The following is a 57,671-nucleotide window of genomic DNA, read 5'->3' as shown; positions in this document are numbered from 1 at the left end:
CCAGTCGGCGTGGAGATGCGGGCCCGCCTGGGTGTCGACGGTGCCGGCGTTGAGTTCCACGGTGTGCATCAGCGGCATCGATGTCGCCGTCGCGGCGCCGGTGATCGAGGAGCCGTCCGGGCGAATTCGCCAGCCGTCCCCAGTCTCGCCGGCCGCCGCGCCCGAACGCCCGAAGTAGTTGAAGCCGATCAGCGGGTCGGAGCCGCCCAGATCGACATCGGCGTTCACATAGCGCAGCACACCGTAAGTCAGGCCGTTGGGCAGGGCGCGAAGCTGCTCTTTGGCGTCTTTGATCACCGCTCCCAGCGCCGCTTCGCCGGCGACCACCTGGGCCCAGGACAGCCCGCCAAGGGTCAGCGACACCGGGTATTTCGCGGTGAACCATCCCACCGTGTGAGACAAGTCGATATTGGAGCCCAATTCCTCACGGCGGCCGTGGCTCTCGACGTCAATGCCGATCGGGGCGTTGCCGCTACCGGAAAACTCGGCCACCGCCAACCCGAACGCAATCAGCAGAATGTCGTGTATCCCGGCGCGAAACGCCACGGGCACCTCGGCCAGCAGCATCCTGGTGGTCTCAACGTCATCCAGCGACACCGACAGGTGCCCCGCGGTGGCATACGTGTCGGTTTCGGGCCGCACAGCGGGCAAGACTGTCGGCGTCGCCGCCACCTGCCGCCACATCTGCTCTGCGGCCACTACTTCCGGTGTCCGAGCGTACTCACGCAGAATCGCCGCCCACCGGGCAAACGACGTGCCGGTCGCCCGCAATGCCACCGGCTGTCCGCTGTGCTGCTGAGCCCAGGCGATATTGAGGTCCTCCAACAGGATCCACCACGACACCGCATCGACGGCCAAGTGGTGAACAGTCAACACCAGCTGACGGCTGTCGGCTACCCACAGCGCGCTGAGCATCACCCCGACGGTCGGGTTCAACCGCGACCGCGCGTCAATCACTGCCGCATCCGACAACTCCGGCACCGACTGCAGGCACCTGCGAGCATCCACCGTCCCGGGCTCAGGCACGGTCAGTGACCAGCGACCGGCCTCGTCGCTGTCGACGCGCAGCCGCAACATGGCATGGCGATCCAGCAAGGCCTGCAACGCAATCAGTACGTCGGCCTCGTCGACGTCGGCGGGAGCCTGCAATACCATCGTCTGGTTAAACTGCTCGACCGGACCATCCACGCTTTCCAGCCACCGGATGATCGGAGTGGCCGCCACCTCGCCGACGCCGTCATCGCCGTCGTCAATGCCGCCGTCGGACACCGCGGCCACTACCGCCAGCCTTGCCACCGTTTGCTCGACGAAAACATCGCGCGGCCGACACGTCAGGCCCGCGGCGCGGGCCAGCGTCACGACCTGCATCGACAAGATGCTGTCCCCACCCAGCTCGAAGAACGAGTCGTCGACGCCGACTCGCTCCAGCCCCAACACCTGGGCGTAGATGCCGGCCAGAATCTCCTCAATTGCATTGCCCGGAGCGCGATACCGGTCAGTGTCGCGATACTCCGGGGCGGGCAGCGCGCGGGCGTCGAGTTTGCCGTTGGGCGTCAACGGCAGAGCCTCCAACACCACCACAGCGACCGGCACCATGTAGGCCGGTAACCGCTGCGCCAGCGCGCGGCGCGCCTGGGCCGGGTCGACAGTCCCGGTCACATAACCCACCAGGCGTTTGTCGCCGGGCCGGTCCTCGCGCGCGATCACCACCGCCTGCTGCACGCCGTCTACCGCGTACAAGGCTGCCTGGACTTCGCCGAGTTCGATGCGGTAGCCACGAACCTTGACCTGCTCGTCGGCGCGCCCCAAATACTGCAGCTGCCCATCGCTGCCCCACCGCGCCAAATCCCCGGTGCGATACATCCGTTCGCCGGACTCCCCGAACGGGCAGGCCACAAAGCGCGACGCCGTTAACGGACCCCGCCGCACGTACCCGCAGCCGACCCCGGCACCGGCCACATACAACTCGCCAACCACACCGGAGGCCACTGGGCGCAACCAGTTGTCCAACACAAACAAGGCGGCGCCCGGCACCGGTGAACCGATCGGCACCACCGCCGACCCCGCGGTCAACGGCGCACTGATCGCCACGCACATCGTCGTCTCGGTCGGGCCGTAGGCGTTGACCATCACCCGGCCCGGTGCCCACCGTTCCACCACCTCGGCCGGACAGGGCTCTCCGGCCACCATGAGCGTCGCCGCGTCCAGGCCGTCAGGCGCCAACATTCCTACGGCAGAAGGGGTTTGGGTGATCATGCTGACCTGCTCGGCAACCAACAACTCGGAGAGGTCTTTCGGTGAGCGTGCCACCTCCTCGGGCGCCACCACGAGGCGCCCGCCGTGCAAAAGTGCGCCGAAGATCTCCCATGCCGAAACGTCGAAGACCAGCGAATGACACTGCGACCACACACCGGTCACCGGCAGGCCGGCGTCCAGCGTCGCCAACAATTGGACGACGTTGTGGTGAGCGATCGCGACGCCTTTGGGCACCCCGGTAGTGCCCGAGGTGTAGATGACGTAAGCGATGTCCCGTGAGTCCGGCGCCGGTGGTGCTGCGCTGAGCTGGGCGTCGATAGCAGGCTCATCGACATCGATCACCGCAATGTCAACGAACCCATCGAATCGCCCAGCAAGTTCAGCGGTCGTAACCGCAACGATCGGCGCGGCATCATCGACCATAAACCTGATCCGCGCCGCCGGCAGCGCCGGGTCGATCGGCAGATATGCCGCGCCGCTCTTCAGCACGGCCATAATCGCCACGATTGCCTGTGCCGAACGCGAAAACAGCAGCGCCACGCACTGTCCCGGGCCGGCTCCGTGACCAACCAACAGCTGCGCTAACCGGTTGGCGGCCTCGTCCAGCTCCCGGTATGTCAGTGACCGGCCCTCGCACGTCACCGCCACCGCCTGCGGAGCCCGAGCCACCTGCTGTGCGAACAACATCGGAATCGACACCGGTGCCGGCGAATTCGCGGTCAACGCAGCCCGGTTCCCGAGGTCGTCAAGCCGGGCGTGCTCAGCCTGGTCGAGCAGATCGATCGACGACAACGACCGTGCCGGATCGGCCGTCATGGCCATCAGCACACGGCGCAACCGCTCGGCGAGCGTCTCGATACTGGCAGCGTCGAACACATCAGTGCGGAATTCGACCCTGCCGCCGATCCCGGCGGGCTCACCGTCCTCGCTCCACCGTTCGGCCAGCGAAAACACCAAATCCATGCGAGCCGACTGGGTATCGGTCGGCATCGACGTGACGTGCAGGTCGCCCAGGGCCGGTCCGGCGGCGGCATCGGCGCTGTGCCCGCCGAAGTTCTGCCAGGCCAACATCACCTGCACGAGCGGATGATGGGCCAGGGATCGAGTCGGGTTGAGCCGCTCCACCAGCACCTCGAAGGGCACGTCTTGATGCTCGTAGGCGGCCAGACTGCGCGAGCGCACCTGCGCCAGCAGCTCGGCGAAGCTGGGATCACCGGTCACATCGACCCGCAGCACCAGAGTGTTGACGAAAAAGCCCACCAACTCGTCGAGTGCCGGATCGCGACGGCCGGCGATCGGGAAGCCAACCGCCACATCAGAATTCATGCTGATGTTGGACAACAGCGCCGCCAAAGCGGCCTGCATCACCATGAAGCTGGTGGTGTTATGCTCACGGGCCACCCTGGCAACGTTCTGCTGCAACTCCGCCGGCCAATCCACCGCCACAGTCGCGCCGCGCTGGTCAGCCACCGATGGGTAGGGCCGGTCGGTGGGCAGCTGCAGCCGTTCCGGCATCCCGGCCAGCACCTCTTCCCAATAGCCCAGCTGCGCGGCGACGGGACTGCTGCTGTCATCGAGTTCGCCAAGCTGGGCGCGCTGCCAGAGCGTGTAATCGACATACTGCACCGCCAAATCGGCCCAGCCCGGGGCTTGCCCCGCACACCGGCTGGCGTACGCCACGCCCAGATCACGCACCAGCGGAGTGATCGACGAGCCGTCGGCGGCGATGTGGTGCACTACCGCGGCCAGCACGTGCTCGTCGTGGGCTATCTGGAAAAGCTTGGCCCGCAACGGGATCTCGGTGGCCAGGTCAAACGTGTGGCGTGCCGTCTCGCTGATGGCCTCAGCGAGCCGGTTGGCCGTCCACGTGCTGGCGTCGACGTGCTGCCAGCCGAAGTCGGCCCGCTCGACGGAAATGACCACCTGCTGAGGCGTACCCTGCGGCGCTGGGAACAGCGTTCGCAGGCTTTCGTGACGGCCGACCACGTCGGCCAATGCCGCACGCAACGCCTGGGCATCGAGCTGGCCGCGCAGCCGCAATGCCACCGGGATGTTGTACACCGGTGAGGGGCCCTGCAACTGGTCGAGGAGCCACAACCGGGTTTGGGCAAACGACAACGGGACCACCGCGGGACGCTCGACTGCCGCTAAGTGCGGCAGCCGCCCCGCGCCCTCACCGACGCTGCGGGCCAACTGCGCAACCGTGGGCGCCTCGAACACGGCACGTACCGAAAGATCACCATCCAAGGCAGCATTGGTCGCCGCGATCAGGCGCATTGCCGAAATGCTGTCTCCGCCCAGATCGAAGAACGAGTCGTCGACCCCAACGCGGTTGAGGCCGAGTACCTCGGCATAGATGCCGGCCAGCGTCTCCTCGGTGGGGTTGGCCGGGGCGCGGTAATGATCGGTGGCCTGGTATTCCGGCGCCGGTAGGGCCTTGGAGTCGAGTTTGCCATTGACCGTCAACGGCAGTGCGTCTAACGCCACTAGCGCCGCCGGCACCATATAGGCCGGGAGCCGCTGCGAAAGGTGGCCGCGCGCCTCGGCCGGGTCGGCGGTCCCGGTGACGTAGCCCACCAGCCGTTTGTCGCCGGGGCGGTCTTCGCGGGCGATCACCACCGCCTGGTCCACGCCGTCGAGGGCATTCAGGGCTGCCTGGACTTCGCCGAGCTCGATGCGGTAGCCGCGAATCTTGACCTGCTCATCGGCGCGGCCGCGATACTGCAGCTGCCCATCGCTACCCCAACACACCAGATCGCCGGTGCGATACATGCGCGTCGCAGGCGCCCCGAACGGACAGGCCACAAAGCGCGACGCGGTCAATCCCCCGCGGCGCACGTACCCACATGCCACCCCGGCACCGGCCACATACAACTCACCGGCCACCCCGGGCGGTACCGGGCGCAACCAGCCGTCCAACACAAACAACGCCGCTCCCGGCACCGGCGAACCGATCGGCACCACACCCGACCCGGCGGTCAACGAGCCGACCGACGCATACACCGTCGTCTCGGTCGGGCCATAGCCGTTGATCATCACCCGACCGGGCGCCCACCGGTCCACCAACTCGGCCGGGCACGCCTCGGCGGCGATCACCAGCGCCGCCGAATCCAATCCCTCAGGAGACAACATGCCTATCGCAGAAGGGGTTTGGCTCAACACGGTGACGTGTTCGGCAACCAGCAGATCGTGAAGGTTCTCCGGGGAGCGGGCCACCGTTTCGGGGACCACCAGCAGCCGGCCGCCGTGCAGCAGTGCACCCCAGATCTCCCACACCGAATAGTCGAAGGCGTACGAGTGACACTGCGTCCACACTTGTCCCGGTCCGAGTTGTAGCCCCGCCTGCAGTGAGTCGAACAGCCGAGTCACGTTGTGATGGGTGACCGCCACGCCTTTGGGGACCCCGGTGGTACCGGAGGTGTAGATGAAGTAGGCGATGTCGTCCGGGTTCGGCGCCGACGGCGCCGTGCTGGGTTGGATGGCGACGGCGGGGTCATGGACATCGATGATCTCGAGCGTGTGCCCGTCGAACCGATCAGCCAAATCAGCGGTGGTGATCGCTGCGATCGGCGCGGCGTCGGCGAGCATGAATTCGATCCGGGCCGCCGGCAGGGCCGGGTCGATCGGCAGATAGGCCGCCCCGCTCTTCAGCACCGCCAGAATCGCCACGATCGCCTCAGCGGAACGCGAAAACAGCAGCGCCACAGACTCACCCGGGCCCACCCCGCTCCCGGCCAGCAGCTGTGCCAACCTGTTGGCGGCCTCGTCCAGCTCCCGGTAGGTCAGTGACCGGCCCTCGCACGTCACCGCCACCGCCTCGGGGGTGCGGGCCGCCTGCTGTGCGAACAATGCCGGAATCGACACCGGCACCACCGGTCGGGTCAACACCGCCCGGTTGCCGAGCGCATCAAGCCGGGCATGCTCGCGCTCGTCGAGCAGATCCATCGACGACAACGGCTGTGCCGGATCGGCAATCATCGCCATCAATACTCGCTGCAGCCGCCCGGCCAATGCCTCGATACTGGCGGCGTCGAACACATCGGCGTCGTATTCGACGCGAAGGTGTAGTTCGTGGCCCGGCTGGGCTTGCATCGTCAACGGGTAGTGGGTGGATTCCCGGCTGGTGACATCGGTGATGGCGAAGTCGTGGTCACCCAATAACGCGCCACTGTCGATCGGATAGTTTTCGAACGCGAAAAGCGTGTCGAACAGCGTGTCCTGACCGGTGATCCGGTGGATCTCGCTGAGCGCCACGTGCTGGTGCTCAAGCGTGTCGTTGTAGGTGCCCTGCAGCTGGTCCAGCAGGTCGGCGGTGCTCGTCGATGCGGTGATGCGGGCACGCACTGCCACCGTGTTGATCAGCAGTCCCACCATCGATTCCGCGCCCGCGACGTCGGCCGGCCGTCCCGAGACCGTGGTGCCGAATGCGACATCCTGCTGGCCGGTCATCGAACTCAACAGCTGAGCCCATGCGCCCTGCAGCACGATGTTGACCGTGGTATGACGCGAGCGGGCCAGTTCACTGACGGCTTGTGTGATTTCAGCTGGCAGCCCAAAGGCTTTCACGCTTCGCGGTCCCGGTTCCAACCGGTCCTGAGGCCCGACCAATGTCGGAGCGTCAAAGCCGGCGAACACCTCACGCCACGCGGCGCGGGCAGCTTCGGCGTCGCGGGCGACTAGCCAGGCAACGAAGCTGCGGTACGGAGCAGCCACGGGCAGCCGCTGCCCGTAGTAGCCGGCGAACAGTTCGCCCAGCAGGATGGGCATCGACCAGCCGTCGAGCACGATGTGGTGGTTAGTCAGCACCAATCGGTGGCGCTCTGCCGCGGTGCGGACCAGGACGGCCCGAAACGCCGGTTGGTTGGCGAAGTCGCAGACCGCGGCGCGCTCGGCGGCGCAGAGCCGCTGGATCTGCTCATCGCGGTCGATGTCGTCCGCGTTCAGTTCGACGCAGCGCCACGCCACCACCGGATCAGCCGGGATGACCTGCACTGGCTCGTCGAACTGTGGGCAGAACCGGGCCACCAGGTTGGGGTGCCGGTTGACCACCGTGTGCATGGCATCGCGCAGCCGGTGGGGATCGAGGGCACCGGTGAGGCTGATATCCAATTGCCCGGCGTACAGGTCGTCGTTGCCGCGCACTGTATTTGCGTGGAAGAGCAGACCCTCCTGCACCGCTGTCAGCGGTAGCACGTCGGCGATTCGGCCTTGCTCCTGCAGCTCGTCGATCTGGAGCTGGCTGAGCCGGGCCGGAGTGATATCGGATGGCGTCAATCCCCCGCCACCGTCGTGCACATGCGCGCAGATCCCGGCCAATGCCTCGGACCACAACCGGCTGAGCCGGCTGATCTGCGCTTCATCGAGCGCTGAAGGCGCCCACGTCCAATTGGCATGCAGCTGCGGTCCGGCCTCGGTGTCGACGGCCGCAGCGTTGAGTTCCACGGTGTGCATCAGCGGCATGGGTATTGCCGTAGCCGCGCCGGTAACCGACAGGCCGTCCGGGCCGATCCGCCACAGCTCACCGGACGCTTCGGCTGCCGGAAGCCCTACGCGGCCCAGATAATTGAACCCGATCGGCGGCTCGTATTCGCCGAGATCGACGGCGGTGTTCAAGTACCGCAGCAGACCGTACGTCAGACTGTCGGGCAGGGCGCGAAGCTGCTCTTTAGCGTCTTTGATCAGCGCCCCCAGCGCCGCCTCACCGGTGACCACCTGCGTCCAGGACAGGCCGCCAAGGTTCAGCGCCACAGGATATTTGGTGGTGAACCAGCCCACCGTGTGGGACAGGTCCACGTTCGGGTTCAGCTCCTCGTGACGCCCATGGCCTTCGACGTCGATACCGATCGGCGCGCTGCCGTTGCCCACGAACTCGGCTACCGCCAGCCCGAGCGCGATCAGCAGAATGTCGTGCGTCGCGGCGTGAAACGCTGCCGGCACCTCCCCGAGCAGCATGCGGGTAATCTCGGCGTCCACCGGCACCGACAGATGGCCGGCCGCGGCAAACGTGTCGGTTTCGGGCCGCACGGCAGGCAACGCTGGGGGCGCCGCGGCCACCCGCTGCCACGCTTGCTGCTGTTCAACCACTTCCGGTGTTCGAGCGTATTCACTGAGAAGCGCCGCCCACCGGGCAAACGATGTGCCGGTCGCCGGCAACGCCACCTCACGGCCTTCGCGGTGCTGACCCCATGCGGTGTTGAGGTCTTCCAACAGAATCCACCACGAGACCGCGTCGACGGACAGGTGGTGAACGATCAATACCAGCTGACCGCTGTCGGCCACCCACAGTGCGCTGAGCATCACCCCGGTGCTCGGGTTCAACCGCGACCGCGCCTCGATCAGCGCCGCATCCGACAACTCCTGCACCGACTGCAGGCGCCCGCGAGCATCCACCGTCCCGGCCTCAGGCACCGTCAGCGTCCACCCACCGGCATCGTCGTGGTCGACACGCAGCCGCAACATGGCATGGCGATCGAGCAAGGCCTGCAACACAATCAGCACGTCGGCCTCGTCGGCCCCGGCAGGCGCCTGCACCACCATCGTCTGGTTGAACTGGTCCACCGGACCGTCCACGCTGTGTAGCCAACGCATGATCGGAGTGGCCACCACCTCGCCGACGCCGTCGTCGCCGTCGTCAGTGGGGCTGTCGGCCGCTTCGGCTACTCGGGCCAGCCGGGCCACCGTCTGCTCGACGAAAACGTCGCGCGGCCGACACATCAGGCCCGCGGCGCGGGCCCGCGCCACCACCTGCATCGCCAAGATGCTGTCCCCGCCCAAGTCGAAGAATGAGTCGTCGATTCCGACTTGCTCCAGCCCCAGCACCTGCGCGTAGATGCCGGCCAGGATCTCCTCGATCGCGTTGCTCGGGGCACGGTACTCACCGGCGGTGTATTCCGGTGCCGGCAGAGCGCGGGTGTCGAGTTTGCCATTGGATGTCAATGGCAGCTCCCGCAGCACCACCACCGCCGCCGGGACCATGTAGGCCGGCAATCGGTCGGCCAGCCGGGAGCGAACCTGGACCGGATCGGCGGTCCCGGTGACGTAGCCCACCAGCCGTTTGTCGCCGGGGCGGTCTTCGCGGGCGACCACCACCGCCTGCTGTACGCCCTCGAGCGCACTCAATGCCGTTTGAACTTCCCCGAGTTCGATGCGGTAGCCGCGGATCTTGACCTGCTCATCGGTGCGTCCCAGATACTGCAGCTGCCCATCGGTGCCCCACCGCGCCAAATCCCCGGTGCGATACATCCGTTCGCCGGCCCCGCCGAACGGGCAGGCCACAAACCGCGACGCGGTCAACCCCGCGCGTCGCACGTACCCGCACGCCAATCCCGCACCGGCCACGTACAACTCACCGACCACTCCGTGGGGCGCCGGCCGCAACCACTCGTCGAGGACGAACAGTGCCGCGCCGGACACCGGCGAACCGATTGGCACGACACCCGATCCCGCCGTCAGCGGCGCGCTGATCGCCGCGTACACGGTGGCCTCGGTCGGACCGTAGGCGTTGATCATCACCCGCCCCGGCGCCCAGCGGTCCACCAGCTCAGCCGGGCAGGCTTCACCGGCCACCACCAGCGCCGTCGACTCCAAGCCCTCAGCCGAGAGCATGCCCACCGCTGACGGGGTCTGACTCAACACACTGACCTGTTCGGCGACCAGCAAAGCGTGCAAGTCTTCCGGCGAGCCCGCCACCGATTCGGGCACCACGACGAGCCGTCCACCATGCAGCAGCGCGCCGAGAATCTCCCACACCGAGACGTCGAAGGCCAACGAATGCCACTGGCTCCACACCGCCACGCTCGGCAGACCGGCATCGAGGGTTGCCAACAACCGGGTGACGTTGTGATGGTTAACGGCAACACCTTTGGGGACACCGGTGGTCCCCGAGGTGTAGATGAGGTAGGCGATATCCGCCGGCGCCGGCGCCGGCAGCGCGGTGCCGGGCTGGGCATCGACGGCGGGGTCATGGATATCAATGACCCGCACGTCACTACCGCCCAGCCGCGCCGCGAGGTCAGTGGTGGTGATCACCGCGACCGGCGCGGCATCTTCGAGCATGAACTCGATCCGCGTCGCCGGCAGCGCCGGGTCGATCGGCAGATAGGCCGCTCCGCTCTTGAGTACCGCCATGATCGCGACGATCGCTTCAGTCGAGCGCGAAAACAGCAGCGCCACAAACTCCCCCGGGCGCGCTCCGTGGCCTGCCAGCAGCTGCGCCAACCGGTTGGCGGCCTCGTCCAGCTCTCGGTATGTCAGTGACCGGCCGTCGCAGGTCACCGCCACCGCCTCCGGAGTGCGATCCACCTGCTGTGCGAACAACATCGGAATCGACACCGGTGCCGGCGAATTCGCGGTTAGCGCCGTCCGGTTCCCGAGGTCGTCAAGCCGAGCACGCTCGTGCTCGTCGAGCAGATCCATCGACGACAACGGCCGTGTCGGGTCGGCCGTCATGACCATCAGGACCCGGCGCAACCGCTCGGTGAGCGTTGCGATGCTGGCGGCGTCGAACACATCGGTGCGAAATTCGACCGTTCCGCCGATCCCCGCGGGGTCACCGTTTTCGCTCCACCGTTCGGCCAGCGAGAACACCAAATCCATGCGCGCGGTGTGGGTTTCCACCGGGATCGGCGCGACCTGGACATCACCCAAGGCCAGCCCGGCGGCGGGATCGCTGGTGTGTCCCGGCAGGTTCTGCCAGGCCAACATCACCTGCACGAGCGGATGGTGAGTCAGCGACCGAGTCGGGTTGAGCCGCTCCACCAGCACCTCGAAGGGCACATCTTGATGCTCGTAGGCGGCCAGACTGCGGGCCCGCACCTGAGTCAGCAACTCGGCGAAGCTGGGATCACCGGTCACATCGACCCGCAGCACCAGGGTGTTGACGAAAAAGCCGACCAGCTCATCGAGCGCCGGGTCGCGACGTCCGGCGATCGGGAATCCCACCGCCGCTTCACTGCTGGCGCTGAGCTTGGCCAGCAGTACCGCCAAGGCGGCCTGCACCACCATGAAGCTGGACGCGTTGTGTCCCCGAGCCAGGTGGGCAACCTGCTGCTGCAACTCCGCCGGCCAATCCACCGCCACGGTCGCGCCGCGCTGGTCGGCCACCAATGGATAGGGCCGGTCGGTGGGCAGCTGCACCCGCTCGGGCAGTCCGGCCAGCGCCTCTTCCCAATAGCCCAGCTGGGCGGCGATAGGACTGCTGCTGTCGTCGATGTCACCCAATTGCGCGCGCTGCCACAGCGTGTAATCGACATACTGCACCGCCAAATCGGCCCACTCCGGCGCGCGCCCGGCACAGCGACTGGCGTACGCCACACCCAGATCACCTACCAGCGGAGTGATCGACGAGCCGTCGGCGGCGATGTGGTGCACTGCGGCCACCAACACATGCTCGTCCTCGGCCACCCGGAAAACGGTGGCCCGCAGCGGAATTTCGGTGGCAAGATCGAAGGCGTAACGCGCCGCCGTTTCGATCGCCTCGTCCAGCTGTGTCGTCGGCCAGGCCGTGGCATCGACGACCTGCCAATCCGGCTCGGCCCGGTCGGCGGGCACCACCACCTGCTGAGGTATCCCGTCGGATGCCACGAACAGTGTGCGCAGGCTCTCGTGACGTCTCGCCACATCGGTCAGTGCCGCGCCCAACGCCTCGACGTCCAGCAGTCCGTCCAACCGCAACGCTGTCGCCATGTTGTAAACCGGCGAGGGCCCCTGCAACTGATCCAAGAACCACAATCGGCTCTGCGCGAACGACAGCGGGACCACCGCCGGTCGCTCGCCCGCCGTCAACGGCTCGAACCGATCCGTGTCCTCCCCGATCCGGGGCGCTAACTGGGCAACTGTGGGCGCCTCGAACACAGTGCGAACCGCAAGCGCGGCATTCAAATTCGTATTGATCACCGCGATCAGGCGCATCGCCGAAATGCTGTCTCCGCCCAGATCGAAGAAGGAGTCGTCCACTCCAACACGCTGGACGTCGAGCACCTGGGCATAGATGCCGGTCAGGATTTCCTCGACTGCACTGCTCGGGGGCCGGTATTCGCCCGTGGCGTACTCGGGTGCGGGCAGTCCGCGGGTGTCGAGTTTGCCGTTGGGTGTCAGCGGCAGCGCATCGAGTACCACCACCGCGGCCGGAACCATGTAGGCCGGTAACCGGTCGGCCAGCGCCGCGCGCAGCCCGGCCGGATCGGCGCTGCCGGTCACGTAGCCGACCAAGCGTTTGTCGCCGGGACCGTCGTTGCGGGCGATTACCACCGCCTGATCCACCCCGTCGAGCGCGTTCAGGGCGGCCTGCACTTCGCCGAGTTCGATGCGGTAGCCCCGGATTTTGACCTGTTCGTCAGCGCGCCCCAGATACTGCAGCTGGCCATCGCGGCGCCAACACACCAGATCACCGGTGCGATACATGCGCGTCGCAGGCACCCCGAACGGGCAGGCCACAAAGCGCGACGCGGTCAACCCCGCGCGTCGCACATACCCGTATCCCAGACCGGCGCCGGCGACATACAACTCCCCGACCACGCCCGCAGGCACCGGGCGCAACGAGCCGTCCAACACGAACAGCGCAGCACCGGCCACCGGCGACCCGATCGGCACCACACCCGGCGCCGGGGTCAGCGGCCCGCTGATCGCCACACACATCGTGGTCTCGGTCGGGCCATAGGCGTTGACCATCACCCGCCCCGACGCCCAGCGATCCACCACCTCGGCCGGGCATGCCTCACCGGCCATCACCAACGCCGTTGATTCCAGACCTTCAGGTGACAACGCCATCACCGCCGACGGGGTCTGGGTCATGACGCTGATCTGTTCACCGATCAGCAAGTCGTGCAAGTCTTTCGGGGAACGCACCACCGAGTCGGGCACCACCACCAGCCGCCCACCACGTAACAGCGCACCGAAGATCTCCCACACCGAGACGTCGAAGGCCAGCGAATGACTCTGGCTCCAGACCCCCGACGCCGGCAGCCCGGCCGCCAGCGACGCCAGCAACTGGGTCACGTTGTGGTGGGTGATTGCCACACCCTTCGGAGTGCCGGTGGTGCCGGATGTGTAGATGAGGTAGGCGACATCGGCCGGGCTTGGTTCCCCCGGCGCGGTGCTGGATTGGGCACTGACAGCGCGGTCATTGACGTCGACGACCAGCACACCACTGCCGTCGAGCACATCGGCCAGATCGGCGGTGGTGATCGCGACGACCGGCGCGGCATCGGCAAGCATGAACTCGATCCGCGCCGACGGCACCGCCGGGTCGACCGGCAGGTACGCTGCCCCGGTTTTCAGCACCGCCACAATCGCGATGACCGCCTCAGCCGACCGCGGCAACAGCAGCGCCACGCACTCACCTGGGCCCGCACCGTGCCCGACCAGCACGTGCGCCAGCCGATTCGCCGCCTCATCGAGCTCCCGGTAGTTCAATGACCGACCGTCGCTGACCAGCGCCACCGCCTCCGGTACACGGGCCACCTGCTGTGCGAACAACGCCGGAATCGACACCGGTGCGGGCACCGGCCCGGTCAACACCGCTCGGTTCCCGACCTCGTCCAGCCGAATACGCTCGGTCTCATCGAGCAGATCCACCGACGACAGCGACCGGGTCGGATCGGCCGCCGCGGCCATCAGCACCCGCTGCAACCGCTCGATGACCGCCTGGATGCTGTCCGCGTCGAACACGTCGGTGCGAAATTCCACTTTGCCGCCGATTCCGGCGGGCTCACCGGCTGGGCTCCATCGTTCGGCCAGTGCAAAGACCAGATCCATGCGGGCGGTGTGGCTCTCCACCGGCAGCGGCGTGACTTCCAGGTCGCCCAACGTCAGCCCTGCGGCGGGGTCATCGTCTTGCCACGGGAGGTTCTGCCAGGCCAACATCACCTGGACCAGGGGGTGATGGGTCAGGCTTCGGGCGGGGTTGAGCCGCTCCACCAGTACTTCAAAGGGCACGTCTTGATGCTCGTAGGCTGCCAGGCTGCGCGTCCGCACCTGGTCCAGCAGCTCGGCAAAGCTGGGATCACCGGTCAGATCGATCCGCAGCACCAAGGTGTTGACGAAAAAGCCGATCAGCTCGTCGAGCGCGCGGTCACGGCGCCCGGCGATCGGAAAGCCCACCGCCACATCAGAACTGGCGCTGAGCTTGGAGAGCAGTACCGTCAGCGCCGCCTGCATCACCATGAAGGTGGTCGCGTTGTGCTCGCGCGCCACCCGCCGAACCTGCTGCTGCAGCTCCACCGGCCAATCCACGGCCACGGTGGCGCCCTGATGATCCGCGACCGGCGGGTAAGGCCGATCGGTGGGCAGGTCGAGGCGTTCGGGCATGCCGGCCAGCGCCTGTGTCCAGAACTCGAGCTCCGCGGCGACGCGGCTGTGATTGTCGTCGAGTTCGCCAAGCCAACTGCGCTGCCACAGCGTGTAATCGACATACTGCACCGCCAACGCCGCCCACCCGGGGGCGCGCCCGGCGCAGCGGCTGGCATAGGCCACCCCCAAATCGCCGGCCAGTGGCCTCAGTGACCAGCCGTCCGCGGCGATATGGTGCACCACCATCAGCAGCACGTGCTCGCCCTCGGCGATGCGGAAAAGCCGTGCCTGCAACGGGATTTCAGTGGCCAAGTCGAACGTGTGGCGTGCTGCCGCGTCAACGGCCTGATCCAGCCGGATTGCCGACCATCCGGTGGCGTCAACGACGTCACAGCCAGTGTGAACCCGTTCAATGGGGATGACCACTTGCTCAGGTGTTCCGTGCGGCGCCGGAAACAGGGTGCGCAGGCTTTCGTGGCGCTCGACGACGTCGGCCAACGCCGCCCGCAGCGCATCGACATCCAGCGGCCCGCGCAGGCGCAACGCGGCCGCGATGTTGTAAATCGGTGACGGGCCTTGCAACTGGTCGATGAACCACAACCGACTCTGGGCGAACGACAACGGAATTGCCGCCGGTCGCTCACCAGCCGCCATGGGCTCCAGCCGACCCGCGCCCTGACCGATATGCGGCGCCAATTGGGCGACTGTGGGCGCTTCGAAGACGGTGCGCACCGAAAGATCGGCGTCCAGCGCGGTATTGATCGCCGCGATCAGGCGCATCGTCGACAGCGAATCCCCACCCAGTTCGAAGAACGAGTCGTCGGCCCCGACCCGCTCGATTCCGAGTAGCTCGGCGTAGATGCCGGCCAGGATCTCCTCCGTGGGGCTCGCCGGCGCGCGGTACTGACCGGTGTCCTGGTACTCCGGTGCGGGTAGCGCGCGGGTATCCAGTTTGCCGTTGACCGTGATGGGCAGGGCATCCAGCACGACCACCGCCGACGGCACCATGTAGGCCGGTAGCCGCTTGGCCAGCGCGGCGCGTGCCTCCGCGGGATCGGCTGTCCCGGTCATGTAACCGACCAACTGGTTGTCGCCGGGCCTGTCTTCGCGGGCGATCACCACCGCCTGCTCGACCCCGGGTAGCCCGGACAGGGCCGATCGCACCTCGCCGAGCTCGATGCGGTACCCGCGGATTTTGACCTGCTCGTCGGCGCGGCCCAAGTAGCGCAGCTGCCCATCGGGACCCCAACACACCAGATCCCCGGTGCGATACATGCGCATCCCGGCACCGCCGAACGGGCAGGCCACAAACCGCGATGCCGCTAACCCGGGGCGCCGCCAATACCCAACCGCCACACCACGACCGGCCAGATACAACTCTCCGACCACACCCGCCGGCACTGGCCGCAACCAAGCATCCAGCACGAAAAAGGCTGCACCCGTCACCGGCGAACCGACCGGCGGGGCCCCCGTCCCCGGGGCCAACGGAGTGCTCTTCGACGCCCACATTGTCGTCTCGGTCGGACCGTAGACGTTGACCATCAGCCGTCCGGTCGCCCACCGGTCGACCAACTCGGGCGGGCACGGCTCAGCGCCGACCACCAACGCCACCGACTCCAGCCCTTCGGGTGAGAGTACCCCCAATGCCGAAGGGGTCTGGGTGAGCACGCTGACGTGTTCGCCAGTTAATAAGGCGTGGAAGTCGTGCGGTGAACGCGCCACCACGTCGGGCACTACCACCAGCCGCCCGCCGTGCAGCAGCGCTCCCCAGATCTCCCACACCGAGAAGTCGAACGCATAGGAATGGAACTGTGTCCAGACTTGTCCCGGCGCCAATTGCACGCCGGCGTCCAGAGAGTCGAACAGCTGAGTGACGTTGTGGTGAGTGACGGCCACGCCCTTGGGCACACCGGTGGTGCCCGAGGTGTAGATGAGGTGAGCCATGTCGTCCGGCGCGGGCATCGGCAATCCAGTGCCGGGCTGGGCGGCGACAGCGGGGTCGTTGATGTCGACCACGACGAGGTCGTGGCCGTCGAGCCGGTCGACCAGATCCGTTGTGGTGACCGCGGCGATCGGCTCGGCGTCGGTGAGCATGAAGCCGATGCGCGCCGACGGCAGCGCAGGGTCGATCGGCAGATAGGCCGCCCCGCTCTTGAGCACCGCCAAGATCGCCGTGATCGCCTCGGCGGAGCGGGAAAACAGCAGCGCCACAACGGTACCCGGGCCTGCGCCATGCGCAGCCAGCCGGTGCGCCAACCGGTTAGCCGCCTCGTCAAGCTCCCGGTAGGTCAGTGACCGGCCCTCGAAGGTCACCGCTGCCGCGTCGGGGGTGCGGGTCACCTGCGCGGCGAACAGTGCCGGTACCGTCACCATGTTTGCCGGCTGGTTCAAGACCGCCCGGTTACCCCAGTTGTCCAGCCGGGCATGCTCGCGCTCATCGAGCACGCTCACCGACGAAACCCGCTGCGCGGGGTCGGCGGTCATCGCCACCAACATCCGCTCCAGCCGCCCGACGAGCGCTCCGATGCCGGCGGCGTCGAACACGTCGGTCCGAAATTCCACTTCCCCGCCGATCCCGGCGGGCACCCCGGCCTCGCTCCAACGTTCTGACATCGAAAACGCCAGATCCATTCGGGCGGTTTGGGTATCGACGGACACCGGCATGACGTGCACATCTCCCAACGCCAGTCCGGCAGCGGGGTCATGGTCCTGGAAGTTCTGCCAGCCCAACACCACCTGGATCAGCGGGTGATGGGTGAGGCTCCGAGGCGGATTGAGTCGCTCCACCAGGACCTCGAAGGGCACATCTTGGTGCTCGTAGGCCGCCAGGCTGCGCCGCCGCACCTGCGCCAGCAGTTCGGCGAAGGTGGGGTCACCGGACACGTCGACGCGCAACACCAGGGTATTGACGAAAAAGCCCACCAGCTCGTCGAGCACCGGGAGGCGGCGCCCGGCGATCGGGAAGCCCACCGCCACATCGCTGCTACCGGTGATGGTCGACAGCAGCGCGGCAAAGGCGGCCTGGACCACCATGAAACTGGTGGAGTTGTGTTCGCGGGCCACTCGGCGAACCTGTTGCTGCAGCTCGGCCGGCCAGTCGATGGCTACTCGGGCGCCACGGTGGTCGGCCACTGGCGGGTAGGGCCGGTCGGTGGGCAGCTGCAAGCGCTCAGGCATGCCGGCCAAAGCTTTCTCCCAGTAGGCCACCTGCGCGGCGATCGGGCTGTCGCTGTCGTCGAGATCGCCGAACTGCGTGCGCTGCCACAAGGTGTAATCGACGTACTGCACGGCCAACGGCTCGCAGTCCGGGGCTTGACCTTCGCACCGGCTGGCATAAGCCACCGCAAGATCACGGGCCAGCGGCCTGATCGACCAGCCATCCGCGGCGATGTGGTGCACCACCGCCACCAACACGTGTTCGTCCTCTGAGACCCGAAACAGCGGTGCCCGCAAAGGGATCTCGGTTCCCAAGTCAAATGAGTAACGTGCCGCCGCACCGATGGCCTTACTCAGCCGGCTTTCCGGCCATCCGGCCGCATCGACGATCTCGCAACCGAATCCAGCCTGCTCGGCCGGCATGACCACCTGCTGAGGGATCCCTTCGGGTGCCGCAAACAATGTGCGGAGGCTTTCGTGACGAGCCACTACGTCGCCCAGGGCAGCACGCAAGGCCTCGGCATCAAGGTGTCCGCGCAGCCGCAATGCCACCGCGATGTTGTAGGTCGGTGAGGGCCCCTGCAACTGGTCGATGAACCACAACCGACTTTGGGCAAAGGACAACGGAATCACCGCGGGCCGCTCGCCGGCTACCAGCGGCTCCAACCGTCCTGCGTCTCCGCCGATCCGGGGTGCCAACTCGGCCACCGTTGGCGCCTCGAACAAAACGCGCACCGAAAGGTCGGTGTCCAGCGTGGAGTTGACCGCGGCAATCAACCGCATCGCCGAGAGTGAATCGCCGCCCAGATCGAAGAATGAGTCATTCGCGCCAACGCGTTCCAGTCCCAGTACCTGCGCGTAGATGCCGGCCAGAATCTCCTCGACCGCACCGACCGGGGCGCGGTAACGATCGGCGTCCTGATACTCGGGTGCCGGCAGGGCTTTTCGGTCGAGCTTGCCCGAGGAGGTCAACGGGAACTCCTCGAGCACCAGAATGTGCTGCGGCACCATGTATTCGGGCAACCACGCGCTCAACCGCCGGCGGACCGCGCTGACTTTGGTGTTGGTCTGTGGATCGTTGGCGTAGGTAACGCGTTGCGCAGCCCCGACGGGCGGCAGGTACACGTCGGTCAGGGGTGGGGTGATCGCGCGGTGCGGGCCGACCGCGGCAATGAAAACCGCGTCCAGGGTGCCCGGTTGGGCGTCCCAGGTCACCGCGACGTGGTATCCGCTGGCTTCACCGAGGCGATGCAGTTCCTCCGGGACAGCTGCGTCGGCGGGAGCTTGGGCCAGGGCGTCGCCCAACGATTGCCCGGCGGATAAGGTGGCGTCGAGATGGACATCGGCGATCACTCCGGTGCGCGGGATACCGGTGACGCGAACAGTGGCCGGGCGCTGAGCCGCCAACCTGGCTTGCAGACCGGACAGGTCGGTGCACTGGGCCCAGGCCCATGAGACCGCGGTGGCCAATGAGTGCACCGGGGCGGGGACCTTGTAGGCGACGACGTCGTAGCGATACCGGGTCAGCTCATTGTCGGCCCATCCGCGTTTGACTTGCACGTCAACGCCGGCCACCGACGAGTGGTCAGCGGCCCATGTGGTGAAAAACTCTGGCGCCAACAGTAATTCGGGTTCACCACGTAGTGCGTGCTGGACTCGTTGGCGGATCTCGGCGGCGTCGGCGCTGTCCGTGCGGGCCAGCGCGATCGCGGTTTGAAACGCGCCTTGCAAGCTATGGTTGCGCACATCGCCGATGAACACCGCCCCGCCCGACGCCAGCAATCGCATCGCGGCTGCCAGCACATCGAGCAGATAGCCCGCGCTCGGGAAGTACTGGACCACCGAGTTCAGCACCACGACATCGAAATGCCCCTCTGGCAACCCATCTGTTACATCCGCCGGCTGCACCCGCAACCGCACCCGGTCGCCCCATGACTGCCCGGCCACCTGTTCTTGCAGTGTCTTGATGGTTGGCGCGGAGAAGTCGGTGGCCCAATACTCGGCACACGTCGGGGCCACCTGCGTCAGTAACAGCCCCGAACCGACCCCGATCTCCAACACCCGCTCTGGACTCAACCCGCGGATCCGGTCCACGGTGGCCGAACGCCACTCCGCCATTTCCTCGAGCGGAATCGGATCGCCGGTGTAGCTGCTGTTCCAGCCCCGGAAATCCATGCCGAATTCCGGCTCCTCCAGTTCAGCGGCGTACAACTCGTCATACAGGTGTTGCCACTCGTCGACGACCTCGACGTCGTGGTCAGCGGTGGCGGCGGGATCGAGAATGAGGTAGGCCACCAGGTGTGCGCCGCTCTCGCCTTCGCGCACGGTGACAGCGGCCTGGGCCACCTGCGGGCAGGTCAGCAAGGTGTTCTCGATTTCACCCAGTTCGATGCGCTGCCCGCGTAGTTTGATCTGGGTGTCGGCGCGGCCCAGGCAGTCCAGAGCGCCAGCGGAGGTCCAGCGCACCAGGTCACCAGTGCGGTACATCCGAGACCCGGCCGCCCCGAAGGGATTTGCGACGAACCGCTCGGCGGTCAACTCGACCCGGCCCACATAGCCGTGCGCCAGCACAGGCCCGCCCAGATAGAGCTCACCGACCACCCCCACTGGGGCCGGCTTCAACCAGGCATCGAGCACCAGCGCGTGGACGCCGGGAAGTGGGGTACCGATGCTGATCGGTTGGTCCGGCGACAGCGGCGCGCTGGCGGTGACCCAGATGGTGGTTTCGGTGGGGCCGTAGACATTGAGCATGCGCCGGCCCGGCGCCCAGGCGCCCACCAACTCTGCCGGGCAGGCCTCCCCGCCGGCCATCAGCGTGCCCAGCCCGTCCAGCCGGGCGCGGTCCAGCGACGACAATACCGACGGAGTCAAAAACGCCGCGTCGACCTGCTGCTCCTGGAGCAGTGCGGTCAGTGCCTCGCCGGCATATACGCCTGGCGGTGCCACTACGACTGCGGCGCCGGATCCCGCCGCCCACAACATCTCGCCGATCGACGCGTCGAAGGTCGGCGCGGCCACCATCAACACCCGTGCATCGTCACCAAACTGGGACTTCTCGCATTGCGCCGCAGCCCAACCCAATAGACCGGCGTGGCCGACCACCACCCCCTTGGGCACACCGGTAGAACCCGACGTGAAGATCACATACGCGGTGTTGTCCACGTGTAACGGCGCCAGCCGATCAGCGTCGGTAATCGAATCCGCGCTGCGCCCGCGAAGGTCCAGGCTGTCGATGCGCAGCACCGGCCGCGGCCCGGCGGCAGTCAGATCGTCGGCGCCGCAGGTTAATACGCACACTGCACCTGCCGCATCCAACACCGCAGCGATCCGCTCGACCGGATGGGCCCGATCCAGCGGCACATACACCCCACCGGCCTTGACCACCGCCCACCACGCCACCACCAACTCCACACGCCGGTCCATCGCCACGCCCACCGCGCGCTCAGGGCCCACCCCCGCCTCGATCAGCACCCGCGCCAACCGCGTCGACCACACATCGAGTTCGCGATACGTCAGCCGCCGGTCACCGTCGATGACCGCCGCCGCGCCCGGGTCGGCGGCCACCGCCGCCGCCAACAACTGCGGCGCCACATTCACTGGCGCTGTCACGCCGGCACCAGACCACTTCGACAGCAACAGATCTCGTTCGCTGGCGTCGAGCAGATCCACCGAGGACAGGCGCCGGGTGGGATCGGTTGTCATCGCTGCCAGCACTCGCCGCAATCGCTCGACGAGCGCCTCGATGCCGGTCGGGTCGAACACGGTGGTGTCGTATTCGACGTGGAGGCCCAGTTCGCGGCCCGGCAGCGCTTCGACTGTCAGGGGGTAGTGGTTGTATTCGCGGTTGGTGAACCCGGTGATGACCAATCCGTCGGCGCCCAACGGGACGTCGGCGTCGATCGGATAGTTTTCGTACACGAAAAGGGTGTCGAACAGTGTTTCGTGACCCGTAGCGCGATGTATCTCGCTGAGCGCCAAGTGTTGGTGCTCGAGCGTGTCGTTGTGGGTGTTCTGCAGCTGGCGCAGGAGGTCTGCGGCGGTGGTTGCCGCTGTGATACTTGCCCGCACCGGCACCGTGTTGATCAACAGGCCCACCATCGACTCCGCGCCGGCCACTTCCAGCTGACCTACCCGAGAGCGTGGGGTACCGAAGACGACATCACGCTGCCCGGTCAGCGAGGTCAGGAGCAGCGCCCAGGCGCCCTGCAACACGGTGCTGACGGTGGTGTGGGACGAGCGCGCCAAACCACTGAGCGCCTGCGTGGTGTGCTCGGGCACCCGGAACGATGCAGAGCCTCGGTCAAAGCCTCGGCGCCCCAGGCTCAACCGATCCTTCGGGCCGACCAGAGTGGGGGTTTCAAAGCCGGCCAGCACCTCACGCCAAGCGGCGCGCGCGGTATCGAGGTCTCGATCGGCCAGCCAGGTCAGGAACGTCCGGTAGGACCCGGCGGCGGGCAGCGGCTGCCCGTAATAGCTGGCGAACAATTCCCGCAGCAGGATCGGCAGCGACCAGCCGTCGAGCACGATGTGGTGATTGGTCAGCACCAACCGGTGCCGGTCTGTTGCGGTGCGGATCAACGCAACCCGAAAAGCCGGCTGGTCGGCCAGGTCGCAGACCGCGGCACGTTCGGCGGCGCACAGTTGCTCGATCAGCTCGTCCGGGTCGGCGTCGTTGTCAACAGCGCCGACACCGAAATCTACATACCGCCACTCGACGACCGGATCGGCCGGGATGACTTGCACCGGCTCGTCGAACTGTTGGCAAAATCGGGCCGCCAGATGTGGATGGCGGTTGACCACCGTGTGCATCGCATCGCGGAGCCGGCGGGAGTCAAGGGGGCCGGTCACGGTGAAATCCAGCTGTACGGCATACATGTCGTCGCTCGCCTGCGCGGTGCTGGTGTGGAAGAGCAGCCCCTGCTGCAGGGGCGTCAACGGCAAAATGTCGGCGATCTCATGGTGCCGCTGCAGCTCGTCGATCTGCTGCTGGCTGAGCCGGGCCGGCGCGATATCAGAAGGTGTCAGCCCGCCACCACCAGATCGCACATGCGCGCAGATACCGGTCAGAGCCTCGAACCACAACCGGCTCAGCCGGCTGATCTGTGCTTCATCGAGCGCCGAGGCGGCCCAGGTCCAATTGGCATGCAGGTGCGGCCCGGCCTCGGTGTCGACAGTGACGGCGTTGAGCTCCACGGTGTGTGCCAACGGTATGGGTACTGCCGCGGCGGCGCCGGTGACCGACAAGCTGTCCTGCCCGAGCCGCCAAACGCCATCAGCCGCATCGGTTGCCGGGATACCCAGGCGCCCCAGATAGTTGAATCCGATTGGCGGGTCGGACTCGGCCAGGCTGACATCAGTGTTGAGATACCGCAGCGCCCCATAGGTCAGCGGGTGCGGGAGCGCCCGGAACTGCTCTTTGGCGTCCTTGAGCACCGGCCCCAGCGCCGCCTCACCGGCAACCACCTGTGCCCAGGACAGCCTCCCGAGATTCAACGACACCGGGTATTTAGTGGTGAACCACCCCACCGTGTGCGATAGGTCGATATCGGCGTCCAACTCCTCGTGACGACCGTGGCCCTCGACGTCGATACCGATTGGGGCGCTGCCGTTGCCCACGAACTCGACGACCGCCAAACCAAGTGCGGTCAACAGAACGTCGTGTATCCCGGCGTGAAACGCAGCAGGTACCTCTCCGAGCAACATACGGGTGGTCGCGGCGTCAAGCGATACCGACAGATGACCGGCATTGGCATACGTGTCGGTTCCGGGCCGCACGGCCGGCAGTGCAGTGGTGGTCGCCGCCACCTGCTTCCAGGCGTCCGCCTGGTTTACGACATTCGGGCGTTGCGCGTGCTCGGCCAACAGCGATGCCCACCGGGCAAACGAGGTGCCGGTGGCCGGCAACACCACTGGCTGCCCGCTGTGCTGCTGAGCCCAAGCGGTGTTGAGGTCCTCCAGCAGAATCCACCACGACACCGCATCGACGGCTAAGTGGTGAACGACCAACACCAGCTGGTTTGCCGGGGCCACCCACAGCGCGCCGACCATCACCCCGGCGGTCGGGTTCAACCGCGACCGCGCCTCGATCAGTGCCGCGTCCGACAACTCCTGCTTTGACTGCAGGCACCCGCGAGCATCCACCGACCCCGCTTCAGGCACCGTCAACGACCAGTCACCTGCCTCGTCGTGGTCGACACGCAGCCGCAACGTGGCATGGCGATCCAGCAAGGCCTGCAACACAATCAGCACGTCGGCCTCGTCGGCCCCGGCGGGGGCCTGCAGCACCATCGTCTGGTTGAACTGCTCGACCGGGCCATCGACGCTTTCCAGCCAACGGATGATCGGAGTGGCCTCCACGTCCCCGATGCCCTCATCGATCGGGCCAACCTCACCGTCGGACACCGCGGCCACCACGGCCAACCGGGCCACGGTCTGTTCGACGAAAACATCGCGCGGCCGACAGATCAGGCCCGCCGCGCGGGCGCGCGCCACCACCTGCATCGACGAGATGCTGTCCCCGCCCAGTTCGAAGAATGAGTCGTCGACGCCGACTCGTTCCAGGGCCAATACCTCGGCGTAGATGCCGGCCAAAATCTCCTCAACCGCGTTGCCCGGCGGTCGATACTCACCGGCGGTGTGTTCGGGTGCCGGCAGGGCGCGGGTGTCGAGTTTTCCGTTGGGCGTCAACGGTAGAGCATCCAGCACCACTACCGCCGCGGGAATCATGTAGGCAGGGAGCCGGTCGGCCAGTTGGGTGCGTATCCCGGCCGGATCGGCTGCGCCAGTGACATAACCGACCAGGCGCTTGTCGCCGGGGCGGTCCTCACGGGCGACCGCTACCGCCTGCTGGACGCCGTCCAGCGCACTCAAAGCCGTTTGAACTTCCCCGAGTTCGATGCGAGACCCGCGGATCTTGACCTGCTCATCAGCGCGCCCCATGTAACGCAGCTGCCCGTCAACGCCCCAGCACACCAGGTCCCCGGTGCGGTAGGCGCGCGCACCGGTGGCCCCCAAGTAACTCCCAAAGGGATTTGCCACGAACCGTTCCGCGGTCAACGCCACCCGGCCTACATAGCCGTGCGCCAGCGCCGGCCCGCACAGATACAACTCACCCACCACCCCGATCGGAGCCGGGTTCAGCTGCGCGTCGAGCACCAGTGCGCATACCCCGGGGATCGGTGCACCGATGCTCACCGGCTGCCCCGCCGCCAGCGGCGCACTACACGTGGACCAGATTGTGGCCTCGGTGGGGCCGTAGCCGTTGAACATGCACCGGCCCGGGGCCCAGGCCGTTACCAACTCCTCCGGGCAGGCCTCCCCCGCGGTGAGCAGCGTGTCCAATCCGCCGAGCCGTGCCGCATCCAGCGACGAGAGCACCGACGGCGTCAGCACGGCAGCGCTGACCTGCTGGTCCGCCAACAACCCGGTCAGCACTTCACCGGCATACGTTTCCGGCGGCGCTACCACGAGCGCCGCCCCCGGCCCCGCCGCCAACATCAACTCGAACACCGACGCATCAAAAGTCGGCGCGGCCACTGCCAAAACCCGTGCATCCGCGCCCAATCCGAACAACTCCCGTTGCGCCGCGGCCACCCCCAGTAGGCCGGCGTGGCTGACCGCCACCCCCTTGGGCACGCCGGTGGACCCTGACGTAAAGATCACATACGCGGTGTCATCCACCCCTAACGGCGCCAGCCGATCGTCGTCGGCAATCGGATCGGCGCAGCGCTCCGACAGGTCCAGACCGTCGATGCGCAACACCGGCCGCGCACCCACCCCGGCCACATCGTCAGCACCACAAGCTAATACGCACACCGCCCCCACCGCGTCCAGCACGGTGGCGATGCGCTCGACGGGGTGGACGGGATCCACCGGCACATATGCTCCGCCAGCCTTAATCACTGCCCACCACGCCACCACCAACTCCGCACACCGGCCCATCGCTACGCCCACCGCGCGCTCTGGGCCCACCCCCGCCTCGATCAGCACCCGCGCCAACCGCGTCGACCACTCATCAAGGTCGCGATACGACAAGCTGCGTGCACCGTCGATGACCGCCACCGCGTCCGGATCGGCGGCCACCGCCGCGACCAACAACTGCGACACCACCCCCACCGGCGCCTCCACACCAGCGCCAGACCACTCCGATAGCAACAGATCACGCTCACCGGCATCCAGCAACGGCATACTTGCGACCGCCGCCGACTTATCCGCCGTCAACAGGCGGTCGAAGAGCGATTCCAAACGTCTGATGTGCCTGTCGATGTGGTCTTGCGTGTATCGGTCAGGATTCCACGCGAACTGAATTCGCGGCGTGCCGTCACCCAGTCCCGGATAGATGTTGACCGCAATGTCTTGGACAGGGAACGTGGTCAACACGTCGTAGTTCGTTTCCGAAGACCCGAACCGAAGCTGTGAAGCGAAGTCCATCACATTAATCACCGGCCCGAACTCGACGTTCACGTCGGCACGGGTCGTATCGGCAATGAGATCGGGCCAACGCCGGAACTGTTGATGACGCAGTGCACCGACCAAGGACTTGGCGACCTGATCGGTTACGTCGCCAATGGTGTCGTCTTCCTCGACGCTGATGAGCAGCGGCACCAGGTTGGATACCATGCCGGCACAACGCTTCAGCGCCGCGGTGGTGCGCGCCGAAACCGGCAACGACATCGAGACATCCTGGCGTCCGGTGGTTTTCGCGATGAATACCGCCACTGCCGCGACAGCCCTTGCGACATCGAATTGATGATCCCGGTTCTCCGGACGCCGATGTGTGCACCGCAGTTCGCGTACCAGCGGGTGGCGTGGTGGCACAGATCTTCGCGTCCCGGTCAGGTCGGTGACGTCCAAGGGCCCCTGGACAACCGTCTTCCAGTACTCGGCATCGGCTTGACTGCGCGAAGACTGCTGATACTTCTGGTCGGCGTCACGAATCAGGGCAAACTCGGAGAAGTCGACGTCAGCGGTGTCGGCGACCGACCCCGAGTACACGGCTGCGATGTGCTGGATGAAATTGTTGCCGCCATACCCATCGCAAAGAACGTGGTGGGTACGCACGTAAAAGTACGAGAGATTGTCGGTGATCCGTAGCAGCGCGAAGTTCGTAAGTCGGTCACGAACCATGTCAATTGGTTCGCGGTAATCGCTGTTCATCCAGTCGCTGGCGGCGCCTTCGGGATCAGGCTCGCCGCGCAAGTCGACGCAGCGCAAGAGCTCGGTCTGCGCGAGGGTGCGATCAACCATGAACACCGGTTCACCGTCGACGAGCGACAGGCGGGCGCAGGGCGTGCCGAACCGCGTCGCCGCCGCTTCGCACGCACCCGCGAGCCTCTCGGCGTCGACATCGTGATCGATCGTCACAAACGCGGCAAAGTTGTAGGGGACTTCAGTGCGGAGCTGCTGGGCGGCCCATATCGCCCGCTGAGCAGCGGTCAGTGGGCCCAGTATGTCTGGTTGCGTGCCGTAGTTGAGCATGCTGACGAAGAACCCCCTACTCAGGCCGACAGGCCAGCGTCCGAAATGCGTGCATCGTGAATCGCCTTATCCCGCAACGGTGATCACACCCAATGGATGTGTCCCCCCTGCGGACATCGGCGAGAGGCGTTCCGCCTGGACTTCGGCCGCTGCCGGTCGCGGCCCGTCCAGGGGATACCCGGATTCGCCCACTTCGCTCACGCTGTAGCAGCGGCAGTTTGTCGATCGCGTCACACGCGGGCGGGTGCCATATGCGCACGGCAGACGGCCATGCCCCAGCCCCGTTCCACATAGGGATCAGTGCCGCCATCAGGTCCTCACGGCCTGGGGTGGCCATCACGTTGGCTTACCGCTCTACTCGCGCGTGGGTGACGCACCGCGCAGACGGACGACCGCGCACCTGCTTGAACTGGCGTCGGCCGAAAGACCGAATCCGCAACCCCCATGAAATGCCCCCCAAGCAAATGTGGCGATGCGTCAAACGCCGGGTCCCGATCCGGCTCTCCACGCATACCTTGTCGGCTGTTCCGATACGGCCGAGACACCCGGCACGCGCCGCCTCACCGGCACCCACCCAGCAGCGCGCCCGAACTACAGCAAAGCCGGGTCCGGGCCCCGCTGGTGCTCGTCATCGACAATGGTAGCTACGCCGCCACTGCCCTCCTTGAATCAGGACTGTGCATACCCTAAGTAAGTTCACTTAAACACCGAACAGAAGGTTCCGCAAGACCTGATGAGCCGCAGTCGAAACCTCATCGCAACCGTGGTGTGCCGAACCCGCCGGCATCGGCCCGTCGAATTCAACATCGGTGCAACAAAGGGGTTTTCGGCGAGCTAAGAGGTACCTGAGAGCTTGCTTGGTAAGCTCTATGTGACGGACGACACGCAAGCTGATTCCGGCTTCTGCTGCTGCGTTCACTCAGCCAAAGAACAATCGATATGTGGGCGCACTATCGTCTCGAACATGGATGCGCAATAAGTGGGCGGCTGCCTAATAGAACTCACCACCGGGTCCGAGGCTGTCAGCAAAGTTTTTTGCCGCTTCGCCTTTTGCGCTGGATGAGCGACAGGACGGCTGCGCCTACGCCGGGGTGACCGAGCAATGCGTTCTGGAACACGCCTCCGATGTGAGTGGTCCCGGCTGGGATCGAACCAGCGACCTTCCGCGTGTGAAGCGGACGCTCTCCCACTGAGCCACGGGACCGGAGCCGAAAGGCGAACGAGGAGGAAGATTAACACGCGGCGAGCCTCGCGGCAGAACCCACTGCACCTGACCGCGGTGAGGCGCGCCGAACCGCACCCAGGAATTTGTGCAGGCCCGCTTAGGTGGACTATCGTCGTGCTTCGCGACGGGCGACGATCTCGTCCGTGGCTCGCGGATGTAGCGCAGTTGGTAGCGCATCACCTTGCCAAGGTGAGGGTCGCGGGTTCGAATCCCGTCATCCGCTCGAAGATGCTAGTGGCATCAACCCCAGCGGTGGAGTGGCCGAGTGGTGAGGCAACGGCCTGCAAAGCCGTGCACACGGGTTCGATTCCCGTCTCCACCTCGATTTCTTCGATCCACGCGCGGTTAGCTCAGCGGGAGAGCGCTTCCCTGACACGGAAGAGGTCGCTGGTTCAATCCCAGTACCGCGCACCACAGTCTCGGCAGGTCACAGGGTGTCGTCCGGTCATGGCGTCACGTACTGCTGGCAGGCGTCCGTCCCAGGGTCGCAAATCAGCGGCAGCGTCGTCCAGCCGCCGTAGGTCCCCGGGACGTCCCAGGTGTTCAGCCCCGGGCCGTTGTACTGGGGTGGTCCCTGACAGTTCCAATCACCATCGAACAGGCATCGCGGAAGCGCGTGCGCCGGTGCCGCGGCCACCAGACCGCCGGCCAACGCCAGCGTCGCAGCCGCCATCACCAAGGCGATTCGAGTCATGTCCGTTGTCCCCTCTCGATATCTCGACGACGAAGTGTCGCGAACACCGAGTGGTCGTCACGGCACAGCGCTTTCGGGTCCGAAACATTGCGCCCGTCGCAGGCATCTTCGTCGTGTCAATGACCTTAAGCAGAGGGTGCGACATGTACCGCTGCCCGCACTGCGCCGTCCTTATGTCGAACGCGGCGATGTCGTCGGTGCCCGGAGTTAGCATCCCGCCGGGAAGGAAATGAGATGAAGACAGTCACAGCGGTTAAGCGTTTATTCGCTGTCGCGGCGGTTTCCGCAGCGGCGGCCGTCGGCGTGCTTGCCGGTGCCGGGCCGGTGCATGCCGACCCCGGCCAGGTATGCGGCACACCGGACGTGCCGTGTGCAGGCCCGGGGCCACTGAGCCCCGAGCAACGCTGCGCGTTGATCGCGTGGCGGACGTGGATGCCCTGCAACTGGGTCAGCAACGAACAAGTCCCAGCCGGAACACCGGGCAGCCTCGGGTAGCCCGGCGGCGGCGCGGCCCGACGACTCGGGCATTCACCGCCCAAGCCTGTTCTACGGCAAATTATTTGGCGTCTTGGCTGGGACTGCCGACGACATATTCGGGGCAGTATGCACTCGCCGCGATCGCCGCGAACTTGGCGGCACCGGAGATGGTGAAGCCGGGATTCTGCTCGGCCACCTTTCTGACGATGTCGATGTCCTGCTGACCGCTGTCCATCAGCGTGCACACCTGTCTGCCCGCCGCGATGGCCTGGTCGGGGCTGCCGTAGGTGATGCCGGCCTTGTTCAGTGCAGTCACGAACTCCGCATCGACGCCGCCCGGATCGGCGTTGGCCGGTACGGCCAAGCAGACCATGGCCGCCACGCCGGCCAGCATCGAGAGCAGTTTCACCTCTTCATCATCGCGCAGCCGGGCAGTGCTGTCCTGTCGACGGCAAGGGCTAGTCTCGACCCGGGCTCGAAAACGCGGACATTGAGGAGGAATTACGTCATGGCCAAGGTCGTGCTGGTGCTCTATCCCGACCCGGTAACCGGTTATCCCCCGGAGTATGCGCGCGACAGCATCCCGGTGCTGCAGGGCTACCCCGGCGGCCAGAGCCTGCCCAGCCCGTCCTCGATCGACTTCACTCCCGGTGAGCTGGTGGGCTGCGTGTCCGGCGCGTTGGGGTTGCGCAAATTCCTCGAAGACGGTGGGCACCAGTTGGTGGTCACCTCGGACAAAGACGGCCCGGATTCGCAGTTCGAGCGCGAGCTACCTGACGCCGACATCGTGATTTCCCAGCCGTTTTGGCCGGCGTACTTGACCGCAGAGCGAATCGCCAAAGCACCGAAGCTCAAGCTGGCCATCACGGCGGGAATCGGTTCGGATCATGTCGACCTCGACGCCGCGATCACCCGCGGCATCACCGTGGCCGAGGAAACCTACAGCAACAGCATCAGCGTGGCCGAGCACGCCGTCATGCAGATCCTGGCCCTGGTGCGCAACTTCGTCCCGTCGCACCGATGGGCGGCCGAGGGCGGATGGAACATCGCCGACTGTGTGGCCCACGCCTACGACGTGGAGGGCCTCGACGTCGGCGTGATGGCCGCCGGCCGCATCGGACAGGCCGTGCTGCGCCGCATGGCGCCCTTCGACGTCAACCTGCATTACACCGACACCCGTCGGCTGCCCGCTGAGCTCGAGCAGGAATTGAACGTGACGTTTCATCCCGACGTGACCTCGCTGGTGGCCGCGGTCGACGTGGTGTCCATCCACGCACCGCTGCATCCGCAGACCTACCACCTGTTCGACGAAAAGCTGCTGGGGTCGATGCGGCGCGGCTCCTACATCGTCAACACCGCCCGCGCCGAAATCTGCGTGCGCGACGCGATCGTGGCAGCACTGCAAAGCGGCCAACTCGCCGGTTATGCCGGCGACGTGTGGTACCCCCAACCGCCGCCGGCCGACCACCCCTGGCGCACCATGCCGCACAACGCGATGACCCCGCACATCTCCGGGAGCACCCTTTCGGCCCAGGCGCGCTACGCCGCGGGCACCCGCGAGATCCTCGAAGACTGGTTCGCCGGGCGCCCCATCCGCGAGGAGTACCTCATCGTCGACGGCGGACAGCTTGCCGGCACCGGTGCCGCCTCCTACACGGCCGGTGGTGGCGGGAGTCCCGGCAGCGGCTCATGAGCGAACGAATCGAGGTGCAGCGCCGCATCGCGGCCCCGGCGGCCGACATCTTTGCGGTGCTGTGCGACCCGCATGGCCACGTCGCGATCGACTCATCGGGGATGTTGCAGGACGCGGACGGCGGACCCGTGGGTGCAGTCGGTGACAGCTTCGTCGTGCATATGGACCGCGAGGCGCTCAACGACTTCCCGCAGATGGGCCGCTACGACGTCACCGTCAGCATCCGCGAATTCGAGCCCGACCGGCTGGTCTCCTGGACGATTCTGGGTCAGATCCGGCCGCAGATCGGCCATGTCTACGGCTACCGTCTCGAGCCTGATGAGGACGGTGAAAGTACCGTCGTCACATCGTTTTACGACTGGTCGAAAATTGACGAGAAGTGGCGTGCGGCCGGAATCTTCCCGGTCATCTCCGAACTCGCATTGCGCGCCACGCTGGGCATCTTGGATCGCACCGTTCGACGCGGTTACCCGAAGGGCTGAGGCGCGGCGGTCAGCGCCGACGACTCAGATGCATCCGCTCACGCTGACCCGACGCCGCCCGCCGAGGTTGACACACGCATTGACATTGGGGCGCGGTACCGGCACCGGGACGAAGGCCGGCGGTGGCGCCTGGCAACCGTCTGAGCCGTCGCATGAGCTGTCCGAGCAGTCCGGCTGACCGTCTTCGCACACATCGGCGCGGCTCGGTGCCGGAACGCTGAGCGTGACAACGGAGAACGGCACCCCGGCAAACGCGAACACACAGGCGACAGCCGCCGCCAATCGGCGAATCGGCCGAACCATAAGCCGCCAATCGATAGTCACCGTTGGACGCATGGTTCGGCAGTCTAATTCAACACAAGCCCAAAGAATGGCTTAATCACCGTACTCAACTCAGAGTTGGCGCCGAACACATAGTGCTGGAATCGCTGGTAGCGCGACAAAGTGACTGAGCTTGATTGCCGACCAACTCGGCGACGCGGACGCCGCGATGTGCCATCATGCGAAGGTCGCCGAGGAGGAAACAATGCACCGCTGGTTGATTGTCGTGATCACCGTCATGGTCGCGGGGTTCGTCGCCGCTCCACCTGCCGCGGCCGGCGAGGCACCGATCGGACGACTCGGTGACACGTTGCGGGTGGACACCGGCAAGATGATCGCCGACGTCACCGTCAGCAGCGTCCAGCGCGTCGATGCGCCTCCTGGATTCGGCTACCAGCGCGGCGGTAACTACGTGAAAGGTTTTCCCGGCAGCGGGGTGGACCGTGCCGACGTGGCGATCCACGCGATCAGGGTGCCTAATCCGTTCCAGATGGGGACTGATTTCAGTTTCATCGGCGTCACGCCGTTCGCCGACGGGTACCGGCCTCGGCCATCCGATGCGCCCGACGCCCTGGAGGTCGCGTTAGGGAATGCGCCGGCCGGGTCAGTGGTCCGCGGCGGCGTGTACTGGGACGTCCAGCGTGATCCGGTCTCCAATGTGGTGCTGCTGGACAAGAAGACCGGCACCCACCTGGCGCAGTGGAACCTTTGACGACAGACGCTCTCCCAGTTCGCATTCCCGGCGCCGATTCCGTCGATCTCGACGAACTGGCCGCCGTCGCCGCTGACACTTTTCCGCTGGCCTGCCCCGCGTCGGTGACACCGGCGAACATCGCGGCGTTCGTCGAGGCCAATTTGTCCGCGACACGCTTCGCCGAGTATCTCGCCGATCCCGAACGCGTGTTGCTGGTCGCCGAGCAAGCCGGCCGGATTGCCGGCTACGCGATGCTGGTCCGCGGCGTCACCGACGACCCCGACGTAGGGCGGGCAGTCACCGTCCGTCCCGCCGTAGAGCTTTCGAAAATCTACGTGCTGGAGCACCATCACGGTACGGACGTGTCAACGGCGTTGATGGCCGCCGCGTTGGCCGCCGCCGAGGAGCTGGGCGCCACCTGCGCGTGGCTTGGCGTCAACCGGCAAAACCAACGCGCTCAACACTTTTACACCAAACACGGCTTTATCGTCGGCGGCACCAGAACGTTTCAGGTGGGCGAGGGTCGCGAGGACGACTACGTGATGGTCCGGCGGCTCTAGCTCGATGCCGTCAGCGCCAGCAGGCGCGACGTGGCACGTAGGTACTTCTTCCGAAAACCGCCGGCGAGCATCTCGTCACTGAAGATGCGGTCCAGCTTCTCACCCGAGGCCGCCACGGGTATTCCGGCGTCATAGAGCCGGTCGGTCAGCGCCACCAACCGCAGTGCGACGTTTTGGTCGTCGATGCCGTGTACGCCGGTCAGATACACCGCTGTCACCCGTTCGATCAACGCTAGATAGCGCGACGGGTGCATCGTGGCCAGATGCGCGCACAGCTCGTCGAAGTCGTCGAGAGTGGCTCCGTCGACTTGCGCGGCACGCACGGCGACCTGTTCATCAGACGGCGGCTCGGGTGCCGCCGGCAGGTCGCGATGCCGGTAATCGGGCCCGTCAATCCGCACCACGGTGAAAATGCTTGCCAGCGTGTTGATTTCACGCAGGAAATCCTGTGCGGCGAAGCGGCCTTCGCCGAGTTGTTCGGGCAGCGTATTCGAGGTGGCGGCCAGCGACACGCCCCGCTCGACGAGCTGCTCGAGCATCCGGGCGATCAGCGTGGTGTTTCCCGGATCGTCCAGTTCGAATTCGTCGATGCAGACGAGCGTGTAATCGGCAAGCATGTCGATGCATTCGGCGAAGCCGAATACCCCGGCCAGCTGCGTCAACTCCATGAACGTCGCAAACGCCTTGCGGTGCACGCCGTCCGGTATCTGGCGGTACGCCGACGCCAGCAGGTGGGTTTTACCGACGCCGAAACCGCCGTCGAGGTAGAGGCCGACACCGGGTGCTACCGCCCGCTTGCCGAACAGCTTGCGGCGACCGGCCCGGCGTTCGACAGCCTGTCGGCAGAAGTGTTGGCACGCCTCGACGGCAGCGGTTTGGTTTGGTTGGGCAGGGTCGGGACGGTAGGTCGCGAAGCTGACCCCGGCGAACATCGGCGGGGGCGTCAGCTGGCCGATTAACCGCTCCGGGGAGACAGTCGGATGCCGGTCCACCAGATGCCCGATTGGGCCGGTGGCGTCCGCAGAGGTGGGGCCGTGCATGCAGGCACTGTAACGACGTGCTGCAATCAAGCTCATGGCCGAGCATGGACCCGACCTCACCGCGGGGCTCACCCTGTTGGGCTCCACCCGCCGGCTCGACGACGGCGACCTGCCCAACCTGTACGCGTATCCATCGGACGGGCTGTGGGTGCGGGCCAACTTCATCGCCAGCATCGACGGCGGTGCCACCGTCGGCGGCACCACCGGGCAATTGGGCGGGCCCGTCGACCGGGCGTTGTTCAGCCTGCTGCGCGAACTCGCCGACGTCATCCTGGTCGGTGCGGGCACCGTGCGCATCGAAAGCTATTCCGGGGCGCGCCCAGGCGTGTCGGCGCGGCAGCGGCGACAGGCCCGCGGCCAAAGCGAAGTCCCGCCGCTGGCAATCGTGACCAAGTCCGGCCGGCTGGAGCGCGATATGCCGGTGTTCACCCGCACCGAGGTGCCGCCGCTGGTGCTCACTTGCGCTGCGGCCGCCGAGGCGACCCGTCGTCGTTTGGGTGGCCTGGCCGAGGTCGTCGACTGTTCGGGCCGTGATCCGGCACTGGTCGACGAGGCCGCCCTACTGAAAGCCCTGACCAGCCGCGGCCTCAACCGGGTGCTGACCGAGGGCGGCCCGATGCTGTTCGGCTCGCTCGTTGAACGCGGCATGCTCGATGAGCTGTGCTTGACGATCGCACCGTGTGTGGTCGGCGGCCAGGCCCGCCGCATCGCGACCGGGCCGAGCCAGGTGCAAAGCCCGATGCGCTGCGCCCACATCCTGTCCGACGAGGACGGCTACCTCTACACCCGCTATGTCCGCGGCGTCTAGTTACTGTGGTCGCATGAACCGGCACGCCATCTACGCCGCAGCCCTGGTCGCGGTGACCGCGGTGGTGGCCGGCTGTGCGCCGGGGCTGGCCGCTAACCCGCGCTTTGCCACCAACTCCGGCGCCCACCCGCAAGGGAAGGCCGCAAAGACGCAATCGCCCGGTGGTCCGCCGCCGATCGCGGCTCCCAAGAACGACTTGTCGTGGCGGGATTGCACGTCGCGGGTGTTCGGCGACGCCGCCGTCCCCGCCGCTCCCGGAGTCAAACTGGATTGCGCCAACTACGACGCCGACCTCGACCCGGTTAACGGCTCCTCGGGGACGCTGAGCATCGGCGTGGTCCGCGCCCGCTCCGTGCAGACCCCGGCCGATGCCGGCCCGCTGGTGTTCACCACGGGTTCGGATCTGCCGTCGTCGCTGCAATTGCCGGTGTGGCTGTCCCGCGCGGGCGCCGACGTGTTGCGCACCCACCCCGTCGTCGCCGTCGACCGCCGTGGCATGGGCCTGTCGAGTCCCGTCGACTGCCGCGACCAGTTCGACCGGCAGGAAATGCGCAACCAATCGCAGTTCGAGACGGGCGACGATCCGGTGGCCAACCTCGCCGACATCACCCAAAACGCCACCACCAGCTGCACCGACACCATCGCCCCCGGCGACTCCGCCTACGACAACACGCACTCGGCCGGCGACCTCGAACGGCTGCGCAGCATCTGGGACGTGCCCGCGCTGGCGCTGGTCGGGATCGGCAACGGCGCCCAGGTGGCGCTGAGCTACGCCGGGTCTCGTCCCGACAAGGTTTCCAGGTTGATCCTGGACTCGCCGATCGCCTTGGGCGTGGGCGCCGAAGCCGCCGCCGAGCAGCGGGTCAAGGGCGAACAGGCGGCGCTGGACGCGTTCACCGCCCAGTGCGCGGCGGTGAACTGCGCGCTGGGACCCGATCCCAAGGGCGCCGTCGACTCGCTGCTGGCGGACGCCCGCGCCGGCCACGGGCCCGCCGGCGCGTCGGTGGCGTCGGTAGCCAACGCCATCTCCACCGCGCTGGGTTTCCCCACCGGCGACCGCATCGGGACCACCACCGACCTGGCCACCGCGCTGGCCAACGCGCGCTCCGGCGACACCAACCTGTTGACATCGCTGATCAACCGCGCTGAATCCACCCGCGGCACCGACGGCCAGTTCATCAACACCTGCAGCGACGCGCTCAACCGCCCGACTCCCGACCGGGTGCGTCAACTGGTGGTTTCCTGGGGCAAGCTCTACCCGCAGTTCGGCACCGTCGGCGCGCTGGATCTCGTCAAATGCGTGCACTGGCCAAGCGGCTCCCCGCCGCAAGCGCCGAAGAACATCAAGATCAACGTCCTGTTGCTGGGCGTGCAGAACGACCCGATCGTCGGCTCCGAGGGCGTCGCCGCAACGGCCGCCACCATCATCAACGCCACCGCGGCCAGCAAGCGGGTGATGTGGCAAGGAATCGGCCACGGCGCGGCCATCTACTCCCCGTGTGCGGTACCGCCGCTGATCGGTTACCTGGACAGCGGCCACCTGCCCGACACCGACACCTACTGTCCCGCCTGATCCTTGGACCGGCGAGGCACCGGTGTACGGTGCGCTGGTGACGACGGTTGACTCCTTGTTTCGTCCCCGCACCAGCGCCCCCGGCATCGCGACGGTGCTGCGGTCGGTGCTGTGGCCGGCGGCCATTCTGGCCATCATCCACCGCAGCGTGGTGGTGACGACCAACGGCAACATCACCGACGACTTCAAACCGGTCTACCGGGCGGTGTCTAACTTCCGGCACGGATTAAACATCTACAACGAGCATTTCGACTACGTCGACCCGCACTACCTCTACCCGCCCGGCGGCACGCTGCTCATGGCGCCGTTCGGCTATCTGTCGTTCACCGAGTCGCGCTACCTGTTCATTGCGTGCAACACCATTGCGATCGTGATCGCGGCCTACCTGCTGCTGCGCATGTTCAACTTCGCCGTCACCTCGGTAGCCGCCCCGGCGCTGCTGCTGGCGATGTTCTGCACCGAATCGGTGACCAACACGCTGGTTTTCACCAACATCAACGGCTGCATCCTGCTGCTGGAGGTGCTGTTCTTCCGGTGGCTGCTCGACGGCCGTCAGTGGTTGGCCGGTGTGGCGATCGGCCTGGCGCTGGTGGTCAAACCGGTCCTGGGACCGCTGTTGTTGCTGCCGTTGCTCAACCGCCAGTGGCGCGCGGTGATTGTCGCCATCGTGGTGCCGGCGGTGTTCAACCTGGCCGCGCTGCCACTACTCAGCGACCCGATGGACTTCTTCACCCGCACGCTGCCCTACATCATGGGCACCCGCGACTACTTCAACAGCTCAATCCTGGGCAACGGCGTGTACTTCGGTCTGCCCACCTGGCTGATCCTGTTTCTGCGAATCCTGTTCACGCTCATCGCGATTGGCAGTTTGTGGCTGCTGTACCGCTATTACCGGACCCGCGACCCGCGGTTTTGGCTGCTGACTTCCTCTGGTGTGGTGTTGCTGTGGTCCTGGCTGGTGCTGTCGCTGGCGCAGGGCTACTACTCGATGATGCTGTTCCCGTTCTTGATGACGGTGGTGCTGCCCAACTCGGTGATCCGCAACTGGCCGGCATGGCTGGGTATCTACGGCTTCTTGACGATGGACCGCTGGCTGTTGTTCAACTGGATGGATATCGGGCGTCCGATGGAGTACCTGAAGATCACCTATGGCTGGTCGCTGCTGATGATTGTGGTGTTCACGGTGCTGTACTTCCGTTATCTGGACGCCAAGGCGGAAAACCGGCTGGACGACGGGATCGATCCGGCGTGGCTGACGGGCGAGCCGTCGCGCAGCGCGGTGATCGCAAGCGCGGCGGAGCCGGGCGCAGCGGGTCACCGCCATTAGCGCTAGCGTGGAAGCATGACCTCTGAGCCGAAACTGCAGTTGAGCGACGATGAATGGCGGCAGAAGCTCACGCCGCAGGAGTTCGCGGTGCTGCGACGCGCCGGCACCGAGCGGCCCTTCAGCGGTGAATACACCGACACCAAAACCGAGGGCGTCTACCAGTGCCGGGCCTGTGGGGCCGAATTGTTCCGCAGCAGCGAGAAGTTCGAATCCCATTGCGGCTGGCCGTCGTTCTTCGACCCGTCGGCCTCGGACGCGGTGATCTTGCGGTCCGACGACTCGTTGGGCATGCGTCGCATCGAAGTGCTGTGCGCCAACTGCCACAGCCACTTGGGCCACGTCTTCGAAGGCGAGGGCTATCAGACGCCGACCGATCAGCGCTATTGCATCAATTCGATCTGCCTGAAGCTGGTGCCTGCCTGATCTCTCGCGAAAGTGCAACTACCGACGTGTTTCGCGAGAGACGACGTCGCTAGTTGCACTCTCGCGGCAGTCAATCCACCCGGGTGGCGTGCACTTCCCAGAACGGGGCGTGTGCCCGGCCGCCCTCCAGCCACGGTTCGATGACCTGGAACCGCTCGGCTACCGGCTTGATCTGGTCAGCCATATCGGGATTGCGCGCCAGCATCATCTCGAAGGATTGCGCGCTGAGATTGACCTGGTAGGTGGTCGGACCCAGGTACGTGATGTCCCAGCCACCAGCCGGAAGCACCTGCCGAAAGTCGTCCTCGGACAGTGACCGCGGCATGCGAAAGCCGTTGACGCTGTGCGGACCGAACTCGAACATGTACAGCCGCGCACCGGGTTTGGTGGCACGGTGCAACGCCTTGGCATAGGACTGCTGCAGCTCGGGGTCGGTGCTGAAGGTGTGATAGAAGGCGCAGTCGACGACGGTGTCGAAGCGGTTGTCCAGCCCGTCGAGTCTGGTTGCATCGGCCAGTTCGAAGTTCACCGACACTCCGGCTTTGCGGGCGTTCTCCCGGGCGCGCTCCAGACCGCTCGGTGACGCGTCGATTCCGGTGGCCGAGTAGCCCTTCGACGCGTAGTAGATCGCGTGGTGGCCCGGGCCGGTGCCCGGATCGAGCACCTCGCCCTTGATCGCGCCCAGCGCTACCAGTTGCTGAACTACCGGCTGCGGGCCGCCGATGTCCCAGGGCGTGGCCGTCGGTAATCCATGCGAAATCTGCTGATCGCGGTACATCTCTTCGAAACGGCTGGGATCGACCGGAGAAGTCATGGCAGCGAAGCCATCAACTGCTCGACCGGCACCCGCGGCCCCGTGAAGAAGGGGGTCTCGGCGCGGGTGTGCCGGCGTGCGTCGGTGGCCCGCAGATCGCGCATCAGGTCGACGATCCGGTCCAGTTCGGGCGCCTCGAACGCAAGGATCCACTCGTAGTCGCCCAGCGCGAAGGCCGGGACCGTGTTGGCTCGGACGTCCTTGTACCCGCGCGCGGCCATCCCGTGCTCGGACAACATGCGCCGGCGCTCTTCGTCGGGCAGCAGGTACCACTCGTAGGACCGCACGAAGGGGTAGACGCAGATGTAGGCGCCCGGTTCTTCGCCGGCGATAAACGCCGGGACGTGGCTCTTGTTGAACTCCGCGGGCCGATGCAGCGCCACACTGCTCCACACCGGCGTGCAGGCCCGGCCCAGCGTGGTGGTGCGCCGGAAGTCGGCGTAGGTCGCCTGCAGCGCTTCGACGCGGTCGGCGTGCGTCCAGATCATGAAATCGGCGTCGGCCCGCAGGCCCGAGACGTCGTAGAGTCCGCGCACCACCACGCCGCGTTCTTCCTGCTGCTTGAGGAAGGTAGCGGTCTCGTCGACGATGGTGTCTCGCTCGTCCCCGAGTACGCCGGGCCGTACCGAGAACACCGAAAACATCAGGTAGCGCAAGGTCGAGTTGAGGGTGTCGTAGTCCAGGCGGGCCATGGCTCTATCGTGCCACGCCCACCTTCAGCAGTTCCGACGCCGCTCGACCGGCCGCGCCGACACACGCCGGCACCCCGATCCCGTCCAGGTAGCTGCCCGCCACCGCCACTCCCGGCGGCAGTCCGGCACGCAATTCGGCGACCACATCGGCATGACCGGGGCCGTATTGCGGCATCGCATCGGGCCAGCGCTGCACACACACATCCAACGGCTCGACCGCCACCCCGAACACGGTGGCCAGGTCGTCCACCGCCCACGCCCGCAGTTCGTCGTCGGAGGCCCGCAAGGCCAGATCCTCGCCGAACCGGCCGAACGACAACCGCAGCAATTCCACCTCGCCGCCGCTGCCCCATTTGCGCGACGACAAGGTGATCGCCTTGGCACGCAAAGCTTCGCCGGTGGCCACCAGCACCCCAGACTGCTCCGGAAACGCCATGCCAGACGGCACCGCCATTGCCACCACCGCAGAGGACGCGCTACGAATCCGGTTCGCGGCCGCGGCGCTACGCGGGGCAATCCCTTCGACCAGCGGCGCCAGCCGCGGCGCGGGAACGGCCAGGATGACCCCGTCGGCCTGCCATGGCGTCCCGGCGTCGTCGTGCAGCGCCCAGCCCCGATCGGCATGCTCGAGGCGCTGCACCGTCGTCTGCACCCAGCGCACCCGGCTGCTCCGCGCCAACGCGTCCACCAGCACGCAGTAGCCGCCGTCGACCGCGCCGAAAACCGGCCCCCGGCTGGTCGTGCTCAGCACCTGGCCGACCGCAGCGGTCAGGCTGGTCGCGCCGGCGTCGAGGGCCGCGGCCACCGACGGCGCCGCCGCGCGCAGCCCGATACTGGCTGCCGAACCCGCATAAACACCGGCCAGCAGCGGGTCCACCACCCGGCCCACCACCTGCTCGCCGAACCGGTCGACCACCAACTCGGCGACGCTCGGGTCGCTGCCGTGTCGCCACTGCAGCGGACGGTTGGGCTCCTGGGCAATGCGTGCGACGGTCCCGTCGTCGACCAGGCCCGCGACCGATTCCGCAGACGACGGGATTCCGTTGACCGTGTCGGTCGGTAATGGCTGCAGCCGGGCCTGGCTGTAGATCAGCGGCCGGGCACCGGTGGTGTCGCGTTGCCGGTCCGCGAGACCCAACTCGGCAAGCAGCGCCGGCACTTCGGGCCGGCGCAGCACGAACGCTTCGGCGCCAACGTCCATCGGCTGCCCGCCGAGGCGCTCGGTGCGCAGGACCCCGCCGAGCCGGTCGGCGGGATCGAACAGGGTGATCGTCGCGTCGTCACCGACGGCCAGCCATAGTCGATAGGCCGCCGTCAACCCTGAGATACCGCCCCCGACAACGCAATACGATCTCACAGCGAGTGCACCAATGACACCAACTCAGTCAGCACGTCGGGATCGGTGTCGGGCAGCACCCCGTGTCCGAGGTTGAAGATGTGGCCTGCGGCGCCTGCCTCCACGGCACGCCGCCCGTCGTCGGCCACTGCCCGGGCCGCCCGCTCCACCGCCGGCCAGCCGGCCAGCAGCACCGCGGGATCGAGGTTGCCCTGCAGCGCCGTGCCGGCCTCGACCCGCCAGGCGGCGTCGAGCAGCGACGTCCGCCAGTCGACTCCCACCACCGTGGCACCGGCCCCCGACATCGCCCCCAGCAATTCGGCGGTGCCCACCCCGAAGTGCGTCATCGGGACGCCGTATTCGGCCAGTGTGGCGAAGATCCGCGCACTGTGGGACTGCACATAACGGCGGTAGTCCGACAACGACAACGCACCGGCCCACGAGTCGAACACCTGAATGGCGTCCACGCCGGCGTCGAGTTGTACCCGCAGGAAGGCGATGGTCAAGTCGGTCAGCTTTTCCATCAGCGCACGCCAGCTGTCCGGCTCGGCCAGCATCATCGCCTTCGTGCGAGCGTGGTGACGACTCGGACCGCCCTCCACCAGATAGGACGCCAGCGTGAACGGCGCACCGGCGAAACCGATCAGCGGGACATCGCGCAGAGCGTCCACCAGCAGCGCAACGGCCTCTGATACCGGTTGAACATTCTGTGGCTCTAGAGGTTTCAGTGCGCTGATGTCGTCCGCGCTGCGCACCGGTGCGGCGATGACCGGGCCGACGTCGGGGACGATATCGAGCTCGACGCCCGCACCGCGGAGCGGCACCACGATGTCGGAGAACAGAATCGCCGCGTCGACGTCGTGGCGGCGCACCGGCTGCATGGTGATCTCGGTGATCAGCTCGGCGTCGAAGCAGGCCGCCAGCATGCTGTGTTGTGTCCGCAGCGCCCGGTATTCGGGCAGCGAGCGGCCGGCCTGGCGCATGAACCACACCGGCACCCGGGCGGGCTTGCGGCCGCTGGCGGCAGCCAGATACGGCGAGTCGGGAAGGTCGCGACGAGTAGTCATCGCGCTCAATGCTGCCACGACAGCCCATGGGGATGACCCGAAGTGTGCGCACGGCCGTTTTGGGGAATGCGGTCGATGCGGCGACGGCCCGCCCATTTCGGTGTGCTCATCCTCAGCCGCCCCGACGGCGTGAAAGGAGACGGTTGATGTTCCTGATGGACAAGCCGGCCAAGGACACGAACCTGGTCGGCGAGGCGGAATACCTGATCGACCGGGTGTTGCGCAATATCGCACATGGCCGTTTCGAGCGGACGTTGTCGGGGCTGACGGCGTTCGCGGCGGTCGTGACGACCGCCGAGGTGTACTTCGAGCACTACCGGGCCAGCTTCGGCAACAAATGGATGTGGAGCCCGATCGTCGTGACGCCGCCGGTGGTGGTCGCCGGGGTGGCCGGGGTGTTCTCGAAGCACTGGGCCAAGCGGTGGCTGCCCGTCACCGCGGGCATCTACGCGGCGAACGGGCTGATGGGCCAGTATTTCCACGCCCGCGGCGTCGCGCGCCGGCCCGGCGGCTGGCGGCTCTACAACTACAACGTGCCGATGGGTCCGCCGATCGCCGCACCCGGGCTGATGAGCGTCGTCGGCGCGATGGGCCTGCTGGCGGCGATCATGCGGCGCGAGAAGTGAGCATGCGTGACATCGCCAGCGGTCAGCATCTGCCCAACCTGCGGCCCGACGGCAAGCCGCTGCACCCGTCGTGGCTGCCGCGCCAGCGCCGTGGTGTCACACCGCAGATGATCGGCCGCTACCCCGACTACGACGTGCTGTCCACCGCCGATACCTGGGACGACGCCACCCGCAAAGTGGTGCTGGCCCGGCTGGATGAACCCGGACCGCTGCGGTTTTTCGAGCCGGCCGAGGAGCCGACGCTGCGGATGTTCTGCGACACCGTGCTGGCCCAGGACGGTGAGCCGCGGGTTCCGGTGGCCGAGTTCGTCGACGCCAAGCTCGCCGACGGCCAGCTGGACGGCTACCAATACGACGACATGCCCGACGACCGCGACACCTGGCGCCTGGTACTGGCAGGGTTGGACGAGGCGGCCCGTGACGCCGGGGCGGACTCGTTCGGAGCCGCCGAAGCTACGACGCGCGAATCTGTAGTCCAGCGGTTCGCCGACGCCCAGTTGTACGGCGGCAGTTGGGAGAAGTTGAACGTCTCCCGCGCGTGGTCAGTGGTGATGCGGATGGCGCTTTCGGCGTTCTACAGTCATCCGTGGGCGTGGAACGAGATCGGGTTCGGCGGCCCGGCCTATCCCCGCGGTTTCATGCGGCTCGGCGGGGTCGGCAGCCGGGAGCCGTACGAGAAGCCCGGCGCCACCGATGAGGACCCGGTCACGACCGTCGACGAGGACGACATCGATGGGTGATTTTTGGCGCGGATTGCTCAAGGGCGCACTGGGACCGGCCGACAACGACTCCCGATTCCTGCTCGACGTGCACTCGCGTGACCTGCCCGGCAAGGCCACCATGCGCCGCTACCACGACGACGAAGAGGTCGACCTGGTGGTGGTGGGGGCCGGCGCCGGCGGTTCGGTGCTCGCCCAGCGGCTGGCGCGCGCCGGCTGGCGGGTCGTGATCCTGGAGGCGGGCCCGTTCTGGCATCCCGACGAGGACTGGGTATCCGACGAGGCCGGGTCGCATCAGCTGTATTGGACGCAAAAGCGGATCATCGGCGGCTCGGATCCGATCGAGTTGGGCAAGAACAACTCCGGCCGCGGTGTGGGCGGCTCGATGGTGCACTACGCCGGCTACACACCGCGCTTCCATCCCAGCGACTTTGAGACGTTCACCCGCGACCGGGTGGGCGCCGACTGGCCGATCAGCTACGCCGATCTGCGACCACACTACGAGCGCCTGGAGCAGGAGTTGCCGGTCGCCGGCCAGGACTGGCCGTGGGGCGAGCCGCACCGCTATCCTTTTGCCCCGCATCCCGTTTCGGGTGCGGCGATGAAACTCTGGGAAGGAGCGCTCAACCTCGGCATCGAGATGCGGGTCGGCCCGGTCGGCATCGTCAACGGCACATTCGGCAACCGGCCGCACTGCATCTATCGTGGCTACTGCCTGCAGGGCTGCAAGGTCAACGCCAAGGCCAGCCCGTATGTCACACATCTGCCCGACGCGCTGGCCCACGGTGTGGAGGTCCGGGCCAACTGCATGGCCTCCCGCGTCGAACTCGATGAGACTGGGAATGCCAGCGGCGTAACCTATTTCGACGAAGACAGTAGGAAGGAACGATTCCAGCGCGCCAAAGTGGTTGCGGTGGCCTGCTACTCGATTGAGACTCCTCGGCTGCTGCTCAACTCCACCAGTCAGAAGTTCCCGAACGGATTGTGCAACAACAGCGACCAGGTCGGCCGTTACGTGATGGTGCAGGGCGCCTCGCAGACCGCGGGCCGCTGGCCCGACGAGCTGCGGATGTACAAGGCACCGCCGCCGGAGGTGTCGTCCGAGCAGTTCTACGAGACGGATCCGGATCGCGGCTTCGCGCGCGGATTTTCCATCCAAACGGTGTCGCCACTGCCGATCGGATGGGCCGAACACGTGCTGGCCGACGGGCATTGGGGCGCTGCACTGCGCGAATACATGCGCGACTACAACCACTGGGCCACCATCGGCGTGCTCAACGAGTTGCTTGCGCACCCGGACAACCGGGTCACGCTCGCCGAGGAGACCGACCAGTACGGCATTCCGGTCGCCCGCTTCGACTACGCGCTGTCGGAGAACGACAAGGACAACATGGAGTACTCCACCAACGTCATCACCAACATCCTGCACGCGGCCCGGGCCCAGGACGTGCTGACCATCCAGCGCTTCGCTCATCTGATCGGCGGCGCACGGATGGGCAGCGACCCCGACACCAGCGTCGTCAACTCCGACCAGCGGAGTTGGGCGGTGCCCAACCTGTTCGTGGCAGACGGTTCGGTGTGCCCCACTCAGGGCAGTGCGAACCCGGCGCTGACCATCATGGCGCTGGCCTCGCGGTTGGCCGAACGGATCGTCCGGGGCGACATCAAGGCCGACGTGGGGACCCGAGCCGTGCGTGCGTAACCTCGTCGGTATGCCAGTACAGCAACCCCCAGTCAACTACGACGAATTCCCAAGTCTGCGAATCGAACCCGGCGATGACGGCGTGCTGCAGGTGATTCTCGACGCCCCCGGGCTGAACTCGGTGGGTCCGCAGATGCATCGCGATCTCGCCGAGATTTGGCCGGCGATCAATCGCGATCCCGACGTGCGGGCGGTCCTGGTCCGCGGCGAAGGTAAAGCGTTCTCGTCCGGCGGCAGCTTCGACCTGATCCAGGAGACCATGGGCGAGTTTCCCGACCGGATGCGCATCATGCGCGAAGCCCGCGACCTGGTACTCAACATGGTCAACCTCGACAAGCCGGTGGTCTCGGCGATTCACGGTGCGGCGGTCGGCGCCGGACTGGTGGTGGCGCTGCTGGCCGACGTGTCGGTGGCGGGCCGCAACGCCAAGATCATCGACGGCCATACCAAGCTGGGCGTGGCCGCCGGCGATCACGCCGCGATCTGCTGGCCGTTGTTGGTCGGCATGGCCAAGGCCAAGTACTACCTGCTCACCTGCGGGCCGCTGACCGGCGAGGAAGCCGAACGGATCGGCCTGGTCTCGACCTGCGTGGATGACGACCAGGTGCTGGCCACCGCGACCCGCATCGCCGGCGACCTGGCACAGGGCGCGCAATCAGCGATCAGGTTTACCAAACACAGCCTCAACCACTGGTACCGGATGTTCGCGCCGGCCTTCGAAACCTCGCTTGGCCTGGAGTTTCTCAGTTTCAGCGGGCCGGACGTGGCCGAAGGCCTGGCCGCGCACCGCGAAAAGCGACCGGCTCGCTTCCCCAGCGAGTCTTAGCCGCCCGAGCAGACTGCGGCGCGCCTGTTTCCACGCATCTGCGGATAGGTCTAGCGTCAGAGGTTGTGACTGCAGCCGAACCGGTCCCATTCCGCGAGGCGGTGACGGCGATGAACGCCGCAACCGTGCGGCCGGAGATCGAGCTCGGCCCCATCCGGCCGCCGCAGCGTCTCGCGCCGTACAGCTACGCGCTGGGCGCCGAGGTCAAGCACCCCGACGTCGCGATCGTCCCGGAGCGCTCCGAGGGTGACGCCTTCGGCCGGCTGATTCTGCTGTATGACCCTGACGGCGCCGACGCCTGGGACGGCACGATGCGGCTCGTCGCCTACATCCAGGCCGACCTGGACTCCAGCGAGGCCATCGACCCGTTGCTACCCGAAGTGGCGTGGAGTTGGCTGGTCGACGCCCTGGAGGCACGCGCCGAGGACGTCACGGCTCTCGGCGGCACCGTCACCGCCACCACGTCGGTGCGCTACGGCGACATCTCCGGACCGCCCCGCGCCCACCAACTCGAACTCCGGGCCTCCTGGACCGCGATCACCCCCGACATCGGCACCCACGTCGAGGCGTTTTGCGAAGTGCTCGAGCACGCTGCAGGGCTTCCGCCAGTGGGGGTGACCGACCTCGGGTCGCGGTCCCGCGCCTGAGATGTCCGACGCGCCCGTTCAACCGGAAGTCGATGCCGACGTCACGCCGTTGCTGCATCCCGCCGAGGGCGTGCCGGACCTCTCGGCGACCACGGACCAAATCACCGCCGCAGCGGAGTTGCTGGCCGGCGGGCACGGACCGTTCGCGGTAGACGCCGAGCGGGCGTCGGGATTCCGCTACTCCAATCGCGCCTATCTGATCCAGATCCGGCGCGCCGGCGCCGGCACCGTGCTCATCGACCCGGTAAGCCATGGCGGCGACCCGCTGACGGTGCTGCGACCGGTCGCCGAGGTGCTCGCCGACGATGAGTGGATCCTGCACGCCGCCGACCAGGATCTGCCCTGCCTGGCCGAGGTTGGCATGCGGCCACCGAGCTTGTACGACACCGAGCTGGCCGGCCGGCTGGCCGGATTCGACCGGGTCAATCTGGCGGCGGAGGTGCAGCGACTACTGGGCCTGGGTTTGGTCAAAGGCCACGGCGCAGCCGACTGGTCCAAACGCCCGCTACCGGCGGCCTGGCTGAATTATGCGGCCCTCGACGTCGAGTTGCTCATTGAGTTGCGCCAGGCGATCGTCGGAGTGCTCGCAGAACAAGATAAAAGTTCTTGGGCGGCAGAGGAATTCGAATACCTGCGGACCTCCGGCGCAGAGCCGGCCCAGCCCACCCGGCGCGACCGGTGGCGACGCACGTCGGGGATCCACAAAGTGCGCAACCAGCGCGGGCTGGCCGCGGTGCGCGAATTGTGGACAGCGCGCGACCGCATCGCCCAACGCCGCGACATCGCGCCGGGCCGGATCCTGCCCGATTCGGCGATCATCGCGGCCGCCGTCGCCGACCCGAAAACCATCGACGACCTCGTCGATCTGCCCATCTTCGGCGGACGCAAGCAACGCCGCAGCGCGGCAATGTGGTTTGCGGCGCTGGAGGCCGCCCGGCACAACCGCGAGCCGGTCGAGGAAACCGAACCCCCCAACGGCCCGCCGGCGCCGGCGCGGTGGTCTAAGCGCAGACCCGAAGCCGCCGCGCGGCTGGATGCGGCCCGCGCCGCGCTGACGAAAGTCGCGGAGCGGGTGGCGGTGCCGACGGAGAACTTGATCTCCCCCGACCTGGTGCGACGGCTGTGCTGGGACTGGGATAGCCCCGCCGACGCGACGACGGCCATCGACGATTTTCTCCGTGTCGGCGGCGCCCGCAATTGGCAGCGTCAACTGGTGGTGCCGGAGCTGGCCGCGGCATTGCAGCCGTCGTCCAGTTAGCTTGTGCGCTGGCAGAACCGCAACTGGTTGCCGAACGGATCAATGACAGTCATCGTCGGCCCGCCGGGGGCACCGGCCTCGATCCCCGGACTGGAGTAGCCGTGACGCCGGCCGATCAGCTCGGCGTGCAGCGCGTCGATGTCACCGACCGGAATCCACAGCACGGTGTTGGGACTGCCGTCGCCGTAATGCTCGGTGAGGTGCAGCACCACATCCGACCTGCTCACCTGGATATAGGCGGGCAGGTCTGGCTCGAAGCGATGCTCCCAGTCGCGGCGAAAACCGAGGTAATCACAGTAGAACTCCAGCGCGCCGGCGACGTCGAAGATCCGTAGCAGCGGCACCGGTGGTCCGAGATCGAGCCGCGAGCCACCCATTTCGCTGCGGCCCTCAGTCCAGGTGCTCGCGGATCTCAGCTTCGGTGACCGAGCTTCCCAACGCCGCAACCCAGCCGGTGATCTGCCGCGCCACGTCCTGATCGGTCAGGCCTGCCTCGGCGAGTACCTCACCGCGGGAGGCGTGGTCGAAGAATTGTTGCGGCAGCCCAACATCGCGGCACGGCACGTCGATCTCGGCGCGCCGCAACGCCGCCGAGATCGCCGAACCGACCCCGCCGGCCACGCCGTTGTCCTCCAGCGTGACGACGAGCTTGTGCGTCACCGCCAAGTCGCGCACGACATCAGAGACCGGCAGCACCCACCGCGGGTCGATCACGGTCACGCCGATGCCCTGGTTATGCAGCCGCTCGGCCACCGCCAACGACATCGACGCAAACGCGCCGACCGCGACCAGCAGCACGTCATGGTTCAGCCCTTCGGCCGGCAGCGCGAGCACATCAACGCCGGAGTGCCGCTCGACGGCCGGAATGTCTTCGCCCACATCCCCTTTGGGGAACCTGATCGCGGTAGGACCGTCGTCGACGTCGAGGGCTTCGCCGAGCTCTTCGCGCAGCCGGGCACCGTCTCTGGGCGCGGCCACCCGCATCCCCGGCACGATGCCCAGTATCGACAGATCCCACATGCCGTTGTGGCTGGCGCCGTCGGGCCCGGTGATCCCGGCCCGATCGAGCACCATGGTGACCGGCAACTTGTGCAGCGCCACGTCCATCATCATCTGGTCGAATGCCCGGTTGAGAAACGTCGAATAGATCGCCACCACCGGGTGCAGCCCGCCCATGGCCAGGCCGGCCGCCGACGTTATCGCGTGTTGCTCGGCGATGCCGACGTCGAACAGCCGGTCGGGGAAGCGCTGCCCGAAGGCCGTCAGCCCGGTGGGGCCGGGCATCGCCGCGGTGATCGCGACCACGTCACGGCGTTTGGCACCCAGTTCGATCAACGCCTCGGAGAACGCTGCCGTCCAGCCCGGCCCCGGCACCTTCGTGGCCAACCCGGTCGCCGGGTCGATCACCCCGCAGGAATGCATCTGTTCGGCCTCGTCGGCCTCAGCCGGACCGTAGCCGTGTCCCTTGCCGGTTGCGACGTGCACGAGCACTGGGCCGCCGAACCCGCGGGCACTGCGCAGCGCCGTCTCCACGGCGTGTTCGTCGTGGCCGTCGACCGGCCCGACATACTTCAGTCCGAGGTCGGTGAACAGCAGCTGCGGCGACAGCGCGTCCTTCACGCCGGCTTTGACGCTGTGCATGAAGTGGTAGACCAACTCACCGATGACCGGCATCCCGCGCACCGTGGCGCGCCCCCGGATCAGCAACTGCTCATACTTGGGCTGCAGTCGCAGCGCGGCCAGGTGATTGGCGAGGCCGCCGAAGGTCGGAGCGTAGCTGCGGCCGTTGTCGTTGACGACCACGATCACCGGCCGGCGCGCGGCGGCGATATTGTTCAGCGCCTCCCAGCACATCCCGCCGGTGAGCGCGCCGTCGCCCACCACGGCGACGACGTGCCGGTTGCGGTGCCCCGCCAACTCGAAGGCCTTGGCCAGCCCGTCGGCGTACGACAACGCGGCACTGGCATGGCTGGACTCCACCCAGTCGTGCTCGCTTTCGGCGCGGGACGGATAACCCGACAGCCCACCCTTTTTGCGCAGCGTTTCGAAGTCGGCGGCGCGGCCGGTCAGCATCTTGTGCACGTAAGCCTGGTGACCGGTGTCGAACACGATCGGATCGTGCGGCGAGTCGAATACCCGGTGCAGCGCCAGCGTCAGCTCGACGACGCCCAGGTTAGGCCCCAGATGCCCCCCGGTGGCCGCGACCTTGTGGATCAAAAACTCACGAATCTCGTGAGCCAGATCGCGCAATTCCAACTGGGAAAGGTGCTGCAGATCGGCGGGCCCGCGGATCTGTTCAAGCATCCCGCCAGTGTACGCAGGCACGGGTCACGCGTCGCGTTGATGACATGGGGTGCGGCCGACGCTGATAGGGTCGGTTTTCGGTGAGCCGGGAAGCCTGGTCGGCGTTCGTGTCCTGCAACGTCTAGCGACCCGGGAGCGCGCCATCGCCATCATGGTCGGAGACCAAACAAGCCCGCCCGCAGCGGACGTATTGTCACCGTATGCACGCAGAGGACATCGCCGAGGACTTTCCGGTTGTGAGCATCGATGCCGACGCACTCGATGCCGCCCGCATGCTCGCCGAACACCGCTTGCCCGGGATTGTGGTCACGTCTGGAAAGTCGTACGCCGTCCTACCGGCATCCCAGGTCGTCCGCTTCATCGTGCCCCGCTACGTGCAAGACGATCCGTCGCTTGCCGGTGTACTCGACGAATCCATGGCCGACCGTGCCGCGGAAAAGTTGGGTGGCAAGACGGTGCGCGATGTGTTGCCGGATCACCTGCGCAACGTACCGTCGGCCGACGCCGACGACACCATCATCGAGGTGGCCGCAGTGATGGCGCGGCTGAGAAGCCCGCTGATCGCGGTGGTCAAGGACGGCACCTTACACGGAGTGATCACCGCATCGCGCTTGCTGGCAGCGGCGCTGAAAACTTGATCCCGACGACAGCGGCGCAACGTCGCCGGCTGGGTCGTCGATGAGCGTCGTCGCAATTGCGGTGTTCGTGGCCGCCTATGCGCTGATCGCCAGCGACCGCATCAACAAGACGCTGGTAGCGCTGGCGGGCGCAGCGGTCGTGGTCTGCTTGCCGTTGATCAGGTCCGATGACGTCTTCTACTCCCATGAGACCGGAATCGATTGGGACGTCATCTTTCTGTTGCTCGGGATGATGATCATCGTCAGCGTGCTGCGCCAAACCGGTGTTTTCGAGTATCTCGCCATCTGGGCCGCCAAACGTGCCAAGGGCTCCCCGCTGCGCATCATGATTCTGCTGGTACTGATCACCGCGTTCGCCTCGGCTTTGCTGGACAACGTCACAACAGTCTTGCTGATCGCGCCGGTCACGTTATTGGTGTGCGATCGATTGGCAATCAACGCAGCGCCGTTTCTGATGGCTGAGGTATTCGCCTCCAATATCGGCGGCGCCGCGACGTTGGTCGGCGATCCGCCCAACATCATCATTGCCAGCCGGGCCGGATTGACATTCAACGACTTCCTCGTGCACATGCTGCCGATCGTCCTCATCGTCATCGTCGTCTTTGTCGGTTTGTTGCCGTTCCTGTTCCGTGGGTCGTTCACGGTCGATCCGGAACGGGCCGCCGATGTCATGTCGCTGGAAGAGCGCGAGGCCATTCGCGATCACGGGCTGCTCATCAAGTGCGGGGTTGTCCTGGGACTGGTCTTCACGGCTTTCATCACGCACTCGGCGCTGCACATGGAGCCTTCCGTCGTGGCGCTGCTGGGCGCCGGTGTCCTGGTCGTGATCTCCAGGCTGGAGCGCTCCGACTATCTGTCCAGCGTGGAATGGGAAACGCTGTTGTTCTTCGCCGGCCTGTTCGTCATGGTCGGCGCCCTGGTGAAAACCGGTGTCGTGGAACAGCTCGCACGCTCCGCGACCACTGCAACCGGCGGCAACATGCTCGTCACCGCAATGCTGATCCTCGGCGTATCCGCACCGGTATCCGGCGTCATCGACAACATCCCCTACGTCGCGACCATGACCCCGATCGTCAGCGAGCTGGCGGCCACCATCCGCGACCACGTCCACCCCGACGTGCTGTGGTGGGCGTTGGCGCTGGGCGCCGACTTCGGCGGCAACCTGACCGCCGTGGGGGCCAGCGCCAACGTCGTCATGCTCGGAATCGCCCGTCGCGCCGAGAATCCCATCTCGTTTTGGGAATTCACCCGCAAAGGCGCGGTGGTGACCGCGGTTTCCGTCGCGTTGTCCGCCGTCTATCTGTGGGTCCGCTACTTCGTGTGGGGTTAGCAGATCCCGCGCAGGCACGCGGCGAACTGTTGACCAGCGCGTCGCACCGGAAATGTTCGGTGGTACCGATAGCCGTCGCCAGCAATGAAATGAATTGACGGTTTGCCCACCGTCATCTACGGGTAAGCGATCGGCTTTAGCGCTATCTACGCGATGTCGGCGGACCTACGCGGCGGCGCTTCGACCGACCGGGAGTGATCTGGGGGCCAGACAATGCGAGCGACGTCAAACGACATACCGCGCACAGGTGCTGCGGGATGCTGCTGTGCTTGCTCAGCCCCCACACCGTGGCATTGCGCGCTACAGCATAACCGCGACGTAGAGACGTATCTGCAGCGCAGACAGCATCGGCAATGGCGGAGCCGAGGATCATAGCTTCCGGACAGTGCCGCCTATATCGGCAAAGTCGCGCGGCATTCCGCTGATTCGTGCCACCAGGTGGCTGTACCGCAATCGGTCTGCCGGTCTCGAACTACTGGTTTGCCGCAATGTCGGAGATGCTGCATGCGCTGAGCACGGGCACCATACGTCGTCGCGTCCAGCGGACGAAGCGCGAAATTCTCCGAACTCTTTGAGAGCGAACCGAAATCGCAGTCTAGGCCAGGCGTTTCGAGCAGCGCTGTCCATCGATCGCGCTTAGCCCCGGAATGCCCGGCGGCCGCCTTGAATAGTGGCCAACGCATGTAACGGTCACGTGCAGGTCGTGATGTTGACCATGCATCGTCATTAAGCCAGCCGGAGGCACCGAAAGTGGATTATGGGGCATTACCTCCCGAGATCAATTCCAGCAGAATTTATGCCGGCCCTGGGCCTGGGCCGATGATGGCCGCCGCGGCGGCTTGGGACCAGTTGGCCGCGGACTTGCGCTTGGCAGCCAACAGCTATCAGTCAGTGATCTCCGGGCTGACAGGTGGGGGGTGGCAGGGACCGGCGTCGGCGTCGATGGGCACCGCCGCCGCCCCGTATGTGGCGTGGCTGACAGGCACCTCGGCGCAGGCTGAGCAAACCGCTACCGCCGCTAAGGCTGCGGCGGCCGCGTTCGAGGGCGCGTTCGTGATGACGGTGCCGCCGCCGGTGATTGCCGCCAATCGCGCCCAACTGGCCGCGCTGATCGCAACCAACATCTTCGGCCAGAACACCCCCGCGATCGCGGCCAACGAAGCTCAATACGGCGAGATGTGGGCGCAGGATGCCGCAGCGATGTACGACTATGCGGGCAATTCGGCGGCCACCGCACAGCTGACGCCCTTCAGTCCGCCGCCACCAACCACCAATCCGGCCGGCCTGGCTGGCCAGGCCGGCGCGGTCGCGCAAGCCGCCGGCACGTCGGCCGGCGGCCATGCACAGCTGATGTCCACCATGCCCCAAGCGTTGCAAGCGCTCGCAGCGCCCGCAGCGTCAGCCGCGGACCCACCGTCACCGCTGATGACGCTGCAGATGCTTGAGACAGCGGGGTCGATCATCGCGTCGGGGGTATCCACAGCAGTGGTTTCGACGGCGATTCCGATCGTGCTCATTAACATCGGGCTGGTGTCAACCAATATCGGGCTCACGTCGAGAAGCCTCGAGCAAAAGGAGCAAGAGCAGCGGCAGCAGCCGTCGCAACCGCCTGCCGCGGCGCCGATTGCGGCACACTTGGGCCGGGCTACGACGATCGGCGCATTGGCGGTCCCCCCGAGCTGGAGCGTGGGCACAGTACCCACCAAGATTGTCGCCGCTGCGCTGCAACATGCGGGTCTCGGCGCTGCCCCGGGGATGGCAGCAGCGCAAGCTGGTGATGGCGGCCTGGTAACCGGCATGCCGATCGCGGGTATGGCCGGAGCGGGCCTGGGTGGCGCCGCCGGGGGCAGTTTGGCTGCCCGTGGACGTATCGAGAAGCCCGCGGGTCCAAGTGACTACCGCACCGCAATCGCCGCGACCCTGGGGCGCCCTGCCGCGCAACCGGGCGACGGCGTCGGTCGCGCGGATGTCGCCGATATCGGCCACGGCGATAAACAGCTCTCCGAGGCCGTCACCCTGACCAAACTGGAACGCGAAATCCTCACCGTCGTGCGTCGTTACACCGCAGGACAATGATGATCGGTTCTCCGTCCAAAAGTTGTTTGACCGAGTAAAGGAGCGATGAACATGTCATTTGTGACCACACAGCCAGAGCTGTTGGCGGCAACGGCCGGCAACCTGCAGGGCATCGGCTCGGCGGTGAACGCCGGAAACGCCGCGGCCGCGCCACCCACGACGGCAGTGGTGCCCGCCGCCGCGGATGAGGTATCAGCGCTGACCGCAGCACAATTCGTCGTCCACGCCCAGATGTATCAGGCCGTCAGCGCACAAGCCGCGGCGGTTCACGAGCAGTTTGTGACCACTTTGCGAGTCAGCGCCCAGTCGTATGCGGCCACCGAAGCCGCCAACGCAATCGCAGCAACCTAAAGGAGTTATGACACAATGGACTTCGCGATACTTCCGCCAGAGGTCAACTCCGGCAGACTGTATGCCGGTCCCGGACCGGGGCCGATGCTGGCCGCAGCCGCGGCTTGGGACGGAGTCGCTAGCGACTTGGGCTCGGCAGCTTCTTCGTACGAATCGGTGATCTCCGAACTCGCCGGTGGGTGGCGGGGGCCAGCATCGACGTCAATGGTGGCCGCAGCCTTGCCCTACGCGGCATGGATGCACACCACCGCCGCCCAGGCCGGACAGGCCGCCACCCAAGCCAAAGCTGCCGCCGCGGCCTACGAGACCGCGTTCGCGATGACCGTGCCCCCACCGGTGATCGCGGCCAACCGCGCCCAATTGACCGCGCTGATCGCAACCAACATCTTCGGCCAGAACACGCCGGCAATTGCGGCCACCGAAGCGCACTACAGCGAAATGTGGGCACAAGATGCGGCCGCTATGTACGGCTATGCCGGTAGCTCCGCAGCCGCCTCGATGTTGACGCCATTCATCCCGCCGCAACCGAGCAGCAATCCCGGGGGCCTGTCCGGTCAGGCCGCCGCGGTCGCCCAAGCCGCCGGCACCTCGGCCGGTACCCGCGCGCAGACAGCGATCTCGTCGATCTCCGGGGTGCCGCACGCGCTGCAGAGCCTGACAGCGCCCGGAGCAGGACTATCGCAGCTGGGCTCGGCATCGGCGCCAGTTAATGCGCTCGCGCCGGCGCTGAGCGCAGATCCGGCTGTGAGTCTGGCCGCTGCGGGTTTGGGTGCTGACCTTTTCGGTGCGTTGGTTATCGATTCGGCGGGCTCCTTCGGTATCGACTCGGCCGGCTCGTTCGGTGTGGACTCGGCCGGCGTAGCTGTTGCGCTCCAGGCCGCGCAGATAGATACAAAAGGTGTGTTTCCCGGCTTTAGCCCGTTCCCAGGCTGGGGCACACCCGTGGCGGCAAGCATGGGTCAGGCCAACTCGGTCGCCGGACTATCGGTGCCACAGTCCTGGACCACGACAGCTCCGCCGGCGATCCGCCACGTCGCTCTGGTGTCGCCGGGCGCCAGTGCCGCTGCGACGTCGGTCGTCGCGGCCGGCGAATCACAAATCCCCTACGCCGAAATGGCTGCGGCGGGGATGGCCGGCCGCGCCCTAGGCAGTACTACCGGGTTACGCAGGCGGGAGACCGCAGCGTCGACCAGTCGGAATCGCACGGAGCCGTTATCGAGGTCGCTCAACGGGCCAGTGACCGGAATCGCCGCCGAGCTACGCGAACTCGCCGAGCTCCGCGACTCTGGGATCCTGACCGAGGAGGAATTCACTCAACAAAAGCAACGCCTTCTCGGGCAGTAGAACCCCGGTGCTGCGTAATTGGCAGTATGCCTCGCCGATGCGAGCCCGCACGGCGCGATGACTCGAACGGTGGAACAAATCAGCTAAACCATTGACTACACACAATATCCTGACATCGGTCCGATCCACCGCACGGACAAATAAACCGTCATCGTTGAGGCAATCCGGGGCGCAAGGGGGAACGACATGCTGACCGGGCTGAGGAATCGCGTGGTCTCGATGGTGGCATGGCCGCTGAATCGCTTACCGATCGAGGATCGCGATTCGGTGATGGAAGCCTTGATGGTGACCCCGTCGGGTGCAACAGTCACGCGTTTCGCGGTGCTGATGTTTCTCTCCAGCCTGGTAGCTGCGATCGGCCTGCTACAGAATTCTGCGGCGGTCGTAATCGGTGCGATGATGATCGCTCCGTTGATGGCACCGATCATGGGAATCGCAGCCTGCTTGATCATGGGATGGGGACCGCAGCTGCTGCGTGGCCTGACGCTGGTGTCGTTGTCGGTGGTGGGAGTCATCGCGGTGGGATGGATGTTCGCTGTTTTGCTGCCCCCGACTGGAACCGGGCTGCCTGCCCAGGTTGTTGCGCGTTCCAGCCCGGATATTCGGGATCTACTGGTTGCGCTCGGGGCAGGCGCCGCCGGGGCGATCGCCACCGTACACAAACAGATTTCCGCAGCGCTGCCCGGTGTCGCAGTCGCTGTCGCGGTCGTCCCGCCTCTGGCGGCAGCCGGTGTGCTCCTGGGTCAGGGGCAGCCAGAGTTGGCTCGGGGCGCCGCGTTGTTGTTTCTGACGAACCTGATCGGCATCGTGTTGATGGCGGCTGTGGTATTCCTGCTGACTGGCTTGGTTCCCGGAGACATGTTGCGGACCCGTCGCGGCCAGATTCTTACTTCTCTGGCTGTGGCAGGCGTTTGCGTATTAGCGCTCGCATTGATCCTCACGCCGCGCTATATCGCTATCACCCGCCAAGCCCACGAACTCAAGGTAGCCACCCAGACAATTACAGATCTTCTTGACTCGGGTAGCAGGCTTACCCGTATCACAGCCTCTGACAACGCGATTCGCGCCGATATCGCGGGTCCCACGTCACCGCCACCGGTGCAGAGTGTGGCGGCCACTCTCGGTCGCGCACTGGGCCATCCGGTTACTGTGCAGTTGGGCTGGATACCCATGCGGGATCCTGAAGACGACCAGCCCAATATGCCGCAACTGCCGCTGAACGAGCTAAGCCCCGTGGTCGAGAAGTGGCTGGCCGGGCAATCATCGAGCCTCAAAGGACTCAGCTATCAATCCGGGACGCTGGTTGTCTCCGCCACCGGACCACATCCGCCAAAAAATTCCGGAAACCTGACCGCGCTGCTCAACGCACGGTTCAACTACCGCATTCCGGTCAGCCTCGCCTGGACCCGCACCCGTGGAGCCGCCGAACCCAATGGCAGCGAAACCG

At 66.4% G+C, this 57,671-nt stretch carries 32 protein-coding genes and 4 tRNA genes (2 of these 36 cut by a window edge); 24 read left to right on the top strand and 12 right to left on the bottom strand.

The features are described from left to right. A protein-coding gene (locus tag AC5Y42_RS08465; RefSeq protein WP_499897270.1) for a non-ribosomal peptide synthase/polyketide synthase crosses the window boundary here: on the bottom strand, nucleotides 1-27,177 show its 5' portion. It extends 3,999 nt beyond the left edge of the window; only the first 27,177 of its 31,176 coding nucleotides appear in the window; its start codon is at nucleotides 27,175-27,177; the stop codon falls past the left edge of the window. 1,132 nt (nucleotides 27,178-28,309) lie between these two features. Further along, nucleotides 28,310-28,381 (bottom strand) — tRNA-Val (locus AC5Y42_RS08460). A 171-nt stretch (nucleotides 28,382-28,552) separates the two neighbouring features. Between AC5Y42_RS08460 and AC5Y42_RS08455 the strand changes: the two genes are divergently transcribed. The 3 genes from AC5Y42_RS08455 (at nucleotide 28,553) to AC5Y42_RS08445 (ending at nucleotide 28,816) form a co-directional block, all read left to right on the top strand. Beyond that, nucleotides 28,553-28,625: transfer RNA gene (locus AC5Y42_RS08455), tRNA-Gly, on the top strand. A gap of 28 nt (nucleotides 28,626-28,653) precedes the next feature. Beyond that, nucleotides 28,654-28,724, top strand: a tRNA-Cys gene (locus AC5Y42_RS08450). 17 nt (nucleotides 28,725-28,741) lie between these two features. Further along, nucleotides 28,742-28,816 (top strand) — tRNA-Val (locus tag AC5Y42_RS08445). Nucleotides 28,817-28,847: 31 nt separating this feature from the next. On the opposite strand, the gene AC5Y42_RS08440 is transcribed toward AC5Y42_RS08445, so the two are convergent. Beyond that, a complete protein-coding gene (locus tag AC5Y42_RS08440) occupies nucleotides 28,848-29,096 on the bottom strand; it encodes a hypothetical protein (protein ID WP_499897269.1) in 249 nt (82 codons plus the stop codon). 234 nt (nucleotides 29,097-29,330) lie between these two features. Between AC5Y42_RS08440 and AC5Y42_RS08435 the strand changes: the two genes are divergently transcribed. Continuing rightward, the gene (locus tag AC5Y42_RS08435) at nucleotides 29,331-29,591 is read left to right on the top strand and encodes a hypothetical protein (protein WP_499897267.1); all 261 of its coding nucleotides are present in this window, start codon (nucleotides 29,331-29,333) and stop codon (nucleotides 29,589-29,591) included. Nucleotides 29,592-29,652: 61 nt separating this feature from the next. Here AC5Y42_RS08435 and AC5Y42_RS08430 read toward each other — a convergent pair whose 3' ends face one another. Continuing rightward, entirely contained in the window at nucleotides 29,653-29,982 is a 330-nt protein-coding gene (locus AC5Y42_RS08430) for a DUF732 domain-containing protein (RefSeq protein WP_499897266.1), read from the bottom strand. A gap of 99 nt (nucleotides 29,983-30,081) precedes the next feature. Here AC5Y42_RS08430 and AC5Y42_RS08425 point away from each other — a divergent pair, with 99 nt between their 5' ends. Then, nucleotides 30,082-31,266, top strand: a complete 1,185-nt coding sequence (locus AC5Y42_RS08425) for an NAD-dependent formate dehydrogenase (RefSeq protein ID WP_499897264.1) — start codon at nucleotides 30,082-30,084, stop codon at nucleotides 31,264-31,266. Then, nucleotides 31,263-31,748, top strand: a complete 486-nt coding sequence (locus AC5Y42_RS08420; protein WP_499897262.1) for an SRPBCC family protein — start codon at nucleotides 31,263-31,265, stop codon at nucleotides 31,746-31,748. The genes AC5Y42_RS08425 and AC5Y42_RS08420 overlap by 4 nt, the downstream gene beginning before the upstream one ends. A 24-nt stretch (nucleotides 31,749-31,772) precedes the next feature. Here the strand turns inward: AC5Y42_RS08420 and AC5Y42_RS08415 are convergent, their stop codons facing one another. Beyond that, on the bottom strand, nucleotides 31,773-32,084 hold the full coding sequence (locus AC5Y42_RS08415; RefSeq protein WP_499897260.1) for a hypothetical protein: 312 nt from the start codon (nucleotides 32,082-32,084) through the stop codon (nucleotides 31,773-31,775). Nucleotides 32,085-32,274: 190 nt separating this feature from the next. Between AC5Y42_RS08415 and AC5Y42_RS08410 the strand changes: the two genes are divergently transcribed. Further along, entirely contained in the window at nucleotides 32,275-32,781 is a 507-nt protein-coding gene (locus tag AC5Y42_RS08410) for a hypothetical protein (protein WP_499897574.1), read from the top strand. Further along, the gene (locus AC5Y42_RS08405) at nucleotides 32,778-33,323 is read left to right on the top strand and encodes a GNAT family N-acetyltransferase (protein ID WP_499897259.1); all 546 of its coding nucleotides are present in this window, start codon (nucleotides 32,778-32,780) and stop codon (nucleotides 33,321-33,323) included. The genes AC5Y42_RS08410 and AC5Y42_RS08405 overlap by 4 nt, the downstream gene beginning before the upstream one ends. Here the strand turns inward: AC5Y42_RS08405 and zapE are convergent. Next, nucleotides 33,320-34,399: a cell division protein ZapE gene (gene zapE / locus AC5Y42_RS08400; protein ID WP_499897257.1), complete on the bottom strand. Its 1,080-nt coding sequence runs from the start codon at nucleotides 34,397-34,399 to the stop codon at nucleotides 33,320-33,322. The two genes, AC5Y42_RS08405 and zapE, sit on opposite strands and share 4 nt — an antisense overlap. Between zapE and AC5Y42_RS08395 the strand changes: the two genes are divergently transcribed. From AC5Y42_RS08395 to msrB, 4 genes are read left to right on the top strand one after another with little or no spacing between them, the layout of a single operon-like run. Then, the gene (locus tag AC5Y42_RS08395; RefSeq protein WP_499897255.1) at nucleotides 34,398-35,171 is read left to right on the top strand and encodes a pyrimidine reductase family protein; all 774 of its coding nucleotides are present in this window, start codon (nucleotides 34,398-34,400) and stop codon (nucleotides 35,169-35,171) included. The two genes, zapE and AC5Y42_RS08395, sit on opposite strands and share 2 nt — an antisense overlap. 13 nt (nucleotides 35,172-35,184) lie before the next feature. Further along, on the top strand, nucleotides 35,185-36,744 hold the full coding sequence (locus tag AC5Y42_RS08390) for an alpha/beta hydrolase (RefSeq protein WP_499897253.1): 1,560 nt from the start codon (nucleotides 35,185-35,187) through the stop codon (nucleotides 36,742-36,744). Between the two features lie 22 nt (nucleotides 36,745-36,766). Next, nucleotides 36,767-38,071, top strand: a complete 1,305-nt coding sequence (aftC, locus tag AC5Y42_RS08385) for an arabinofuranan 3-O-arabinosyltransferase (RefSeq protein WP_499897251.1) — start codon at nucleotides 36,767-36,769, stop codon at nucleotides 38,069-38,071. A 15-nt stretch (nucleotides 38,072-38,086) separates the two neighbouring features. Then, nucleotides 38,087-38,494, top strand: coding sequence for a peptide-methionine (R)-S-oxide reductase MsrB (gene msrB, locus AC5Y42_RS08380; protein ID WP_499897248.1), 408 nt, complete (start codon nucleotides 38,087-38,089; stop codon nucleotides 38,492-38,494). A gap of 70 nt (nucleotides 38,495-38,564) precedes the next feature. Here msrB and AC5Y42_RS08375 read toward each other — a convergent pair whose 3' ends face one another. Genes AC5Y42_RS08375 through hemE form a run of 4 tightly spaced genes read right to left on the bottom strand, consistent with a single transcriptional unit; the run spans nucleotide 38,565 to nucleotide 42,403 of the window. Beyond that, entirely contained in the window at nucleotides 38,565-39,308 is a 744-nt protein-coding gene (locus AC5Y42_RS08375) for a class I SAM-dependent methyltransferase (protein ID WP_499897247.1), read from the bottom strand. After that, on the bottom strand, nucleotides 39,305-40,000 hold the full coding sequence (hemQ, locus tag AC5Y42_RS08370; RefSeq protein WP_499897245.1) for a hydrogen peroxide-dependent heme synthase: 696 nt from the start codon (nucleotides 39,998-40,000) through the stop codon (nucleotides 39,305-39,307). The genes AC5Y42_RS08375 and hemQ overlap by 4 nt, the downstream gene beginning before the upstream one ends. Nucleotides 40,001-40,004: 4 nt before the next feature. Further along, nucleotides 40,005-41,357, bottom strand: coding sequence for a protoporphyrinogen oxidase (locus AC5Y42_RS08365; RefSeq protein WP_499897243.1), 1,353 nt, complete (start codon nucleotides 41,355-41,357; stop codon nucleotides 40,005-40,007). Beyond that, entirely contained in the window at nucleotides 41,354-42,403 is a 1,050-nt protein-coding gene (gene hemE / locus AC5Y42_RS08360) for a uroporphyrinogen decarboxylase (RefSeq protein WP_499897241.1), read from the bottom strand. The genes AC5Y42_RS08365 and hemE overlap by 4 nt, the downstream gene beginning before the upstream one ends. A gap of 155 nt (nucleotides 42,404-42,558) precedes the next feature. Between hemE and AC5Y42_RS08355 the strand changes: the two genes are divergently transcribed. The 6 genes from AC5Y42_RS08355 to AC5Y42_RS08330 all read left to right on the top strand — a co-directional run bounded on the left by AC5Y42_RS08355 (nucleotide 42,559) and on the right by AC5Y42_RS08330 (nucleotide 48,181). Beyond that, the gene (locus AC5Y42_RS08355) at nucleotides 42,559-43,029 is read left to right on the top strand and encodes a hypothetical protein (protein ID WP_499897572.1); all 471 of its coding nucleotides are present in this window, start codon (nucleotides 42,559-42,561) and stop codon (nucleotides 43,027-43,029) included. A gap of 2 nt (nucleotides 43,030-43,031) precedes the next feature. Next, nucleotides 43,032-43,769 (top strand): gluconate 2-dehydrogenase subunit 3 family protein, encoded by a 738-nt coding sequence (locus AC5Y42_RS08350; RefSeq protein ID WP_499897239.1) that lies wholly within the window; start codon nucleotides 43,032-43,034, stop codon nucleotides 43,767-43,769. Continuing rightward, nucleotides 43,762-45,450 carry a GMC family oxidoreductase gene (locus tag AC5Y42_RS08345; protein ID WP_499897237.1) on the top strand — a complete coding sequence of 563 codons (1,689 nt, stop codon included), beginning with the start codon at nucleotides 43,762-43,764 and terminating at the stop codon, nucleotides 45,448-45,450. The genes AC5Y42_RS08350 and AC5Y42_RS08345 overlap by 8 nt, the downstream gene beginning before the upstream one ends. Before the next feature lie 10 nt (nucleotides 45,451-45,460). Further along, the gene (locus AC5Y42_RS08340; protein ID WP_499897235.1) at nucleotides 45,461-46,276 is read left to right on the top strand and encodes an enoyl-CoA hydratase/isomerase family protein; all 816 of its coding nucleotides are present in this window, start codon (nucleotides 45,461-45,463) and stop codon (nucleotides 46,274-46,276) included. A gap of 110 nt (nucleotides 46,277-46,386) precedes the next feature. Further along, nucleotides 46,387-46,923 (top strand): DUF3000 domain-containing protein, encoded by a 537-nt coding sequence (locus AC5Y42_RS08335; RefSeq protein WP_499886349.1) that lies wholly within the window; start codon nucleotides 46,387-46,389, stop codon nucleotides 46,921-46,923. 1 nt (nucleotide 46,924) lies between these two features. Then, the gene (locus tag AC5Y42_RS08330) at nucleotides 46,925-48,181 is read left to right on the top strand and encodes an HRDC domain-containing protein (RefSeq protein ID WP_499897233.1); all 1,257 of its coding nucleotides are present in this window, start codon (nucleotides 46,925-46,927) and stop codon (nucleotides 48,179-48,181) included. Here the strand turns inward: AC5Y42_RS08330 and AC5Y42_RS08325 are convergent. Both AC5Y42_RS08325 and dxs read right to left on the bottom strand, forming a co-directional pair. Beyond that, on the bottom strand, nucleotides 48,178-48,558 hold the full coding sequence (locus AC5Y42_RS08325; protein ID WP_499897232.1) for a glyoxalase superfamily protein: 381 nt from the start codon (nucleotides 48,556-48,558) through the stop codon (nucleotides 48,178-48,180). The two genes, AC5Y42_RS08330 and AC5Y42_RS08325, sit on opposite strands and share 4 nt — an antisense overlap. Nucleotides 48,559-48,571: 13 nt before the next feature. Further along, nucleotides 48,572-50,485 carry a 1-deoxy-D-xylulose-5-phosphate synthase gene (gene dxs / locus AC5Y42_RS08320; protein ID WP_499897231.1) on the bottom strand — a complete coding sequence of 638 codons (1,914 nt, stop codon included), beginning with the start codon at nucleotides 50,483-50,485 and terminating at the stop codon, nucleotides 48,572-48,574. Between the two features lie 200 nt (nucleotides 50,486-50,685). Here dxs and AC5Y42_RS08315 point away from each other — a divergent pair, with 200 nt between their 5' ends. The 6 genes from AC5Y42_RS08315 to AC5Y42_RS08290 all read left to right on the top strand — a co-directional run. Then, nucleotides 50,686-51,123 carry a CBS domain-containing protein gene (locus tag AC5Y42_RS08315; protein WP_499885900.1) on the top strand — a complete coding sequence of 146 codons (438 nt, stop codon included), beginning with the start codon at nucleotides 50,686-50,688 and terminating at the stop codon, nucleotides 51,121-51,123. Between the two features lie 40 nt (nucleotides 51,124-51,163). Next, a complete protein-coding gene (locus tag AC5Y42_RS08310) occupies nucleotides 51,164-52,453 on the top strand; it encodes an ArsB/NhaD family transporter (RefSeq protein ID WP_499897230.1) in 1,290 nt (429 codons plus the stop codon). 750 nt (nucleotides 52,454-53,203) lie between these two features. Next, nucleotides 53,204-54,529 carry a PPE family protein gene (locus AC5Y42_RS08305; protein WP_499897229.1) on the top strand — a complete coding sequence of 442 codons (1,326 nt, stop codon included), beginning with the start codon at nucleotides 53,204-53,206 and terminating at the stop codon, nucleotides 54,527-54,529. 51 nt (nucleotides 54,530-54,580) lie between these two features. Beyond that, nucleotides 54,581-54,880 (top strand): PE family protein, encoded by a 300-nt coding sequence (locus tag AC5Y42_RS08300; protein WP_499897227.1) that lies wholly within the window; start codon nucleotides 54,581-54,583, stop codon nucleotides 54,878-54,880. A 15-nt stretch (nucleotides 54,881-54,895) separates the two neighbouring features. After that, nucleotides 54,896-56,224 (top strand): PPE family protein, SVP subgroup, encoded by a 1,329-nt coding sequence (locus AC5Y42_RS08295; protein WP_499897225.1) that lies wholly within the window; start codon nucleotides 54,896-54,898, stop codon nucleotides 56,222-56,224. Nucleotides 56,225-56,410: 186 nt separating this feature from the next. Beyond that, nucleotides 56,411-57,671 carry the 5' portion of a DUF389 domain-containing protein gene (locus AC5Y42_RS08290; RefSeq protein ID WP_499897223.1) on the top strand. The gene runs 254 nt beyond the window's last position, so 1,261 of the gene's 1,515 nt are visible here — the first part of the coding sequence; its start codon is at nucleotides 56,411-56,413; the stop codon falls past the right edge of the window.

The sequence above is a fragment of the Mycobacterium sp. NGS48 genome, assembly GCF_059812585.1.
This window is presented reverse-complemented; position numbering and strand designations above follow the sequence as displayed.

Bases quoted from the DNA above. Each gene is read 5' to 3' on its own strand.
- AC5Y42_RS08440 (WP_499897269.1), bottom strand. From the start codon at position 29,096: ATGACTCGAATCGCCTTGGTGATGGCGGCTGCGACGCTGGCGTTGGCC.
- AC5Y42_RS08435 (WP_499897267.1), top strand. From the start codon at position 29,331: ATGAAGACAGTCACAGCGGTTAAGCGTTTATTCGCTGTCGCGGCGGTT.
- AC5Y42_RS08425 (WP_499897264.1), top strand. From the start codon at position 30,082: ATGGCCAAGGTCGTGCTGGTGCTCTATCCCGACCCGGTAACCGGTTAT.
- AC5Y42_RS08420 (WP_499897262.1), top strand. From the start codon at position 31,263: ATGAGCGAACGAATCGAGGTGCAGCGCCGCATCGCGGCCCCGGCGGCC.
- AC5Y42_RS08415 (WP_499897260.1), bottom strand. From the start codon at position 32,084: ATGCGTCCAACGGTGACTATCGATTGGCGGCTTATGGTTCGGCCGATT.
- AC5Y42_RS08410 (WP_499897574.1), top strand. From the start codon at position 32,275: ATGCACCGCTGGTTGATTGTCGTGATCACCGTCATGGTCGCGGGGTTC.
- AC5Y42_RS08395 (WP_499897255.1), top strand. From the start codon at position 34,398: ATGGCCGAGCATGGACCCGACCTCACCGCGGGGCTCACCCTGTTGGGC.
- zapE (WP_499897257.1), bottom strand. From the start codon at position 34,399: ATGAGCTTGATTGCAGCACGTCGTTACAGTGCCTGCATGCACGGCCCC.
- AC5Y42_RS08390 (WP_499897253.1), top strand. From the start codon at position 35,185: ATGAACCGGCACGCCATCTACGCCGCAGCCCTGGTCGCGGTGACCGCG.
- msrB (WP_499897248.1), top strand. From the start codon at position 38,087: ATGACCTCTGAGCCGAAACTGCAGTTGAGCGACGATGAATGGCGGCAG.
- AC5Y42_RS08375 (WP_499897247.1), bottom strand. From the start codon at position 39,308: ATGACTTCTCCGGTCGATCCCAGCCGTTTCGAAGAGATGTACCGCGAT.
- hemQ (WP_499897245.1), bottom strand. From the start codon at position 40,000: ATGGCCCGCCTGGACTACGACACCCTCAACTCGACCTTGCGCTACCTG.
- hemE (WP_499897241.1), bottom strand. From the start codon at position 42,403: ATGACTACTCGTCGCGACCTTCCCGACTCGCCGTATCTGGCTGCCGCC.
- AC5Y42_RS08355 (WP_499897572.1), top strand. From the start codon at position 42,559: ATGGACAAGCCGGCCAAGGACACGAACCTGGTCGGCGAGGCGGAATAC.
- AC5Y42_RS08350 (WP_499897239.1), top strand. From the start codon at position 43,032: ATGCGTGACATCGCCAGCGGTCAGCATCTGCCCAACCTGCGGCCCGAC.
- AC5Y42_RS08345 (WP_499897237.1), top strand. From the start codon at position 43,762: ATGGGTGATTTTTGGCGCGGATTGCTCAAGGGCGCACTGGGACCGGCC.
- AC5Y42_RS08340 (WP_499897235.1), top strand. From the start codon at position 45,461: ATGCCAGTACAGCAACCCCCAGTCAACTACGACGAATTCCCAAGTCTG.
- AC5Y42_RS08335 (WP_499886349.1), top strand. From the start codon at position 46,387: ATGAACGCCGCAACCGTGCGGCCGGAGATCGAGCTCGGCCCCATCCGG.
- AC5Y42_RS08330 (WP_499897233.1), top strand. From the start codon at position 46,925: ATGTCCGACGCGCCCGTTCAACCGGAAGTCGATGCCGACGTCACGCCG.
- AC5Y42_RS08325 (WP_499897232.1), bottom strand. From the start codon at position 48,558: ATGGGTGGCTCGCGGCTCGATCTCGGACCACCGGTGCCGCTGCTACGG.
- dxs (WP_499897231.1), bottom strand. From the start codon at position 50,485: ATGCTTGAACAGATCCGCGGGCCCGCCGATCTGCAGCACCTTTCCCAG.
- AC5Y42_RS08315 (WP_499885900.1), top strand. From the start codon at position 50,686: ATGCACGCAGAGGACATCGCCGAGGACTTTCCGGTTGTGAGCATCGAT.
- AC5Y42_RS08310 (WP_499897230.1), top strand. From the start codon at position 51,164: ATGAGCGTCGTCGCAATTGCGGTGTTCGTGGCCGCCTATGCGCTGATC.
- AC5Y42_RS08300 (WP_499897227.1), top strand. From the start codon at position 54,581: ATGTCATTTGTGACCACACAGCCAGAGCTGTTGGCGGCAACGGCCGGC.
- AC5Y42_RS08295 (WP_499897225.1), top strand. From the start codon at position 54,896: ATGGACTTCGCGATACTTCCGCCAGAGGTCAACTCCGGCAGACTGTAT.